Source organism: Pseudarthrobacter sp. H2 (genome assembly GCF_050157045.1).
In the GTDB taxonomy this organism is placed as follows: Bacteria; Actinomycetota; Actinomycetes; order Actinomycetales; family Micrococcaceae; genus Arthrobacter.
The window spans coordinates 1,474,680-1,532,043 of sequence record NZ_CP189594.1 but is presented as its reverse complement, the minus strand read 5'-3'; the positions used below and the strand labels follow the sequence as shown (position 1 = coordinate 1,532,043).

The 57,364-nt window shown below is 64.4% G+C and carries 49 protein-coding genes and 4 pseudogenes (1 of these 53 running past the window's edge); 33 read left to right on the top strand and 20 right to left on the bottom strand.

Going from position 1 to position 57,364, the window contains the following annotated elements; translation table 11 throughout:
* Positions 1-512, top strand: a pseudogene (locus ACQCSZ_RS07250) (PDDEXK nuclease domain-containing protein) (it extends 39 nt beyond the left edge of the window).
* Positions 513-659: 147 nt separating this feature from the next.
* Here ACQCSZ_RS07250 and ACQCSZ_RS07245 read toward each other — a convergent pair.
* A complete protein-coding gene (locus ACQCSZ_RS07245) occupies positions 660-2,555 on the bottom strand; it encodes a plasmid pRiA4b ORF-3 family protein (RefSeq protein ID WP_427007359.1) in 1,896 nt (631 codons plus the stop codon).
* A 465-nt stretch (positions 2,556-3,020) separates the two neighbouring features.
* Here ACQCSZ_RS07245 and ACQCSZ_RS07240 point away from each other — a divergent pair, with 465 nt between their 5' ends.
* From ACQCSZ_RS07240 to ACQCSZ_RS07225, 4 genes are all read left to right on the top strand, one after another.
* Complete coding sequence (locus tag ACQCSZ_RS07240; protein ID WP_427007358.1) at positions 3,021-3,494, top strand: DUF4383 domain-containing protein; 474 nt, start codon at positions 3,021-3,023, stop codon at positions 3,492-3,494.
* A 166-nt stretch (positions 3,495-3,660) separates the two neighbouring features.
* Positions 3,661-5,190, top strand: a complete 1,530-nt coding sequence (locus tag ACQCSZ_RS07235; RefSeq protein ID WP_427007357.1) for an FAD-dependent oxidoreductase — start codon at positions 3,661-3,663, stop codon at positions 5,188-5,190.
* 225 nt (positions 5,191-5,415) lie between these two features.
* Positions 5,416-5,718 (top strand): antibiotic biosynthesis monooxygenase family protein, encoded by a 303-nt coding sequence (locus ACQCSZ_RS07230; RefSeq protein WP_427007356.1) that lies wholly within the window; start codon positions 5,416-5,418, stop codon positions 5,716-5,718.
* Between the two features lie 269 nt (positions 5,719-5,987).
* The gene (locus ACQCSZ_RS07225; RefSeq protein WP_427007355.1) at positions 5,988-6,230 is read left to right on the top strand and encodes a hypothetical protein; all 243 of its coding nucleotides are present in this window, start codon (positions 5,988-5,990) and stop codon (positions 6,228-6,230) included.
* A gap of 41 nt (positions 6,231-6,271) precedes the next feature.
* Here the strand turns inward: ACQCSZ_RS07225 and ACQCSZ_RS07220 are convergent, their stop codons facing one another.
* A complete protein-coding gene (locus tag ACQCSZ_RS07220; protein ID WP_427007354.1) occupies positions 6,272-7,006 on the bottom strand; it encodes an NUDIX hydrolase in 735 nt (244 codons plus the stop codon).
* 107 nt (positions 7,007-7,113) lie between these two features.
* Here ACQCSZ_RS07220 and ACQCSZ_RS07215 point away from each other — a divergent pair, with 107 nt between their 5' ends.
* From ACQCSZ_RS07215 to ACQCSZ_RS07200, 4 genes are all read left to right on the top strand, one after another.
* Positions 7,114-8,175 (top strand): SPFH domain-containing protein, encoded by a 1,062-nt coding sequence (locus tag ACQCSZ_RS07215; RefSeq protein ID WP_427007353.1) that lies wholly within the window; start codon positions 7,114-7,116, stop codon positions 8,173-8,175.
* Between the two features lie 9 nt (positions 8,176-8,184).
* The gene (locus tag ACQCSZ_RS07210) at positions 8,185-9,081 is read left to right on the top strand and encodes a hypothetical protein (RefSeq protein ID WP_427007352.1); all 897 of its coding nucleotides are present in this window, start codon (positions 8,185-8,187) and stop codon (positions 9,079-9,081) included.
* Positions 9,082-9,362: 281 nt separating this feature from the next.
* Entirely contained in the window at positions 9,363-10,274 is a 912-nt protein-coding gene (locus tag ACQCSZ_RS07205; RefSeq protein WP_427007351.1) for an SDR family oxidoreductase, read from the top strand.
* A gap of 76 nt (positions 10,275-10,350) precedes the next feature.
* Positions 10,351-11,085 carry a hypothetical protein gene (locus ACQCSZ_RS07200; RefSeq protein ID WP_427007350.1) on the top strand — a complete coding sequence of 245 codons (735 nt, stop codon included), beginning with the start codon at positions 10,351-10,353 and terminating at the stop codon, positions 11,083-11,085.
* Positions 11,086-11,090: 5 nt separating this feature from the next.
* On the opposite strand, the gene ACQCSZ_RS07195 is transcribed toward ACQCSZ_RS07200, so the two are convergent.
* Entirely contained in the window at positions 11,091-12,041 is a 951-nt protein-coding gene (locus ACQCSZ_RS07195) for a 5'-3' exonuclease (RefSeq protein ID WP_427007349.1), read from the bottom strand.
* Positions 12,042-12,320: 279 nt separating this feature from the next.
* Here ACQCSZ_RS07195 and ACQCSZ_RS07190 point away from each other — a divergent pair, with 279 nt between their 5' ends.
* From ACQCSZ_RS07190 to ACQCSZ_RS07165, 6 genes are all read left to right on the top strand, one after another.
* On the top strand, positions 12,321-12,992 hold the full coding sequence (locus ACQCSZ_RS07190) for a DNA alkylation repair protein (RefSeq protein ID WP_427007348.1): 672 nt from the start codon (positions 12,321-12,323) through the stop codon (positions 12,990-12,992).
* Positions 12,993-13,040: 48 nt separating this feature from the next.
* The gene (locus ACQCSZ_RS07185; protein WP_427007347.1) at positions 13,041-14,735 is read left to right on the top strand and encodes a DUF222 domain-containing protein; all 1,695 of its coding nucleotides are present in this window, start codon (positions 13,041-13,043) and stop codon (positions 14,733-14,735) included.
* Positions 14,736-14,924: 189 nt separating this feature from the next.
* Positions 14,925-15,548, top strand: a complete 624-nt coding sequence (locus ACQCSZ_RS07180) for a dihydrofolate reductase family protein (RefSeq protein WP_427007346.1) — start codon at positions 14,925-14,927, stop codon at positions 15,546-15,548.
* Between the two features lie 148 nt (positions 15,549-15,696).
* Positions 15,697-16,572 (top strand): PhzF family phenazine biosynthesis protein, encoded by an 876-nt coding sequence (locus ACQCSZ_RS07175; protein WP_427007345.1) that lies wholly within the window; start codon positions 15,697-15,699, stop codon positions 16,570-16,572.
* A 302-nt stretch (positions 16,573-16,874) separates the two neighbouring features.
* Positions 16,875-17,111, top strand: coding sequence for a hypothetical protein (locus tag ACQCSZ_RS07170; RefSeq protein WP_427007344.1), 237 nt, complete (start codon positions 16,875-16,877; stop codon positions 17,109-17,111).
* 294 nt (positions 17,112-17,405) lie between these two features.
* Positions 17,406-18,830 carry a phospholipase D family protein gene (locus ACQCSZ_RS07165; protein ID WP_427007343.1) on the top strand — a complete coding sequence of 475 codons (1,425 nt, stop codon included), beginning with the start codon at positions 17,406-17,408 and terminating at the stop codon, positions 18,828-18,830.
* Between the two features lie 140 nt (positions 18,831-18,970).
* Here ACQCSZ_RS07165 and ACQCSZ_RS07160 read toward each other — a convergent pair.
* A pseudogene (locus ACQCSZ_RS07160) lies at positions 18,971-19,433 on the bottom strand (transposase); the annotation flags it as partial.
* 175 nt (positions 19,434-19,608) lie between these two features.
* Between ACQCSZ_RS07160 and ACQCSZ_RS07155 the strand changes: the two are divergent.
* The 3 genes from ACQCSZ_RS07155 to ACQCSZ_RS07145 all read left to right on the top strand — a co-directional run bounded on the left by ACQCSZ_RS07155 (position 19,609) and on the right by ACQCSZ_RS07145 (position 22,655).
* Positions 19,609-20,664 carry a DNA polymerase IV gene (locus ACQCSZ_RS07155; protein ID WP_427008272.1) on the top strand — a complete coding sequence of 352 codons (1,056 nt, stop codon included), beginning with the start codon at positions 19,609-19,611 and terminating at the stop codon, positions 20,662-20,664.
* A gap of 298 nt (positions 20,665-20,962) precedes the next feature.
* Complete coding sequence (locus ACQCSZ_RS07150; protein WP_427007342.1) at positions 20,963-21,853, top strand: hypothetical protein; 891 nt, start codon at positions 20,963-20,965, stop codon at positions 21,851-21,853.
* Between the two features lie 625 nt (positions 21,854-22,478).
* Positions 22,479-22,655, top strand: coding sequence for a CsbD family protein (locus ACQCSZ_RS07145; RefSeq protein ID WP_069951468.1), 177 nt, complete (start codon positions 22,479-22,481; stop codon positions 22,653-22,655).
* A 167-nt stretch (positions 22,656-22,822) separates the two neighbouring features.
* Here ACQCSZ_RS07145 and ACQCSZ_RS07140 read toward each other — a convergent pair.
* Positions 22,823-22,945 (bottom strand): annotated as a pseudogene (locus ACQCSZ_RS07140) (Clp protease N-terminal domain-containing protein); the annotation flags it as partial.
* A gap of 393 nt (positions 22,946-23,338) precedes the next feature.
* Between ACQCSZ_RS07140 and ACQCSZ_RS07135 the strand changes: the two are divergent.
* Positions 23,339-24,181: a hypothetical protein gene (locus tag ACQCSZ_RS07135; RefSeq protein WP_427007341.1), complete on the top strand. Its 843-nt coding sequence runs from the start codon at positions 23,339-23,341 to the stop codon at positions 24,179-24,181.
* Between the two features lie 368 nt (positions 24,182-24,549).
* Positions 24,550-25,368 carry a DUF1206 domain-containing protein gene (locus tag ACQCSZ_RS07130; RefSeq protein ID WP_427007340.1) on the top strand — a complete coding sequence of 273 codons (819 nt, stop codon included), beginning with the start codon at positions 24,550-24,552 and terminating at the stop codon, positions 25,366-25,368.
* Between the two features lie 580 nt (positions 25,369-25,948).
* Here ACQCSZ_RS07130 and ACQCSZ_RS07125 read toward each other — a convergent pair.
* The 4 genes and pseudogenes from ACQCSZ_RS07125 to ACQCSZ_RS07110 all read right to left on the bottom strand — a co-directional run.
* A complete protein-coding gene (locus ACQCSZ_RS07125) occupies positions 25,949-26,101 on the bottom strand; it encodes an LPXTG cell wall anchor domain-containing protein (protein ID WP_427007339.1) in 153 nt (50 codons plus the stop codon).
* A gap of 162 nt (positions 26,102-26,263) precedes the next feature.
* Positions 26,264-26,476, bottom strand: a complete 213-nt coding sequence (locus tag ACQCSZ_RS07120; protein ID WP_427007338.1) for a hypothetical protein — start codon at positions 26,474-26,476, stop codon at positions 26,264-26,266.
* A 77-nt stretch (positions 26,477-26,553) separates the two neighbouring features.
* Positions 26,554-27,162 (bottom strand): hypothetical protein, encoded by a 609-nt coding sequence (locus ACQCSZ_RS07115; protein ID WP_427007337.1) that lies wholly within the window; start codon positions 27,160-27,162, stop codon positions 26,554-26,556.
* Positions 27,146-27,250: pseudogene (locus ACQCSZ_RS07110) on the bottom strand (IS30 family transposase); the annotation flags it as partial. The pseudogene ACQCSZ_RS07110 and the gene ACQCSZ_RS07115, both read right to left, overlap by 17 nt.
* Positions 27,251-28,612: 1,362 nt before the next feature.
* On the opposite strand from ACQCSZ_RS07110, the gene ACQCSZ_RS07105 reads away from it, so the two are divergent.
* The 3 genes from ACQCSZ_RS07105 to ACQCSZ_RS07095 all read left to right on the top strand — a co-directional run bounded on the left by ACQCSZ_RS07105 (position 28,613) and on the right by ACQCSZ_RS07095 (position 31,615).
* A complete protein-coding gene (locus tag ACQCSZ_RS07105) occupies positions 28,613-30,709 on the top strand; it encodes a putative bifunctional diguanylate cyclase/phosphodiesterase (RefSeq protein WP_427007336.1) in 2,097 nt (698 codons plus the stop codon).
* Between the two features lie 503 nt (positions 30,710-31,212).
* Complete coding sequence (locus ACQCSZ_RS07100) at positions 31,213-31,344, top strand: hypothetical protein (protein WP_427007335.1); 132 nt, start codon at positions 31,213-31,215, stop codon at positions 31,342-31,344.
* On the top strand, positions 31,328-31,615 hold the full coding sequence (locus tag ACQCSZ_RS07095; protein ID WP_427007334.1) for a helix-turn-helix domain-containing protein: 288 nt from the start codon (positions 31,328-31,330) through the stop codon (positions 31,613-31,615). Before ACQCSZ_RS07100 ends, ACQCSZ_RS07095 begins: the two co-directional genes overlap by 17 nt.
* Here ACQCSZ_RS07095 and istB read toward each other — a convergent pair.
* Positions 31,599-32,378 carry an IS21-like element helper ATPase IstB gene (gene istB, locus ACQCSZ_RS07090; protein ID WP_427004913.1) on the bottom strand — a complete coding sequence of 260 codons (780 nt, stop codon included), beginning with the start codon at positions 32,376-32,378 and terminating at the stop codon, positions 31,599-31,601. The genes ACQCSZ_RS07095 and istB overlap by 17 nt on opposite strands.
* Positions 32,375-33,916, bottom strand: a complete 1,542-nt coding sequence (gene istA, locus ACQCSZ_RS07085; protein WP_427007333.1) for an IS21 family transposase — start codon at positions 33,914-33,916, stop codon at positions 32,375-32,377. The genes istB and istA overlap by 4 nt, the downstream gene beginning before the upstream one ends.
* A gap of 260 nt (positions 33,917-34,176) precedes the next feature.
* On the opposite strand from istA, the gene ACQCSZ_RS07080 reads away from it, so the two are divergent.
* A complete protein-coding gene (locus ACQCSZ_RS07080; RefSeq protein WP_427007332.1) occupies positions 34,177-34,425 on the top strand; it encodes a hypothetical protein in 249 nt (82 codons plus the stop codon).
* Positions 34,426-34,481: 56 nt separating this feature from the next.
* Entirely contained in the window at positions 34,482-35,060 is a 579-nt protein-coding gene (locus tag ACQCSZ_RS07075) for an ATP-binding protein (protein ID WP_427008271.1), read from the top strand.
* Between the two features lie 254 nt (positions 35,061-35,314).
* On the opposite strand, the gene ACQCSZ_RS07070 is transcribed toward ACQCSZ_RS07075, so the two are convergent.
* The 4 genes from ACQCSZ_RS07070 to ACQCSZ_RS07055 form a co-directional block, all read right to left on the bottom strand.
* Positions 35,315-36,181, bottom strand: coding sequence for a hypothetical protein (locus ACQCSZ_RS07070; RefSeq protein ID WP_427007331.1), 867 nt, complete (start codon positions 36,179-36,181; stop codon positions 35,315-35,317).
* A 143-nt stretch (positions 36,182-36,324) separates the two neighbouring features.
* Positions 36,325-36,723, bottom strand: a complete 399-nt coding sequence (locus ACQCSZ_RS07065) for a DUF898 family protein (protein ID WP_427007330.1) — start codon at positions 36,721-36,723, stop codon at positions 36,325-36,327.
* A 91-nt stretch (positions 36,724-36,814) separates the two neighbouring features.
* Complete coding sequence (locus ACQCSZ_RS07060; protein ID WP_427007329.1) at positions 36,815-37,462, bottom strand: DUF4352 domain-containing protein; 648 nt, start codon at positions 37,460-37,462, stop codon at positions 36,815-36,817.
* Positions 37,463-37,508: 46 nt separating this feature from the next.
* Positions 37,509-38,168 carry a hypothetical protein gene (locus tag ACQCSZ_RS07055; protein ID WP_427007328.1) on the bottom strand — a complete coding sequence of 220 codons (660 nt, stop codon included), beginning with the start codon at positions 38,166-38,168 and terminating at the stop codon, positions 37,509-37,511.
* Positions 38,169-38,404: 236 nt separating this feature from the next.
* On the opposite strand from ACQCSZ_RS07055, the gene ACQCSZ_RS07050 reads away from it, so the two are divergent.
* From ACQCSZ_RS07050 to ACQCSZ_RS07025, 6 genes are read left to right on the top strand one after another with little or no spacing between them, the layout of a single operon-like run.
* Entirely contained in the window at positions 38,405-40,468 is a 2,064-nt protein-coding gene (locus tag ACQCSZ_RS07050) for a hypothetical protein (RefSeq protein ID WP_427007327.1), read from the top strand.
* On the top strand, positions 40,468-42,099 hold the full coding sequence (locus ACQCSZ_RS07045; protein ID WP_427007326.1) for a type I restriction-modification system subunit M: 1,632 nt from the start codon (positions 40,468-40,470) through the stop codon (positions 42,097-42,099). Before ACQCSZ_RS07050 ends, ACQCSZ_RS07045 begins: the two co-directional genes overlap by 1 nt.
* Positions 42,092-43,294, top strand: coding sequence for a restriction endonuclease subunit S (locus tag ACQCSZ_RS07040; RefSeq protein ID WP_427007325.1), 1,203 nt, complete (start codon positions 42,092-42,094; stop codon positions 43,292-43,294). Before ACQCSZ_RS07045 ends, ACQCSZ_RS07040 begins: the two co-directional genes overlap by 8 nt.
* A 44-nt stretch (positions 43,295-43,338) precedes the next feature.
* Positions 43,339-44,430 (top strand): PDDEXK nuclease domain-containing protein, encoded by a 1,092-nt coding sequence (locus ACQCSZ_RS07035; protein WP_427007324.1) that lies wholly within the window; start codon positions 43,339-43,341, stop codon positions 44,428-44,430.
* 60 nt (positions 44,431-44,490) lie between these two features.
* Complete coding sequence (locus ACQCSZ_RS07030; protein WP_427007323.1) at positions 44,491-47,682, top strand: type I restriction endonuclease subunit R; 3,192 nt, start codon at positions 44,491-44,493, stop codon at positions 47,680-47,682.
* A gap of 54 nt (positions 47,683-47,736) precedes the next feature.
* A complete protein-coding gene (locus tag ACQCSZ_RS07025) occupies positions 47,737-48,210 on the top strand; it encodes a hypothetical protein (protein ID WP_427007322.1) in 474 nt (157 codons plus the stop codon).
* A 62-nt stretch (positions 48,211-48,272) separates the two neighbouring features.
* Here ACQCSZ_RS07025 and ACQCSZ_RS07020 read toward each other — a convergent pair whose 3' ends face one another.
* From ACQCSZ_RS07020 to ACQCSZ_RS07000, 5 genes are all read right to left on the bottom strand, one after another.
* Positions 48,273-48,533, bottom strand: a complete 261-nt coding sequence (locus ACQCSZ_RS07020; RefSeq protein WP_427007321.1) for a type II toxin-antitoxin system RelE family toxin — start codon at positions 48,531-48,533, stop codon at positions 48,273-48,275.
* On the bottom strand, positions 48,530-48,778 hold the full coding sequence (locus ACQCSZ_RS07015; protein WP_427007320.1) for a type II toxin-antitoxin system Phd/YefM family antitoxin: 249 nt from the start codon (positions 48,776-48,778) through the stop codon (positions 48,530-48,532). Before ACQCSZ_RS07015 ends, ACQCSZ_RS07020 begins: the two co-directional genes overlap by 4 nt.
* Positions 48,779-48,930: 152 nt before the next feature.
* Positions 48,931-52,536: an SIR2 family protein gene (locus ACQCSZ_RS07010; RefSeq protein ID WP_427007319.1), complete on the bottom strand. Its 3,606-nt coding sequence runs from the start codon at positions 52,534-52,536 to the stop codon at positions 48,931-48,933.
* Between the two features lie 395 nt (positions 52,537-52,931).
* Complete coding sequence (locus ACQCSZ_RS07005) at positions 52,932-54,533, bottom strand: AMP-binding protein (RefSeq protein WP_427007318.1); 1,602 nt, start codon at positions 54,531-54,533, stop codon at positions 52,932-52,934.
* 693 nt (positions 54,534-55,226) lie between these two features.
* Positions 55,227-55,505, bottom strand: coding sequence for a hypothetical protein (locus ACQCSZ_RS07000; RefSeq protein WP_427007317.1), 279 nt, complete (start codon positions 55,503-55,505; stop codon positions 55,227-55,229).
* A 658-nt stretch (positions 55,506-56,163) separates the two neighbouring features.
* Between ACQCSZ_RS07000 and ACQCSZ_RS06995 the strand changes: the two genes are divergently transcribed.
* Positions 56,164-56,307: a hypothetical protein gene (locus ACQCSZ_RS06995; RefSeq protein ID WP_427007316.1), complete on the top strand. Its 144-nt coding sequence runs from the start codon at positions 56,164-56,166 to the stop codon at positions 56,305-56,307.
* A 106-nt stretch (positions 56,308-56,413) separates the two neighbouring features.
* Positions 56,414-56,941, top strand: a complete 528-nt coding sequence (locus tag ACQCSZ_RS06990; RefSeq protein WP_427007315.1) for a YbhB/YbcL family Raf kinase inhibitor-like protein — start codon at positions 56,414-56,416, stop codon at positions 56,939-56,941.
* Positions 56,942-57,364: the final 423 nt, after the last annotated feature.

Genomic DNA, 57,364 nt, shown 5'->3' with positions numbered 1-57,364 from the left:
CTGGAGAAGCTCACCGAGCCGGAGGCTCGGCTCTGGTACATGTCCGCTGCCATCGACGATGGCTGGTCCCATAGCGTTCTCCGCCACGATGCCGCCGTCGGCTCTGACCTTGCCCAGCAGTCGTTCAAGGACCCATATGTCTTTTACTTCGTGTCCATGACCGGCAAAAGGAACGAACGCGAGCTCGAGGGCCAGTTGGTCCTGCACGTGGAGAAATTCCTCCTGGAACCCGGTCAGGGCTTCGCCTACGTGGGCCGGCAGGTCCGGTTGACGATCGGCGAGGACGGGTTTTTCGCCGATCTGCTGTTCTACAACTTCAAGCTGCGCGGCTTCGTGGTGGTCGAGCTGAAAGCCACCTGGGCCAGATCAACATGTACATGTCCGCTGTGGACGATCTCCTGGGCCACGCTGACGACCAGCCGACCATCGGGCTGCTGCTGTGCAAGACCAGGAACAATGTGGTGGCTAAGTACTCCATGCGTGGATTCTCCAACGCGGATTCTCCAAACTGACCGGGATCGCCGAATGGGAATCCGAGATGGTGAAGCCGCTGCCCGAGGAATTCGCCTCCACGCTGCCCAGGATCAGCGACCTCGAAGCCGAACTTTCAGGCGATATTTCAGATTGACTTCTGGTCAGCCAGGGCGAACCGGGAGCCGTCAGATGCGATCTGACAGCTCCCCGTTGGCCTGTTCCACGTCGAAGGCTTTGGGATCCAACGTCTCGCCCGGCCGCAGTCCCAGCCACTCCCGGTATTCCCCGTGCTCCTCGTGGCGTGGATCGTTGACGGCCTGGACGATGTTCTCCCAGCCCCAGATGCCGCCGCTGTCCTCCGCCGGCGCGGCACCGCGGCCAGCGGTGCACCGCGGGAGCTGCCCGCCGCCGTCGTCGGCCGCCAGAATTTTCTCCACCTTGATGCCGTGCACCCAGTTGTCGCCGAAATCGTACGTGTAGGTCATGGTGCTGCCCACGGCCGGGAGCAGTTCACCGACTGTCACCTTCGATTCGTCGAGGGACGGCTCGCCGTAGAAATCATCCTCGCCGTCCGGGTCCACCGGCGCATACGTGGGGCCGCGGAATCCCCCGGTCTGGAACTGGTGCAGGTGGTAGTCCAGCCAGCCGAACAGTGCCTGGATCACCGCGTGCAGCTGAGGCAACGGCATGCCGGCAGGAACCAGGACACGGCGCCAGATGGGCGGCTTCGAATCGTTGAGCATGATTTTCAGCTGCAGAACCGACTGGGCAGCCGGCCGCGGCGCCCTCATCGTCACCCCAGGAGCTGTTGTGTCAGCCGCCGTTGCCTCCCCGTCCGCATCGTCGGGGGCTTCCCCGAGGCCCAGGTCCGCCAGGACCCAGTCATTGTCGAAAGTATCCGCAACGCAGCCGATGAGCGCCGGCGGCACCCGGAAATGAGTGTCGATGGTCAGCAGCCCCAGCTCGGCGAGCGCTTCCAGCCGGCGCACAGCCATGCCGGTCAGCAGGTCTGCCAACTTCTTCTCGGCTTCCGGCGCATGATCCGGGGCGGCTAGGACGCGTTCCACCAACGGCGGATCCGGCGTGGCAGCCGCGATCAGGATCGATGCCTGCAGCCCGGCGATGATCCTTTCCCAAGGCTGGTCCGGATCGTGTCGGACCACAGCCTGCTCCAGGAAACACGCGGTGAAAATGAAGAACTCCGCCAACCGCTCCGAAGGACCGCCGGCCAGGAAGTCTTCGGAGTCTTCGAACGGCACTACCTTCGTTGCCTTGATCTCAATCAGCTCGGCGGCCTCCAGCGCGGCCCACATCTGGGCCAGCAGCGGCACCTCATACATGCTCCGGACCGTCGGTACGGCATCCGCAGAACCCGCAGTGCCCGGCAGCGCGGAATCCGCCCGCCTGGTGTTACCCCTGACGGTCACCCCGACGCAGGCAGCCGCCGCTTCGATCTCCCGCAGGCGAAGCGCACCGGTTCCGGTGACGGGCCTCCCGTCCCCGATCCACCGCAGCAGCGCCGTGGCCCGCTGGATCAGCGGCAGCCCGGAGAAGACCTCCAGGGCCTGTTCTTCGGGAATGTCCGGCACGTCGAGGTAACCCGGTCCGTCATCGTCCTCCGCGATGGTGTCAAAGAACTCCCTGACTCCGGCCAGCTGCTCCACGGATCCGCTCCAGCGGCCGGTTTCGTACAGGAATTCGACGTAGGCGTGAACAGCGTCAATGACGAAGACGGCGTCCTCGACGTCGGACAGCTCGCCGGCAGAATCGGCTGTGGCAGCGACTTCGCCCGAGATCGCGATCGCCAAGGCAACCGGCTCGAAGCCTGTCACCTCCGCCGCGGCCGTGCCGTCCAGATAGCGGCCCATGACGGGTTCAACCTGCTTCAGGCATTCCACAGCGGCGGCGGCGGCGCCGGGTGAGCCGTCGTCGAACCACTGGACGAAAGCCGGCGTGAGCGCGTCCAAGGCACGGCCAGCACGGAAGGTGCTCAGGGAAACAGAACCAGAGGCCTGGGAACCGGGGCCGCCTTTCCCCGCGGGGCCCTTGCCCTTGTGCCGGTTCCTGCTGTTCTTGCTCATGGTGCACCTGCCTGCTAACGAATGAGTTGTTGAGACGACGGTACTGACTCTGAAGACGGCACGCCAGTTTTCGGCCACAGAGCGCGGCGGACTGCAGCCCGAGGCGATCAAGCTGGTCATGGAGCAGACGGAGTCCATGGCGCCGCGGTTCGCCGAGGCGCGGGGGTAGCGCCAGCAAGCCCGTCTGTCTCTCGCGCAGCGCTCGTGCGGGCAGCGCTCGTGCGGGCAGTGGCCGGTATCGACGCCGCGGCCAGCCGGCCGCGGCCGGCCTTCAGCAGTGTCTCAGGATCGTCGACCGGCCCCCGGGCCGAGGCCCCAAAGCCGAGCCCCCAAGGCCCCTGTCTTCCCCTGCACGCGCGCGGTTTTCAGGAGTACTATATGGGCGTCGGCAGGAATCCTGCGACTCCTTGCCGCGAGACCGGTTCTCCATCTGAAGAGCCGGTAATCAGCGTGAAAGGGAGAGTCATGACCACCGCTTCACACCCTGCCCAGCACCACCACATGATGGGGTTGACCCTTCACAGCACCACCATGGGTGTTGGTGCGGTTTTCCTGCTGTTTGGAGTCCTCGGGTTCATCCCGGGGATCACCACCAATTACGGCGCCATGAACTTTGCGGGACATGAGTCCGGGGCCATGCTGCTTGGAGTCTTCCAGGTGTCCGTGCTGCACAACATCGTCCATCTGCTGTTTGGCGCGGCCGGCATTGCCATGGCCAGGACAGACCAGATGGCCCGCTGGTTCCTGCTTGGCGGCGGCATTGTGTACCTGGTCCTGTGGATCTACGGCCTGGTCATTGATATGAACGCGGGCGCCAACTTCGTCCCGTTCAACTCCGCCGACAACTGGCTGCATCTGGTTCTCGGCGTCGGCATGATCGGCCTGGGCCTCTGGCTCGGCAGGGATGCCATTGAAAAGGTGAAAGGAAGCGCCGCATAGCGCCTCCCACGGTTCGTGGAAAACTGACGACGGCGGCCGTCCCCCGGGCGGGAAATCTGCTCTCGGGACGGTCAACGTCATCATCGGCAGAGCGATCCTGACCTGATCGCTTTCGGGCTTCTGGTCGCAGCCACCACCTGTTACCGGGTGATCGGGAGGTTACGCAGTGAATGCCGCATCGAACAGTGAACGGCCCGAAGGTGAACCCGTCTCCCTCTGGGTCGCCACCGCCGGAACCACCGATTATCCCGCCCTGCGCGGGGATATCGACGTCGACGTGGCGGTCATCGGGGCTGGCATCGCCGGGCTGACCACCGCGTTGGCGCTCAAACGCACCGGCCGCACCGTCGCGGTCATCGAGACCGCCCGTGTCGGAACCGGCGTCACCGGCCACACCACCGGCAAGGTCACCTCCCTGCACCGCCTCGCCTACACCGAACTTGAACGCAGCCACGGCGCCGACACCGCCCGCACCTACGGGCAGGCCAACCAGGCCGCGATCGAACACATCGCGCACGTGGTGGCCGAAGAGGGCATCGACTGCGGCTTCCGCCGCGTCGCCAACTACACCTACGCCGAAACCGACGACGCCGTTGCCCGGGTCCGGGAGGAAGCGGCCCTTGCCGTACGGCTCGGCCTTCCCGCCGCCTTCACCACCGATGTGCCGCTGCCTTTGGCCGTCAAGGGCGCGGTCCGGTTCGACGGGCAGGCGCAAATCCATACCGTGCAGTACCTGCAGGGTATCGCCCAGGCGGTCAATGGTGGGGGCAGTTTCGTCTTCGAGGGAACACGCGCGCAGCGGATCCGCGACGGCTCCCCGGGCATGGTCGACACCGGGAGCGGCACCGTCCGCGCCCGTGACATCATCGTCGCCACGAATGTTCCGTTCGGCGGCCAGGGCCTGTTTTACGTGCGGTGCCATCCGCACCGCTCCTACCTCGTCGCCGGACGGGTGGACACCCCGCCGCTGGACGCCACGTTCATCAGCGCCGAGGAACCGCTGCGGTCCATCCTGACCGCCAGCGTTGGCGGCACGAGTTACGTGCTCACCGGCGGCGAAGGCCACCGCGTGTCCGAGGCCGGCGACACCGCCGGGCGGTACCGCAGGCTCGCCGCCTTCGCCCACGAGCGCCTCGGCGTCGGCGAGATCGCCTACCGCTGGTCAACGCAGGACGGCATCCCGCTCGACGGGCTCCCCTACGTCGGGCGCATGTCCCCCGCCGCCAAGCACGTATACGTGATCACCGGCCTGCGCAAATGGGGCCTGTCCAACGGAACCGCCGCCGCCCTCATTCTCGCCGACACCCTCAACGGCCGGGAGAACCGCTGGGCCCCGGCGTTCAACAGCAACCGGATCACCCCGGCAGCCAGCGCGAGACGGTTCATTAAGGAGAACACCAGGACTGCGGCAGCCATCCTGGCCGGCAAACTCCGCGGCCGGCCCAGCCACGCGGCCCTGGCCCCGGGAGAGGGAGCAGTCATCAAAGTCAACGGCGAGAGCACTGCCGTCTACAAAGACGCGGACGGGCAGGTCCACGCCGTCTCGGCGATCTGCACCCATCTGGGCTGCACCGTCGGCTTCAACCCCTCCGACGCCACCTGGGACTGCCCCTGCCACGGCTCCCGGTTCGCCACCGACGGCACCGTCATCCAAGGACCTGCCGCCAAGAACCTCCCACCCCGGCCGGCCCCCTGACCGCCGCACGAGATGACCCCGCTTTTCCATCAACACGGATACGAGCAAGTAAGGATGCCGCTTCGGGAGCTGCTCACAATCCTCGGCCACGACCCTGACGCCTGACGCCGTTGGGGCAGGTCTTCAGGTCCGTGGCGGTATCGAGAAATTCATAGATCCTGAGTAAATTGCGGTTCCGAGGTCCCGGGCGAGGAAATCTCTATGGGAATCTGCGACACTGAGCCAATGCTTACGGAACACGCGCTGCTGCCAGTCATTTCCGGCCTGGAAAAAGATTTTGAGGCAGCGTTCGATCAGGCTCGATTGATTATTGCGTCGATGCCTGGCTTTGTCACGATGTCGCTCTCGCGTTCAATCGAATCGCCCAACACCTACTTACTGCTCGTGCAATGGGATCGTCTGGAGGATCACACCGTGGGTTTCAGAGGATCTCCGCAGTATCAGGAGTGGCGCGCGCTATTGCACCGCTTTTACGAGCCATTTCCCTTGGTCGAGCACTACGAGCTGGTGAGCGATACTCCTCGATAAAGATCGCTCCGGCAAGGCGGCCACAAAATTTCCCGACCCTGCCGGCGTCCGACTCCGATCTTGCACCGACGATACCGACGATACCGATGTGAATTTGGCAACGGTATGGATAGTCCGGCAAATCCTAATGCGGCGAAGACGAGGCGGACAGTTGGGCTTGATGCTCATGCGCCGGCCTGCTCCGAGTCGCGTGCTCTTTCCAGACCGCCCAGGACGAGCTCAAGTCCGAAAGTGAAATCGTCGGAGTAGTCGTAGCCTCGCCGGAGCACATGCTTCGCCATGAGCTCGACGAGGTAGGGGTATTCGTCAACGGGCAGGTATCCTGCATCTTCGTCGTGGCCCTTCTGGACATCGTCGTGGCCGGTGCGTGGTACGCCCTCTTCAAACCGGTGAACCGCCGCCTTTCAGCCACGGCCGCCTGGGTCATCAGCCTCGGCCTCTTCGGCATCTACCTCGTGCTGATCGGCTACCTGGCCTTCCGTTCCGGATTTATGGCCAAGACCGTCCGCTGACCGGCACACCTCCCCAGCGGGCAGTCACGATTGCATGGGCGTCAGTCACGCGGTCGCATGAGCGGCGGGTTGAGCACGGCCCGCGTCGGCCGGCCCGCGGCCGGACGGGCTGCCCCGGCCAGCCGGAAAAGCGCCGCAGGGCGGCCGGCCTCGCCCGTCGTCATCCGCCCTGTGTCTTCCAGGAAACCCGGCGTTCCCGTGGCCTTGCGGTGGAAATTCCGAGGGTCCAGGCGCGTGCCCCACACGGCCTCATAGACAGCCCGGAGCTGGGCGACGGTGAACTCATCGCCGCAAAAGGCCGCCCCCAGCGGCGAGTATTCGAGCTTTGACTTCGCCCGCTCCAAGGCGTCACCGAGGATCCGCTCGTGGTCAAACGCGAGCTGCAGCCCGCCATCCAGGACCCGGCCGGCCGGGTACCATGCGGCGTGCTCGGCGTCGCTCCCGGCGGACAGGACGGGAAAGTTGGGTGCGAGCAGCAGGTGGGCCACCGTGAGCACATCCCCGCGCGGGTCCCGCCCCCTCGGACCGTAGCTCCCCAGCTGTTCCAGGTGGCCAGGGACCTGCCCGACGCCGGTCTCCTCCGCCAGTTCGCGGCCCGCCGCAGTCACCAGGTCCTCGCCGGCCAGCACGAAACCGCCCGGCAGGGCGAGCCTGCCGCGGAACGGCTCGATGAGGCGGGTGATAAGCAGGACGTTCAGGACGCCGTCGAACACGGTGAGGGCGACGACGTCGACCGTCACCGGGAAGCGCGCGGGCGCCGGATGGGATGCAGGCATGAACCCATCGTAGGTATTTATCGTCACCTTGACAATAACTCGAAGCCGGCCCTATCGTTCAGTTATCGTCAACTTGACGACAACATCGAGCGGTTTAGGAGAAACCCATGGCCAGCATCAATCGCTACCCCTGGATCAGCCACTTCCTGGGGAGCCCAACCGGCTATGTCGTCCACCTGCAGAAGGGCGGGGTCAGGCACCAGGGCGTGGGCCAGGCCTTCTGGTACCGCCCCGCGAACTCCGTGCTCAGCGAGGTTCCCGTGGATGACCAGGAACTGCCCACGCTCTTCCACGCCATCACCCGCGACCACCAGGACGTCAGCGTCCAGGCCAACGTGACGTACCGCTTCATCGACCCGGTATCCGTGTCCAGCCGGCTCGACTTCGGCCTCCAGCCGGCCGGCGGGTCGCAGGCGGCCGGGAAGGAGCAGGTGGCCACCATCATCGGCCAGCTGTGCCAGAGCCACGCCATCGACCAGATCGCCACCACCACGCTCGCCGAGGCCCTGGAGCGCGGAGTCAGCCAGCTCCGACACGTCCTCACCGAAGCCCTCCGCGCGGACACCCGGCTCCTCTCCACCGGCATCGAGATCCTTGGGGTGCAGGTCCTGGCGGTCCGGCCGGAGTCCGACGTCGAACGGGCCCTGCAGACGCCGGTCCGGGAACAGCTCCAGGCCGAAGCCGACCGGGCCGTGTACGAACGCCGGGCCGTCGCCGTCGAGCGCGAACGGACCATCTCCGAGAACGAGATGGCGAGCCAGATCGAACTGGCCACCCGTCGCGAAAACCTGGTCGCCCAGGAAGGCGCCAACGCGCGGCGTCAGGCCGAGGAAAAAGCCGCAGCGGGCCTCATTGCGGCGCAGGCTTCGGCCGAACGCAAGGGCATCAACGCCTCCGCCGAAGCGAACCAGATCCGGCTCGTAGGCGAGGCAGCCGCGGCACGCGAGGCCGCCACCATGGAGGTCTACAGCGGCATGGAACAGGCCACCCTGCTGGCACTGGCCCTCCGCGACGCAGCCGCATCATTGCCCAGCATCGGGAACCTCACCATCACCCCGGACCTGCTCAGCGGGGCACTTGCCGGGCTGTTCCGGGAGCCTGCAGGCGGCACGGTCCACGCTGCTGCAGCCCGTGTTGCAGCCGGCACCGCCGGCAGCGTCGGGAAGTAGGATCCGGTCATGGCAAACCCCCGTCTCGTCATCGTCCACCGGCGGACCGAGCTCCAGGAACTCCTGGACCGGCACGCCACCCGCGGCCAGGCCGAATTCTTCCTGCGCACTCGCGGCCGCACCCTCCAGGACGTACAGGAGCACCATGACCGGCTCACCGCGGCCCTGGTTGCCGTCCGCGCCGCGGTTCCGGCCGAGTGGCGTCACGCCGAGGTGGAGCGCACGGACCTGAGCCGCTTCCTGCTCACACGTGAGGACATCATCGCGGTGGTCGGCCAGGACGGGCTCGTGGCCAACGCGGCGAAGTACCTCAACTGCCAGCCCGTCATCGGGATCGATCCCGAGCCGGGAAAGAATCCGGGTGTCCTGGTCCGGCACACGCCCGACGCGGCGGCAAAGCTGCTGCAGGACGTCGCCCTGGCCGGGCAGGAGCGGCTGCGCTGCCAGGAACTCGCCACAGTGACGGCACGGCTCGACGACGGACAGGAACTCTCGGGACTCAACGAGGTTTTCATCGGGCACGCCTCGCACCAGTCGGCCCGATACCGGCTCACGGCCCCCGGCGGCCAGGCCGAACGCCACTCCTCTTCGGGCCTGATCGTCTCCACGGGCACGGGCGCCACCGGCTGGTGCGCATCCATCGCCCTGGAACGCGGAGGACGCGCCCTGCCGGCACCGGCGGACCCCCGGCTCGCGTGGTTCGTCCGCGAGGCCTGGCCGTCCCCCATCACCGGAACCTCCCTGACCGAGGGTGTGCTGGAGGCGGGCGAATCACTCCGTGTCACCGTTGCATCCGACCAGCTCGTGGTGTTCGGCGACGGCATGGAAGACGACCGCCTCACCGCATCCTGGGGCCAGGAAATCACGGTGCAGTTGGGCGAACGGCCGCTGCGGCTTGTGGGGTAGGAGCCCACTGCGAGCAAACCCAACGAAGCCGCTCTCGACTGGACTCCGATCGTCTCCGACCAGAAACCATACCCAGAGGGTTTGGCTTCTCTCGCATCCGGGGAGAGCCCCGCGAGATATAGAAGGGGTTCAAGTGTGAGAGTCCGGTTAAATAGGGAGTGCCCCTCTAACAGGTGGCGGTCCGAGCCATCCTGTCACGGCCGGGGCTTGCGGCAGCGTCCCGGGTGAGTAGATTTGCTTCACGCAGGGTGTCCACGGGTTCGACTGCACTGGAGGCGACGATGACTGGTAATGGACCCGTCCTGGTGGTGGGCGGCACCGGCATGCTGGGCAGCCAAGTGGTGGCCCAGCTGCTGTCACGCGGAAAACAAGTACGTGCCTTGGTGCGCCCGGGTTCCGACGCGACCCGCCTGGAAGCCGCCGGGGCCACCATCGCCCGTGGCGACATGATGGACCTTGACTCGCTGATCCGCGCGATGGACGGCGCCGACAGCGTGATCACCACGGCGGCAGGCTACACGCGGCACAGCAAAGGGGACACCCCTCAAATCGACACCATAGGCAACAGCAACCTCGCCGAAGCCGCCAGACGCACCCACGTTCGCAGATTCGTGCTGACGAGCATCCTCACCTGTGACCAGACTCCGGACGTTCCGCATTTCTGGCACAAGAAGCTGGCCGAGGACCGGCTCGAGGAACTCGGCGTCCCGTTCGTGGCGCTACGCCCGGGCGCATTCCTTGACCAGGTCACCCGTTTCGGTGGAGACCCTTTCAGCAAAGGGCGCCTCACGTGGCTCGGGTCCCCGCGCATTCCGTTGACCTTCGTCCTCACACCTGACCTGGCCGGCTACCTGGCAGCCGCAACGGACACACCCGGCATCGACGGGCAGCGCATAGATATCGGCTGGGACCGACCGGTCAGCATGCAGGAAGTCGCTGAGATCTCCGGCAGGCTCCTCCGCAAACGGATCCGCGTCCGGACAATCCCCACCGGACTCATCCGCGCCGCCGGCACTGTCCTCGGACCGATCAACCCCATCGTCAAGGACATGGGAGCGATGGCCGGCTGGTTTCAGTCCGGCCGCTACGTCGCCGACACCACCCGACAACGCGAAGTCTTCGGCGCCGTACCAGCCGCCGAGGACGCCATAACCCGCCTCCTCAACAGCCTCGGACACCCGGTCAGACACTAAGCGCGCAGGAACAGGCTCAAATCACCGTTCTACCCTCAATCGATAAAAGGCCTATTCGGAAGGGGCGGGAATCGTTATGAATTCAAAAACTAGAATGTTCGTTGGCATCATCGCTTTATTGATAATAATGGCCGGCGGGGCATTATGGTACTTTAACAATTCAAGAAATGACGCAAGCGACTACAGTCCGCAGATCAAACCAGCGGAATTCACCGCGAAGATTACAAACAAGCATTTCGCACTTCCCGTAGGCAAGAAGTTGACTTATGAGAGTACGGATCAACGAGGAATCACCGAGAGAATCGAGATTGAGATCCTCCAGGAATCAAAGATCATTGAGGGCGTTGAGACGGCCATCTATCTGGACAAGGTGTATAACAACGGGCAGCTTGTCGAGGAAACCAGAGATTACCTGGCTCAACACAAAAACGGAGACGTATGGTACTTTGGCGAGGACGTGAATAACTTTCTAAATGGAACTTTGCTCAATCATTCAGGCAGCTTTATTCATGGAAAGGATGGTGCGAAAGCTGGTATTTGGATGAAGGCCGAGCAGCGGGTGGGCGACTCCTACAGGCAAGAATATTACGTAGGAAAAGCCGAAGATATGCGAGACACTCTCGCCACAGGCTTGACCGTGTCCACGAAATTTGGCACATACACCGACTGCGTCAAGGTCTACGACTGGACGCCGCTTGAGAAAAACTCCAGAGAGCATAAGTACTACTGCCCCAAGGTCAGTTCGCTAGTTCTTATTGAGGACTTGGAAACCGGCCAACGGTCAGAACTCACAAACATTGTCGTTCCCTAAGCATTTCAATTGTGGAAGCCGACGTTCCCGTCAAGCGCTTCAAGGAGTCGCCTGACCGAGCCGCCGAGGTTCCACTCTGTGGCGAGACGCTCGAGTTCGGCACGCGCACCGCCGACGACAGGGTGCAGCTGCGCGCCCGCCTCCTCGAGCGTGGGCAGCTCAAGGTTACGCACGATCTTCACTACGGCGGGCGCGACCGCGAGGTAGTCCGCCGCCGCGGCGAGCTTCGCCCGCTCGGAGGCGGACAGCCCGCTTCCCGCATCCGTCGCCGCCGCAAGCAGCCCGTCGAGCGTGCCGTACTCTCCGAGCAGCGACGCGGCAGTCTTCTCGCCGATGCCGGCGACACCCGGCAGCCCGTCGGAGGCATCGCCGCGGAGCGTCGCATAGTCGGCGTACTGCTCCGGCAGCACGCGGTATTTGCCGACGACGACGGCGTCGGTCACCACTTCGAGGTTCCTCATGCCGCGCGCGGTGTAGATCACCCGCACCTGGCGGGCGTCGTCGACGACCTGGAAGAGATCCCGGTCGCCCGTCACCACGTCGACCGGAAACCCTGCGTGGCTGGCGAAGGTGCCGACGACGTCGTCGGCTTCATGTTCGGCAGCCCCCACGACGGCGATGCCGGCGAGGTCGAGCACGCGGCGGATCATCGGAAGCTGCGCCTCGAGCGCATCCGGCACGACCTCCACGTCAGGGGCACCTACTACCACCTCGGCGACCCGATGCGACTTGTAGCTCGGGATGAGGTCGACCCGCCACTGGGGGCGCCAATCGTCGTCCCAGCACGCCACGAGATGCGTCGCGCCGTAGTCAGTGGTGAGCCGCGCGATCATGTCGAGCAGCCCGCGGACGGCGTTCACGGGCGTGCCGTCGGCGCGGCGGATCGTATCGGGCACACCGTAGAAGGCGCGAAAGTACAGCGACGCAGTGTCGAGCAGCATCAGGCGGCGGGGCATAACTGATCCTGACACGGATGCGCCTGGTCGCGCTGGACCGTCACGGTTTCGTGTTGGCCCGGTTACCACCGCCTCGCGCTCATCCAGAAGCTCAGCGACACGGAAACCCGCCTCTGGTACGACGCCGCCGTCGTCGAACACGGCTGGTCGCTGGACCACTTCCGCTCCCGCGTAACGCCGAGGCAGCAGCAGTCCACGCGCCTGGTCACGGACAAACCAAATGGTTGACCGCGCGTTCCCAGTAGGCTGAATCTCACACATGATGGACAGGAGGCTGAAGTGGCCGAAACGACGGTGGCCGAGGTAATGGCCGGGCTGGCCGCGCTCGAGGACCCGAAGACACGCGAGGTGAACGCCAGGCACGGTGACGATCACGGGGTGAACCTCGGCAAACTGCGCGCGCTCGCGAAGCGGCTGAAGACGCAGCAGGAACTCGCGCGCCAGCTCTGGGGGACGGATGACACCGCGGCGAGACTTCTGGCGATCCTGATCTGCCGCCCGAAGGCCTTCGAGCGTGACGAGTTGGACGTCATGTTGCGCGCGGCGCGCACCCCCAAGGTGCACGACTGGCTCGTGAACTACGTGGTGAAGAAAAACCTGCACTCCGAAGAGCTGCGCCTGGCCTGGTCCGCGGATCCGGATCCGGTGGTCGCGAGTGCCGGCTGGGCGCTGACCACCGAACGCGTGGCGAAGAAGCCCGAGGGCCTCGACCTCGCAGGACTGCTCGACGTCATCGGGGCGGAGATGAGAGACGCCCCGGATCGCCTGCAGTGGGCGATGAACCATTGCCTGGCTCAGATCGGGATCGAGCACGCCGAGCACCGCGCCCGTGCAATCGACCTCGGTGAGCGCCTGGAGGTACTCAAGCACTACCCGACTCCCCCGAACTGCACGTCTCCGTTCGCGCCCATCTGGATCACCGAGATGGTGCGCCGACAGCACGAGAAGTAGAAGTTTCGCGCTCATCATATTGTCGGTGCCTCCTGATGTACTGAGTGTGTGGACAGCAGAACAGCGTGGAGTGCCGGAAGCAGGGAGGCCCTGGCGGCCGTCGCCGCGGCCGCTGCTGTGCTTGCCGCCTTCACCGGCGCCGGCGCGGACCGCCCGGATCCGCCCGGCGCCGACCCCCTCGGAAACGCCGACCCGCTGCGGGATCTGGCGGATGATTGCCTGGACGGACTCGCCGATGTGGCCCGGCTGGAAGCCCGGACCGCGGCGCTGAAGGTGAGGCTGGCCACGGAATACGTGCAGGCGGCCAGGGCCCTGGCGCCACCGGCGGCGTCCCCGCAGGAACGCACCGCCCAGGAGATGGCCGTGGTCGCTGAGGTCGCCTGCGTCCTGACCGTCAGCGAACGGACCGCCGGAGCCCTCCTGTCCGAATGCCAGGCACTGACCACGGCGCTGCCGCTGACCCTGACGGCCCTTCAGGCCGGGACGATCTCCTGGCAGCACGCCCGGATCATCGTCGAGGAAACCACCAGCCTGGATCCCGCCGGAGCGGCCGCGCTGGAAGCGCACTTCCTGGACCCCGACGCCTCGGACCCCGCCCGCGGCTGCCAGGCCGGGGACCTCGTCCCGTCCCGGTTCCGCGCCAAGGCACGCGCGTGGCGGGAACGCCACCACCCGGTCAGCATCGAAAAACGCCACACCAAAAGCGCCGAAGACCGCCGGGTCGACTACACCCCGGACCGGGACGGCATGGCCTGGCTCTCCGCCTACCTCCCGGCCGACACCGCCACAGGGATCCGGGAACGGACCACCGCCGCCGCCCGCGCCCTCCAAGGCCCCCACGAGGCCCGGACCCTCACCCAGCTCCGCGCCGACATCACCGCCACCTGGCTCCTCACCAGCCACACCACCGGCGCCGGCACCACCGGCGGAACGGCCGACGGCGGAACCGGCGCCGGCGGGTGCACGGCCGAGGGTGTCCCGTCCCCGAGGGCGCAGGTCCTGATCACCGTCCCGGTCCTGTCCCTCCTGGGCGCCACCGACGAACCAGCCACCCTGGACGGGTACGGACCGATCCCGCCGTCCATGGCCCGCCGCCTGATCACCGACGGCGCCGACTCCTTTTACCGCGTCCTGACAGACCCCCGCGACGGCGCCCCGCTGGAAATCGGACGGACCAGCTACCGCCTCACGAAAGCCCAGCGTCAATGGCTGCGCCTCCGCGACGGCAGATGCCCCTTCCCCGGCTGCAACAACCACTCCCTGGACAACGACGCAGACCACCTCCTGGCCTGGGCCGACGGAGGCACCACCGGCATCTCCAACCTCGGCCAACCCTGCCCCAGACACCACCGCCTCAAACACAACTCCGCCTGGAAACCAACCGGAGCCAGCAAGGACAACCCACCAGGGTGGACCTCCCCGTCAAGACGGCACTACCCCAGCGAACGCCAGGACTGGGAACCACCCCACTGGCCCCACCACATCCTGACCACCGACACCGGCCCGGACCCCGGCCCGCCCGCAGACCCGGGACCGGAACTGCCGCCGGACCCGCCGCCAACCGGGCACCCCGGCCCGGACCCCGGCCCGGATCCCGAACCGGAACTGCCCCCCGACCCCTTCCCCGAATGGCACTCCTTCACCGACTGGCACCAATTCCCCACCGCAGACACGGACGATCCGGGCCGGCCGGCGCCCCTCCACGACCCCTTCCCGGAATGCTTCCTGTTCCAATGTGTCTGACCGAGTGTCTCCCAACGTTTGCCCAGTGATCTGAGCCGGCTGTTGTCATGGCTCGTGCTGAGATGTTGCCGGATGCGCAGTGGGCTCGGGTCGAGCCGCTGATGCCGGTTGCTTTGCAGAGGGTCGTGTGGCAGCCTCGAAGTAATCCCGTCGCCGGGGCGACGACGGGCGACCGGGACGGAGCACGGCATGGGACTCATCCACATCGACCTGTTCACCACGCTCGACGGCGTCGCGCAGGCGCCCGGCGGACCGGACGAGGACACAGACAGCGGGTTCGTGTTTGGCGGCTGGCAGGCGCTTCTCTTGGACGAGGTCGTCGGCGAGCAGGTCAACTCCGGGATGGCGGGGATGGACGCGCTGCTGCTCGGGCGCCGGACCTACGACATCTTCGCCGCGTACTGGCCGCACGCGGACGGGGGCATCGCGCGGCTGTTCAACCGCCTCCCGAAATACGTGGCCTCGCGCCAGGCGCGGACCCTTGAGTGGGCCGACTCCACGCTGCTTGGTCCTGATGTCGTCGCCGCCGTGCGCGAACTGCGCGACCGACACGCGAACATCCACGTCATCGGCAGCCTCGATTTCGTGCAGACCCTGTTCGCCGAACGGCTCTTCGATCGGCTCACGCTCTGGGTCAACCCAATCCTCCTCGGCAGTGGGAAGAAGGTCTTCGCAGACGGGGTGGTTCCGACGAACCTCAGACTCATCGAGCCGGTCGTCACCTCGCCAAAGGGCGCGGTGATGCAGCGTTACGCCCTCGCCGACGGAATACCCGGCGTAGGCGACATGTCGGCAGGAAGCCGGGAGGACTAGGGCGTGCCTCCTATCCGCAGAATCCCGGTGCGCAACCCAGCCGGTCACGCGACCTTTTGGTGCCGGGTGATCCAGAGGACACGGCGATAGACCCTCCCGATGAGTGGATGGCCGCTGATGCGGTGGCTGGACATGGGACGATCGGGGTATGGAAAACACCCCCGAGGTCCTCCGTTATGCGGCCTTTTCCACGACGCCGAATGGCGGGAATCCTGCCGGGCTGGTCCTGGATGCCGGCCATCTGGATGATGCCGGGATGCTGGCGGTGGCGGCCGCCGTCGGGTACGCCGAAACGGCCTTTGTGACGGAACGGGGCGTCGACGGGGACCCGCGTCGGAGCCGGGTCCGGTACTTCTCGCCGATCGCCGAGGTGCCATTCTGTGGCCAGGCGACGATTGCGCTGGCGGTTGCGCTGAGCGTACGCGACGGGGCAGGATCCTTCACCTTCGACACCCCTGTCGGCCCCGTCGTCATCGAAACATCAGGCGATGGCGCCGACATCACCGCATCGTTCACCGCCGTTGAGCCACAGCTGGCCGCATTCGACGACGCTGTCCTGGCTGAACTCCTCGGATTGCTCGGCGTCGGGCGGGGCGATCTCGATCCGGCCTATCCGCCGCGGATCGCGTATTCGGGAAACTGGCATCCGGTGCTGGTCTTCGCCGACCACACCCTTTTCGATTCCTTTGGCTTCGATGCGGAGGCGGTGCGCCGCCTCATGGACGTACGGGGCTGGGCCGCAACGGTGACCGTCCTGCACCGTATTGCAGATGGCGAATTCGAAGCCCGGAATCTGTTCCCGGTGGGCGCCATCACGGAGGACCCTGCAACAGGGGCCGCCGCGGCTGCGGTCGGCGCCTACCTGCGCATCCTGGGCTTGGTGGAGCCCCCGTCGAGAGTCCTGATCCACCAGGGACGGCGCATCGGCCGGCCGGGCTTACTCACAGTGGACATTCCCGCTGCCGGCGGAATAGTGGTCAGCGGCAGGGCCGTCCGGATCCCCGTCCCTACGGTCAACAGCTGATCAGAGTCGGGGCCGCGGCCGGGGGTCAGCCGTTGTCAGTGGTGCCAGCCATGCGTCAACTCACAAATGCGACCTGGTTGGAAGACTTCCAACCACCCCCGTAGTTTCGTCCGATTAGGGAGGGTGCTTCCAACTAGGTCGACATCTCACAAGAGAGATGTGAGAGGTTGATCTACACGGAAGAACTTCCAGCAACGTATCGGCGGAATCCCGCTTGGCACTTGTCCACTGAACTGGCCTGCAGCGGCCCGTCTAATTGGAAGTTTGTGGTGCCGGTTCCCTTTTTGCCGAATCGGTCAGGCATGGAATCCTGTCAACCCTCCGCAGCGCCGGTCGTCGGCGACGCCAACTCCCGGCTGTCCCTGGCGCAGGGCCCGGATACCGGGTCGCAGGCGCTCTGGCAGCTCATCGATGATTCCAACGACCTCGTGGCCAACAACGCCCGCGGCCGCCTCCAGCTGGCGTTGCGCCCGGTCCACCCTGTTGGCGCCGTCCACGTCCCGCAGATCGACCCGAAAACCGGGCGGGTGATCCGCTAATACCCGGCGCTTACGACCCGGTCGCTGACATTAGTCAGCACAGTCGTAGGCTACTTTGGAGACCGGACACTAGTGGCCTGGCCTCGGGCCCGAAAGAAGGACTGAGTGGACAGTGATGCTGGTACGTGGTTTCTGAGTCGGGCTGAGCGAGGGAATCTGGCCACAGACGTGCACGCGGGCGGTGCCGGATCGCCGTCCTGGTCGGAGGGCAATCTAGTGCGGCCGCTGATTCATGGAGCGACCTACTTCGCCCGACTGCATGAGGAGTTGACGGCTCTGCGTGCGGGAGACCGTGTGTGGTTCACCGACTGGCGTGGCGACGCCGACGAGCGGCTGCTGGCGGACGGACCGTCGATCGGCGACGTGCTTGCGGGGTTGGCCCGCGCGGGAGTGGAAGTGCGGGGCCTTGTCTGGAGATCCCACGGAGAGCGCGTGTCGGCCCCGATGAGCGGCCGATCCAACGAGCTCCTAAGTCGTCAGGTCAACGACGCCGGCGGAGAGGTGCTGCTGGATCAGCGTGTACGCCTGTTCGGTTCCCATCACCAAAAAATCTTCGTCATCCGCCATCGGGACAACCCGTCGCGGGACGTCGCGTTCGTTGGCGGGATCGACCTTTCCCACAGCCGTCGAGACGACGCCGACCACGCGGGAGACCCGCAAGCGGTGACCATGGATTCCCGGTACGGGAAACGACCCCCCTGGCACGATGCCGCCCTCGAACTGCGTGGCCCCGTAGTGGGAGATGTGCTGGCAGTGTTCGCTGAACGGTGGAACGATCCCCATCCCTTGGACCGACGCACGCCCTACCGGATGCTGCTGCAACGTCTGGCCCATATGCCCCGGCACCCAGAGCCGCTCCCGGCCACTGCGCCGCCGCCGCCACCGGCGGGCCCTCATGCCGTGCAGCTGCTGCGCACCTACGGTGTGAAACGACCCCCGTTCCCGTTCGCACCTGAAGGGGAGCGCAGCATCGCCCGCGGCTACGCGAAAGCCTTCGCCCGCGCCCGCTCGCTGATCTACATCGAGGACCAGTACCTGTGGTCCACAGAGGTCGCAGCCGGCATCGCGGAAGCCCTCGAACGGAACCCCAAATTGAGGGTGATTGCCGTTGTGCCCCGTTACCCCGACTCTGATGGGCCTCTCGCAGGGCCGCCTAGCCGGATCGGGCAACTGCGTGCCATCGGAATGCTGCACCGCGTCGCGCCCGACAGGGTCGGCGTGTTTGACCTGGAGAACCGCTTGGGAACTCCGATCTACGTCCACGCCAAAATCTGCATCATCGACGACACCTGGTTTACCTGCGGCTCAGACAACTTCAACCGCCGATCCTGGACCACCGACAGCGAGCTCACCTGCGCCGTATTCGACACGACTGCCGACAACCGGGACGCGCCCGCCACAGACAACGGCCACGACACCTCCCGGCCGTTGGCCCACCGGCTCCGGCGCCAACTCTGGGCCGAACACCTGGGCCTGGACCAGAACGATCCCCAGCTCCACGACCCGGCGGCCGGGCTCGAACTTTGGAACACCACCGCAGACGCTCTCGACCGCTGGCATGAAACTGGCCGCCGCTCCCCCCGACCCGCCGGACACGTGCGCCACCACACTCCAGAGCCAGTGTCGCCCCGCCAACGTCTCTGGGCAGATCCGATGAGCCGCCTTGTCATGGACCCGGACGGCCGCCCCCGCCGGCTGCGCGGCACTACCCAGTTCTAGGCAAGCAAGTCTGGTGCAAAGACGGCCGCGAGGCCTCCGACTGCCGAACAAGGCATAGTGCTTCTTGATTCTTCGAGAATTACCCCGGCCGATCGCCCCTGGCAATGGACCGGCGCGCCATTGGTTGATTACACTAAGGCCCGCTCGACGACGTTCCGGCGTTTGTAGGCATCCTTGTCCAGACCCACGGGCCTGCCGCCCTTGCTGCCACGCCGTTTGCGGTTGGCTTCCTGATCTGAGCGTTCGGGGATAACTGCCTGGATTCCGCGCCGGCGTAGCCGTTCCCTGTTCGCTCTCGAGCAGTACGCCTTGTCCGCCAGAGCCCGGTCCGGACGGGAGCGAGCCCTGCCACCGCCAAGTCTGGGGACCTTCAAAGCTTCGAGAAGGTTCGGGATCATTGGGGAATCACCACCCTGGCCCGGACCGAGAAGGGTGGCCAGCGGGCGCATCTTGCCGTCGCACAGGTGATGGATCTTCGTCGTCAGCCCGCCGCGGGACCTTCCGATCGCGTGGTCACCGGGCTCGTCCAGGTGTTTCATGTAATTCGACAGGTCCTCCCGCGCTGCGGGGAAGGTTGGTCGCGTGCTGGTGGGCGCGGTGGACCGGCCCGCAGAGAGACTCGCAAACCCTCACGCCAATCGACGATACGGTCCGGGCCACCGAGATCCGGTATCGCCGTTTGCGTCGGGCAGGCAGGCTCAGCGGCCAAGCTCGGTGGAGTGCCGATGCTTGCCAGGGATGTTTAGGGCAGACTGGTGGCGTGAACGGAATCCGGTGGGTGCTGCACGTCGATCTCGACCAGTTCATCGCGGCGGTCGAAGTGCTCCGGCGGCCGGAGCTTGCGGGCAAGCCGATCATTGTCGGCGGTCGGGGCGACCCCACGGAACGAGCTGTGGTGTCGACCGCATCCTACGAAGCCAGGGCGTTCGGCGTGGGTTCCGGAATGCCCTTACGCATTGCGGCCCGGAAAGTGCCCGACGCTGTGATCCTGCCCGTCGATCAGGAGGCTTACCTCGCGGCGTCTGAAACGGTGATGGCTACCCTGCGCGCGCTGCCCGGCGCCACCGTGCAGGTGCTGGGTTGGGATGAAGCCTTTGTAGGCACTGAGACAGAGAATCCGGAAGCCTACGCCCGGCAGGTGCAGGCCGCTGTCCTGGAGCGAACGCAGCTGCATTGCAGCGTGGGCATCGGCGACACCCTGGTCCGAGCCAAGGTCGCCACCGGTTTCGGCAAGCCGGCCGGCGTCTTCCGTCTCACTGCCCGGAACTGGCTCGACGTCATGGGCAGTCGGCCCACCAAGGACCTGTGGGGCGTCGGAACCAAGGTGTCGGGCCGGCTGGCCAAACTCGGCATCAGCACAGTCGCCGAGCTCGCCGCGTCCGACCCCCAGGACCTGGTCCCGGAGTTCGGCCCCAGGATGGGTCCTTGGTACGCGGAGCTCGGACGCGGGGACGGCGCCAGCGTTGTGGACGACACCCCGTGGGTTGCCCGCGGGCATAGCCGGGAGACCACCTTCCAGCGGGACCTGACCGAGCCCGCCCAGGTGGACGACGCCGTAAGGGAGCTGACAGCGCGTGTCCTTGAGGATGTTGTGGCCGAAGGACGGCCCGTGGTTGGGCTGACCCTGAAGGTTCGGTACGCGCCGTTCTTCACCACGACCCACGCGAGAAAGATTCCCGAGACATTCGACCGGAACGAAATCCTCGCGCGGGCCTTGGACCTCGCAGCCGGAATCGAAGCGGGCCGTCCCATCCGGCTCCTAGGCCTGCGGGCCGAAATGGCAATGCCCGACGATGCCCGAAAGGGACATACGCCGACGCGCGGCGGTTGGTGACGGCGTCGCTCGTCTGATACGTCGCCTCCGTCCCGTTTGGGGAACCCTCTACGGGAGAGATCCCATGATTCATGGACCGGGACGGCATTAGGGGGCCAACGGGCCCTCTGGTTCCGTCTGGTCACGTCGCTTTTCGCCCCTTGCCCGAGGAATAAGTGCGGTCCTCAATATTGGACTACACCGGGCGCTCGGCAAGAGATGTCCCCACAGAGTTAGCACTGCCTGAAAGGTAGCGGCCGCTGAGGTGAACGAGCGAGCAGATCGGCTACACGCGGGATTGAGGACTTAGGGTGAGGCCATGGCTATGACGAAAATTGCAATCGATAGAGCGACGATTGAACCTTGGGTAGCAGTGGCTCAGTCATCGCGTTTGTTGGCCGACATCCTCTCGCAGATTGGGGAGCCGCTAAAGGGGTCCAACTTTGAGGTGATGAACGCCCACTATCCTCCCGAGCGGTCTTCTGACTGGTGTCGAGAATTTCTTACCGCGGGAATCGAACACATGACGCTATGGGCGGATCACGTAGCCCCGCTCCGATTCCACGAGGAAGCACAGGTAACTCATACCTTTCGGCCTGTTCAAACCTTGTCACGTGCCGCGATCGAATCGGCATCGCAAGCAGCATGGATGATGAACGGCGAATCGGCGCGAGAGTGCGCCCGGCGCCACGTTTGCCTCCTACTCGATGACCTTGACGAGCAGCGCAAAGCCGCACTGGGCGACGAACGCAAGAAACGTCTTAAGCTGGCCCGCCAGGTCGTTCTGGACCGACTTGAGCCATTCATCGTTGAAAAGGACATAGGCCGATTTCCGGGATATATGAACATTGTCAAAGAAGCAGCTGCCACGGTAGCGGCCAAGGGGTCGGGAGATGCGGATCTGGTCGATTCAGAAGCGGTCGAACGTCTGTGGCGCGCCTCAGCGGGATCGGCGCATGGCAAGAGGTGGCCTTCGTTGGAGCTGCAAATCGTCAACCCCAGGAAAGAGATTGCACCTGGTCTATTCGAAACTGACAGAGTTCCTGACCCTGTGGCTATCACTAAAATTCTCAAACTCGCAAATTCGGTGCTTACCTACGGCGTCCTACGATTTGCCGACTACTCAGGATACGAACCGCAGCTGGCCAAGGTAATGGGTGCAGCCCAGGAGAGATTGGCCGCAGTCATTCCGCGACGCCCCGATTTATAGAACCCCCTGTCGGTGGCCCAGCTTGCTTCCGGAAACATCCTTGGTTCTGTCAGACCCCTATCGGTCACTCTCACGGCTGTACCGGCATGGAACTCATGGATCTGATGATCACGGACAGGACAAAAACGATCCCAGCCAAGGCCATAGAGGCAATGGAAATCTTGAAGGACGTTCGCCTATGTTTCGATCGTGCGACGCCGAACACAGCCGCCGCAACACCTAGTGCGATCAAATATGGGACCGCCACATCCAGCCACTCAGCCACGTCGTCTCCCAAGGTTCAATGAACTCCGAGGCTACCGCTTCCTCAAGGGGAGCGGGCCTTCCACCATCACGGCCTGGGAACATTCCGTCAGAGGAACCTCAACGGGGCACATCCGCATTTCAGCACTGACGAAGACCTGCCACTCGGCGCCGAAAATTACAACCGTATGCCCGCAGCGAAGAACCGGTGCCAAAATCCATGTGCCTGAACCACCGGGCCGCACCGACTGCCCATTCCGGCCCCAAACCACCGGATATGCCGATCGCCCATCGTACCCACTCTTGACGGTTCCGTCCCTACAATTAACTGTCGGCCTCCACGGCATTCACGTCGCGGGGCGGCCAAATAAGGAGAACGACCATGGGTTTGGGTGACAAGATCCACAACGCCGCCGAGAAACTCCACGGCAAGGGCAAAGCAGCCGCCGGCGATGCCACCGGCAACGACCGGCTGAAGGCCGAGGGCAAAGGCGAGCAAGTCAAAGCGGACCTGAAGCAGGCCGGCGAAAAAATCAAAGACGCCTTCAAGAAACACTGAGACACGCAGCCAGAAGGCAGAGGTGCGGTCCGGACGGACCGCACCTCTGCCTTCTGCCTGGCAGCAGGACAGATCAATGAGAAACCGCCCGCTCCTGAAGTTTTCTCAAGTCCCAACATGTGTAACTGATAAGTTCGTTTGACGGGCATCGGGCTGCATCTGCGGGTCCCCTCGCGGATCAGCCCCAGCAGGAAGTGTTCCGTCCCAATGTAATTGTGGTTCAGCATGCGCGCCTCCTCCTGGGCAAGCACCACAACCTGCCGCGCACCGTCCGTAAACCGCTCAAACATTCCGCCACACTCCCGGCTGCCGTCTACCTCGCAGCCCGCCGCGGGAGAGCCCCTTGGGAGGACGCTGGAGGACCAGGCCATGTCATGTTGAAGGAAGAGAACCATGCGGCAGGCATTTTCACGCCTGCCGGCCGACAGCGCCGTCGTCTGAAGGCTCCAGGACCGAAACGAAGCCGGAGTGAGTCGAAACGCGGCAGACACACCGCGCCAGGGAGCCGACACATGCCGTGCATGCCACTCTGGGGGTCCCGAGACTGCAAAAGCACGATCGGCGAGGCGCCTGCACAGCTCGCTGCAGCCGGGCGGCCAATGCCGCCGTCCCGGCCGACGCGGCCGCCCCCCTGTTGCGGTGCAGTGGCTCTGGCTAGACTTGAATTGCGCCGGAGTAGACGCATGGGTTCGTCTCGGGAGGGCAAGATCATGACAGACCGCAGCGACTCCGAAGTGCCCGCGGATCAGGCGGCCACGGAAAAGAAACCAGGAGAACGGGAGCTCCGGGGCCGGTACGTCGAAGGCAGCTACGGTAAGGCCGGCGTGCAGAGCGGCCGCCACGCGGAGGACGAGGAAGGCCAGTACATCGAAGGTGATTACGGTGCGGCCGGCAGTGAGGGCGGCCTACCCGAACCCTTAGGAGACCAGGCCAAGGAATCCGGGCGCTACGTGGCGGCCGACTATGGCGACGCCGGGACGGCTCCGGGACGTACGGCCGGGTCGGAAATCGGTCAGTACCCCGAGGGTGACTACGGTGCGGACGGTACCGTGGATCCCGTGCGCAAGGCCGGAACAGATACGCGTAAAGGTAAGCCGATGACCGCGAATCCGCTCGGCGGCCAGGACGCTGCGTCGCAGGCCGGGCACTCCTCGCCGGGTGCCGGCGTCCCGGCCGATCACTCCCGCAGCGGTGCAGATGTGGGAGAAGCGGTCGCGATCGCCGAGGCGGGCACGAAGGCGCAGGGGGATCACTCGCATCCGGAACGGGCCAAGTCGGGCGAGGCTCCCGTCGAGCAGGTGTTCAACAACCCCGCCATGACCGAGGGGCAGCGAACCGTGACCGGATCTGCGACGCCCGCCGGGGCCGTACCGCCCGGACCTTCACCTGCCGAAGCCGGATCCGGCGGAGCCCAGTCCGTTATTGGGGCTCGAGAGTCGGACCGTCTCGCGGCGGGCGAGCCGCCGACCAAAGGCAAGCCCTTCGACACCGGCACGAAGAACACCGAAACCGACGGCGACGGATAGCACGTTTGCGCTCAGCTCCACAGGGCCACGGGAACATGTGTCCCTCGGTGTGCCGAGCCCCCTATCCTGCCATGTCCGGTCATGGCGGCGGTCGCCTCGCCCCCGTGTTGACCCAGCGTTGCAGGGATCGCGCCGAGGCGAAGCCCCGGGGTCTGATCGAGGTGCTGCTGGTGCATCGGTCCGTGGATGCCGGCGTTGCCTCCTCCCACAACCGGAAACGCTCGATCCAAGACATGCACACCGCGTCCCCGACACCGGACTGGCTGTCTTCGCTGGCTCAGACCAGGCCTGTATGAGCGTGGACTCACGTGACAAAATGGGCGTGTTACACACCACGGCATCTGCGCGCTTGCACGAAGGATCGGGAAATGAAGAAGGAGCTGGACGACGCCGCGAACGCGGTCGAGGAGGCATCGAATTCCAAGGCTCTTGTGATCGCCGCCAGGGCAGGTTTTGCCGTCAGCGGCCTGTTGCACGTTCTGACCGGCTCCGTCGCCATCCAGTTGGCCTTCGGCAAGGCCGGACAGGCGGACCAGGGCGGCGCCGTCGCCCAACTCGCCGGCCAGCCCGAGGGACTGCTGCTGCTGTGGACCGGATTCGCCGCCTGCGTGGCTTTGGCGCTCTGGCAAACCGGCAACGCAGTGTTCGGCTACGGTCAGCTGGAAGCCAAGAAGAAGGTGGGGAACAGACTTTCCGCAGGCGGCAAGGCGGTGGTGTTCGCCGTCATGGCGCTGACGTTCGCTGCCTCCGCGAGCGGAAACAGCAAGAACAGCGGACAGTCCACCAGCGATTTCACGGTCTCCATCATGAAAGCACCCGGGGGTTCCTTCCTGCTGATCGCCATCGGAGCCGCGGTCGCCGTCGTCGGCATTGTCTTCGTGGTCCTCGGATTCAAGGCATCGTTCAAGAAAGATCTGCGGCTGCCGCCCTCGGGAACCGGCCGGTCCGTTATTACGGGGCTGGGCGTTGTCGGCTACATAGCCGAGGGCATCGCACTGTTTCTGGTGGGATTGCTGTTCATCATTGCCACCGTTACGGCCCGCCCTCAGGAGTCCACTGGCCTGGATGGCGGGTTGAAGGCGCTGCGCGAGCAACCCTACGGGGTATATATGCTGATCGCCGTCGGCGCCGGTCTGATCTGCTACGGCCTTTACCTGATGGTGAAGGCCAAATTCGCGCGGATGTAAACTGCCCCCGGTGCGGCCGGCTCCTGCTCCATTGACGTGAGGGGGAACGGCCGGCCCGCCGGGACAGCAGCAACCACGAGCGCGCCGACAGGCGACGGGGCCGGGCGGTGGGAAGGCCGGCAGGCCTCACCGGAGACGATCTGCGCGCTGCAGACGTGAACCGTGCCGATTCCGAACACCTCTGGTCACACTACGGATTCAGATCAATGCGGCCGCCGGTGATTCCAGGACAAAACGGCCCGCATCACTGAGACGCGCCGCGCACCGGAAATCTGACGACTGCTCACCTTCGCACTGACGTGGACGGCTCGACGCCGCACCGTGCCGCACTGGATTCGCCCCGATATGCGGCCCCCTGTCATGCGTTCGGCTGATGGGTCACCGGGATGAAGGGTGCTAGTCCGGACCTGCAGCCCGTCACGGTAGTCGTAGGAGAATGAGCATCGTCGCCTGATTTCGGATCCGGGGAGTGAACCAGGATCCGGAAAACCCCTGCGACCGCCGCACATTCACCGCCAGCGGCAGGTCAGGGCGGACCAGCCGATAGCAACTCTTCGCAGACTCCTGCAGCCCTGGGGTTTCAGGTCCTCCTGCGCCCGCGGAAGAAGCCGACGGCAGCGAGGATCAACAGCACCACGCCAACCCAGATCAGGAAGTTCATAGAAGGAATCAGCCCGCCTCCGAAGAAGAACAGCACCGCAAGGACCACTGCGATGATGAGAAGAATGTTCATGACCGTTACCTGCCTTTTCTTTGAAACGTTCAACAATGACACCGGCACCGGCACCGGCACCGGGCCTGGCGCCCCGGTGGGTACTTCGCAAGCCGGGCCTACTGGCGGCGGCTCTTCACCAGAGCCCGGTTCCGGCCCGACGACCGGGCTCCGGGCCTGGGCCTACTGCGACGGCTGGGGAATGTCACAGGCGATCTTGGGGTTCAGGCCCGTGTAGTTCAGCGGCCCCGTAACGATTGTCAGCGCGACGGTTCCAACCGAGGCGCAGGAGGCCGGCTGTCCGGCGAAATAACCGCGCTGCGCGGCTGCGGCGACGCCGATCGCGAGCCAAACGATGACTAATATTCCGACGATGAATCTGACTCTGGCCCGCATGTCGTCCTCCGATACCGGATTCTGCTGACGCTTCAGCGTAATTATTCACGCCTTGGAGGGAATTGATCCATCGCGGATCAGAGCGGCCGCCTTAGCGGATCCTGTGGCCCGCCCTGGTTGCGGCTGCTCTGGCCATCGCTGGAGATGTCTGATCCTGGCCCGGTTCCTTGAGCAGGCCGGCCGGGCTGACTGGCATGGCCGTCGGTTCCCGGCCGGCCTTCACCCGTCTGCGCGTCCCGGCGCCCGCCGGCATCAACATCCGGATCCAGCTGATCAGCTTCCCGGACCCGTTCCTGCGAACCCTCACGAACAGTCCGGGCCTCCTCCTGACGATCGCGGGCCTCCCTGCGGAGGCGTTCGGCATCCACTTCGGCCTGCTGTGCGTCCGCTTCCGCCCGGGCCGCCTTCGCTTCACCCTCCCGTGCGCCGAGTTCATCTGTCTCCGCCTGCTGGCGCATCTCGACCGCCCGACGCCGATCAGCCTTCAGCTTCCGCTTGCGGCCGAAGAAGACCACCAGGCCAACAATGACGAGTGCCACGACGATGACGACGATGATCCATACCAGCTGGCCCGAATCCATGGTGATCTGCCTCTTTCCGCTGGCGGCAATGGAGATACCACCAGTAAACAACAAAACCTGCCTACTGACCATGGAATGACCGGCGCTGTCAAGCGGTCGAAGCAACTTCCCCGCTCAATGGTTTGGTGAAGACTCGCCTCGGTGTCAGGTAGCCGAGAACGGCGCGTGGTTTGTCTTTGAGCTCCTCAGCGAGGAAGGTCGAAACTGCCAGCGCCAGTTGCGCATGATGGGCCTTCGGCCGCTTCAGATTCGTCTCCTCCTGGCGCTCAGCCGCCGATTCGGCGCACACCTTTTTGCTCAAGGTGGTGCTGGATCAGACCGTCATGGTGGTCCTGAACGAGATTGACATAGACAGAGCTGCGTGCACTCGGACAAGTGCGCCGGACTCAACTCCTTGCGTGATCGTCAGACCATGAACGAGCTCGACGTGGAGACTGCCGATCAGGTCGGGCAATACGAGCCTGAAGTTGGCTACATCGCTAGAAGCTCAAAAAGCGGGCCCTGCACGACTGACCGTGCAGGGCTCGCTGTAGTGACGGCTACTTGGAAGACTTCCAACTAGACGATGCGTTTCTTCCAAATAAGGAGCGATTCTTCCAACTAGGTCGACATCTCACAAGCGCTGTGAGACCGGAGGTTAGTTGGCGGAAACCGCCAGATGGAAACCACTGTGATTCCGCGGACTTGCTCAGCGCCTGCCGGTATTGCATACCGACCTAGTTGGCGAAGTCACTCAGAGACGCTGACTCCGGACCCTAACGTTGTCACTGGTGATCCTGCCGTCGCCTCGCGCCCCTGGTTCCGGGAGCCATCCCCATACACCATCTGGTGCGGGGTCGAGCGACGTTTGGCCCGTTGCTTGCCAATCATCGATTTCTGCGAAGTCGATGCGCATGGACGTCCACGCCCGCTCCGACTCGCTTTCATTTGGCTGAAGGAGCAGGGATCGCTTTGCACTCAATTGACCGCTCCTAGGAGGCTGCGCCCCTGACTTCTCTAATCGTGGCCCTCAGTTTATATGCGACCACTGGGAACTCTGGCCGAGTCATCGTCGTCAGCCGCTACAAGTTCGCCTTCCCAGGCGCCTTTGCCCTCGTGGATAGCAAAGGCGGCCGATGATGAAGCGGGCTACGGGGTGATTGAGGGCCAATGGGGGCTGGGAAATTATCTTTTTCAGAACCTGACGACGGCGTCCGCACAAACTAAATATTGAACCGTTACAGGCCGCTATGTAGAGGTGCGTCCAAGAATTCACGGTCCTCCCCTCCTCTTGCCAGAGCAGGGGCGCCGGAAACATAGGGGATTCGTGAATAGAATTACTCGTTCAGATGCCCCGGCAGACGACCGCGCCACCAGCAAGAAGACGCCTAAAACCGCCACGGTTCAGTTCCGGCGACCGTCTGCGCTTAAGGTGGCGCATTCATATCTGATTTGGCGCTCAAGAGGTAATGGAGATTTTGCCTGTTAGGGTTCGTCTAGTGTCCCGTTCAGGACTTGGGGGTTATGCAAAACATCCGCGCTTCGTGGAAGTTGAGCATCAATGAAAGAGGTTCGGATGCTTCTTCAGACGCCGGCCGTCCACGAGGCACGCATCAGCGGTGACCTGGACGGAACGATCACTGCTTGGAATGCCGGCGCCACCGAGATGTTCGGCTTCAGCGCTGCCGAAGCAATCGGCCGGAACTATGACCTGCTGACCACCACGAACGGAACCTTCCTCCATCGGGAGGCTCTGGAACATCTCCGGGCCGGAAGAGGCTCCAGCGTGGTCCGGACCCACTGGCGGCGCCACGACGGCCGTGTCGCCGAGGTCACCCTGATGCATTCACCCCTGTTCGATGCCGATGGAATTCTGATCGGCAGCTCCACCATCGCACGGGACGTCACGGCAGTTGCGCAGCTGCAGGACGAGGCCGGCAAGGAACGGGAACGGCTTATCGAGGCCCAGGAGATGGCCCATGTGGGAAGCGCCGAATATGATTTCGCCTCGGGTCGGTGGTGGCATTCGGAGGAATTTGGCCGTCTTCTGGACCTCACCACTGGCGAGAAAGTCTCCGGGGCCATGCTTCTGGCAAAAATACACCCCCAGGACCGGGACGGTGTCCGGACGGACTGGCTCTCCCTGGACCGGGCCGGTTCCCGGCATCTTGACCGCGAGCTGCGCCTTATCCAACCCAGCGGTGACGTGCGCTGGATTCAGGCCAGCGTCAGGGTCACCGGCACCGGCATCGGCACCCGGGTGCTCATCACTGCCCTGGACATCACCGCCCGTAAACTGGCCGAAGCGGTCCTGACCCATCAGGCATCCCATGACGCCCTGACCGGGCTACCCAACAGGATCCTGATCAGGGCCATCCTCCATGACCTCCTGGGACGCAAAACGTCCAAGGTTGTGGTGTTCTTCCTCGACGTCGACCGGTTTAAGACCGTCAATGACGCCATCGGCCACGCCGCCGGAGATACCATCCTCACTCAACTCGCGGCCAGACTCCGTCCCGCCATGCGGCCCGGGGACACTGTTGGCCGGTTCGGCGGCGACGAATTCATCGTGATCTGCAGAAATCTGCACGCCACGGAGGCTACCGCCGTGGCCGAACGGCTCCGGACCGCAGTCAAAGAGGCCTTCACCCTGGACGGGCGCCGGATTTTCCTGAACATCAGCATCGGCATTGCCCCTGCCGGCCCGGGTGACACCGCCGAGACCATCCTCGACGCAGCCGACATGGCCATGTACCAGGCAAAAAACGCCGGCGGCGACCGCATCGCAGTGCGGGACTCCCGCACGCAGGCCGCCGCCACCGCCCGGCTCAACCTCGAATCCGACCTCCGCCTCGCCCTGGACCGGAACGAGCTCAGACTCCACTATCAACCCGTGATCAACCTCAAAACCGGGACACCGGTCGGTTTCGAAGCCCTCCTGCGCTGGGAACACCCCACACAGGGCCTGCTCCAGCCCGCAAGCTTCATCAGCCTCGCCGAAGACAGCGGCCTGATCGTTCCCATCGGTAGCTGGGTCCTCAACCAGGCCCTCCAACAGACCCAGCAATGGCGCAATACCCTGCCCGGCGCCAAGGATCTCACGATCTCTGTCAACGTCTCCGTGCGCCAACTCCAGGACCTGCGCTTCGTCGACACCGTCCGGGACGCTCTCCTCACCACCGGCATCAGCCCAGCCGCCGTCACCCTGGAAATCACCGAATCCCTGCTCATGGATCAAAGCGAACTGCCCACAGCCATCATCCAAGGCCTTCACGCGTGCGGCGTCGGCCTGGCCATCGACGATTTCGGCACCGGATACTCGTCCCTGAGCCAGCTCCGGTGGCTGTCCGCCCACACCCTGAAAATCGACAGGTCCTTCGTAGCAGAACTCGGCTATAAAGATCCCAACAGCGCCTCCATCATCCAACTCATCCTCGGCATGGCCCGCGTCCTGAACCTCAGCGTCATCGCCGAAGGCGTCGAAACGCCGGCGCAGCTGAGCGAACTACGCAGACTCGGTGTCCGCCATGCCCAGGGCTACCTCTGGTCTGCGCCCCTCCCCGGCCACGAAATACCACAGCAGATACAAACAAACGCACCGGAACGCCGCCGTGCAACGCCCAGCCCGGCAGAGTCTCCCATCCGGACTGAACCAATCACCCACCTTCACTGATCAATGGCCGCCGCGTAATCGTCCGAAGGTCGCGAACTCCGGAAGCGAACCGTCTACCGCCGTTGCCTGCTGCAAAAAGCCTCACCCGTGGGCTCGCCGGCGACGGCGGCGCCACCGGGCTCGTTTTGTCCGAATTCGGTGTCGATTCCGTGTGCACCACACATGAGCCAGCCGTAGTTGGTGATTCCGCCGCCCCCGGATCCGGTCGCAATGGCGAAGGGAATCACCGCTCCATGCCGCGATCGTAGTCGCCACCCTCCCGAGATCTCCATAGACCTTGCCGCTTCGCTGATCGTGGCGGTGCCTTTACGATGGCTCCTGCACGACCTTTGCTTTCACTGCACTGCGGAAGTTCTGGGTCGCTCCTCCATACAGCCAACTCCTGCCCGAACCGAGCATCCACATCCAAGCCTTGGAACTTCGGCGGAACCACGAGTGGATGGGTGTAGCGCCGTTACTCGAGGATCTCTGGCCTACATGGTCCATGTGCCAGAATAATGCCCATGAACAGACAAGCGGCTGCCTCGCGCGAGCAACGTGAGCAGGTGTTTGTTAACGCCAACCGAAAAGAGGGCGAGGAACGCCAACTGAAAACAGGGCCACCGACCATTATGGAAGGTGATCAATTTGGATGATTGGGCGGAGATACGCCACCTGTTTTCGACGGGCAAGCACTCGAAGCGTAAAATCGGCAGGATCGTGGGTGTTTCCCGCGGAACGGTTGACCGGGCGCTGGAGTCGGACCGGGCGCCGAAGTGTCAATGGCCAATAGTTTGTGCCCACGGGCGGCCAGCAAAAATGCCCGCTGGTGGCCATGAAAACTGCCCAGTCATGGCCACCGGATCTGCCCACCAGATGTTCGGTGGCGTTGGCCATGTTCGGGACTTGTTTAGCTCATTGGCGTGACTCCTTTTCCGGCCAGGGCCTGGCTGAGGCGGATCGATTCCCCTGAGGTTTGGCAGACGTGCGCGTGATGCAGCAGCCGGTCCACGGTCGCCGTGGCGAGGGTTTTGGGCATGAGCTCGTCAAAGCCGGCAGGATGCAAATTTGAGGAAACCGCGATGGACCGTTTTTCATAGGCCGCGTCGACGAGACGGTAGAGCCCCTCCGCCGCGTCAGTGCCCACCGGCAAGAGGCCTATGTCATCGACCACCACCAAATCTGCGCGCAGGATCCGCGCGACGACTTTCGTCACGCTGTCATCGGAGCGGTGGGCGCGCATGAGAGCGCCGAGGTCCTCGAGGCGGAACCATGCCACCCGCAGGCCGGCCTCGACGGCCTGCTGGCCGAGAGCCTCAAGGAAGAACGTCTTGCCCGTGCCGGAGGGGCCGCAGATCACGACGTTTTCCTTCCGCCCGATCCATTCCAGCGTCCGCAGCGCCTGCTGAGTCGGGGCCGGGATCGAGGAGGCTGCCGGGTCCCAGGTGTCGAAGGTCTTCCCGGTCGGGAAGCCCGCGGCCTTGCGTCTGGTGGCGAGCATGGACCGGGACCGACCGGCGACTTCCTCGGTGAAGAGCGCCTTGATGACCTCGGCCGGCTCCCAGCGCTGGGCGCGGGCAGTCGCGATCAGTTCCGGCGCCAAAGCCCGCGCATGGGGCATCTTCAACTGCCGCATCAACGCCTCCAGCTCCGCCGGCAACGCCGGTGCGGTGACCGGGACCGGACTCATGCGCTTTCTCCCAGGGCGCCGTCAACACGGGCGGCAACAGGTGGGCGGCCGATCGCGGCCCACCCGGCGGTGCCTTGGGTGAGGGACTGGGTTTCCCCGGCGGCATGGGTGGTGGTGCGTGAACCCGCGGCGTTCAGGATCGAGGCGAGGTCCTTGTTCGCGAAGCGGCCATGGATGGCCGCGGTCCCCAACGCGTGATCGACTTCGGCCTGCCCGGCGATCTTGGCCAGGGCGACCGCTTCGGCCATTTTCACGTTCATTCGCCCGGTGCCTGCCGCGGCGGCCTCGAGCAGCCAGGTCCGGGCGCCGTCCCCGATGCTAAGGAACTCCGCCTCCGCGGCCGTCCTGGCTTTCGCCGTGTAGTCGCCCGGGATCCTGGGCCGGTGGTCCGGGAAGTGGGCGTCGTCGATCGCCGGGCTGCCCGGGCGGGCGCGCCGGTGCCGGGCGACTTCCACCGGGCCCTTGCTGCCGTGGTGGACGACGATGACCTGCTCGTCACCTCCGGCGCCGTGGGATCTGACGAACACCCGCGCGCCGAGCAAATGTGCAGGCACGGAGTACTGGCCGTTCTCGAACGTGACCATCGGCGTGTTCTCCGGGACGGCCCGGGAGAGGCCGAACGCAACCGTGTGCGCGGTGTCCGGGATCCGGTGCAACCGCGGCGCCTCCTCGGCCAGCATCACCGCGGGTTTGCGGCGGGTGGCCCGGTGCTCCCGGTGGTTGACCTCGTCCATGAACGCCTGGCAGGCCGCTTCGATCTCCGCGAAGGAAGCGTATTCGGCACGCAGGTTGGTGTCCTTGGGCACGATGTCGGCCTTGGCGAGCTTCACCGAGGACTCCACGCCGCCCTTGGACGCGGGATCCGCCGGCCGGCAGGTCAACACCGTCACGCCGTAGTGGCGGGCGAAGTCGACCGTCTGCTGGTTGCGCACCGGGACGCCGGCGACATGGGAAACCGTCACGGTCTTCTCGTTATCGGTCAGGACATAGGTTGGGGCGCCGCCCAGGACCCGGAACGTGCGGTCCAGCGCTGCGAACACGCTCGGCGCCGTCCGGTCCCGCAGCGCGATGACGATCCTGAAGCGGGACCATGCCAGCCATGCCACGAACAGCACGGTCTTCTTCCCCTCGATCAGGGGCCCGTCGCCGAAGTCGTATTGAATCCATTGACCAGGCTCGGTCACCCAGGGCCGGTGCACCCTGACATGGCCGAGCCGCCAGGCGGCGCGGACCTGGGCGACGGCCCGGCGGGTCGAGCGTTCCGAGCCCTCGTAGCCGAGGGCCCGGAGTTTCTCGTGGGCTTTGTCGGCGCGGATCTTGCCCTTGGAGGCCTCGATCCATTCCTCGATCTTGGGCAGGAACGCGTCGGTGACCCGGCCCCGGTAGGCCGGCTCGGCGATCGGCTGGCCGGCGTCCCGGGCAGCGACGTGCCTGGCAACGGTGTGGTGCGAACAACCGGTGAGTTCCGCGGCAGCACGCAACGATCCGGTCAGATCGTACGCAGCAAGTATTTCCATGATTTCTCCGTCAAACTTCATTAGGGCCTCTTCCCGGGCGACTTTGGTGCGACTAGACACCGTCATCAAACCCCGGGAAGAGGCTCCCGCCGCTTAAGCAGCAGGGTCAGTAAGGAAGTGGGCAGATCTCATGGCCACCAACGGGCAGTTTTCATGGCCGTCAGTGGGCAGTTCCGTGGCCGCCTACGGGCAGTTTTTCATGGCCGCTAACACCGAAGTACCGGCGGGCGGCCGGAGTGTCGAGTTTTGATGCGTTTGCTCCCAGGGTGCGGGAGTTGCTGGTGAAGACGCCGACGATGCCGGCCGCGACACTGGCGGAGCGGGTGGGCTGGTCTGGTTCCGCGTCGCTGTTCCGGGCGAAGGTCGCCGCGATCCGGCCTGAATACGCCCCGCCTGACCCGGCTGACCGTTTGGTCCACGAGCCGGGCTTCCAGGTCCAGTGCGATCTCTGGTTCCCGCACGAGCCGCTGCCCGTCGGTGCTGGCCAGAACGACACGCCACCGGTGCTGGTGATGACCTCGGCGTTCTGAAGGCTTCATCCAGGCACGGATGCTGCCGTCACGGACGACGCCGGACCTTCTAGGCCCTGCGCGCACCACGGATCAGCGATGGGTTCCGCCGGCTCGGTGACCAGGCCCGGGACGCCGGCTGGTCCCATGAGGAGTACCTGGCAGCGGTCCTCTCCCGTGAAGTCTCCGAACGCGAAGCCTCCGGAGCGGCGGCGCGGATCAAGGCCGCGAGGTTCCCCGCGCACAAGGACCTGGAGGAGTTCAACTTCGACCACCAGCCCTCAGCGGACCGGAACCTCATCGCGCACCTGGGCACCGGGGTGTTCCTCTCCGAGGCCAAGAACGTGGTTCTGCTCGGGCCTCCCGGCACCGGCAAAACCCACCTCGCGGTCGGCATCGGTATCAAGGCAGCCAAGGCCGGGCACAGGGTACTCTTCGACTCCGCCACCGGCTGGGTCGCCCGGCTGCAGGAGGCTGGGAGCTACAGCAAAGATGCAATCGGGTACGAGCGTGAACGGCAGAATCTGCGCCTGCTGACGGGCGCGGACGTCGTCGAATTGACGCTCGCAAACTACGGAAAACTGGCTCCCCGATGGCAGACACGTATGCCCCTCCGCCAGGTTTACGTTGTTGACCGCGCGAACGAGGGACGCTGAGCCGGCCGAGGGCTCGCGGGTGATTCACCGTTCGGCTGACAGAGACATAGTCGTCGCAGTGGACGGGACTCGGAACCGGGTAGCAGTGACACTGACGGTGATTTGATGACACCTGGGTGCGCCCAAAAGTAAGGCCACCGCCAGCAGGAGCGGAGTCAGAATGACCGCCCCGATTCGCACCCGCGGCTCCTCTGGGAACCTAAATCTGTTCCCGGAGGTTGTGCCGATTCATACCGGTCTCCGGGTGCGAACGGCTAATCGACTTCTTCTACTTGAAGCCTCGATTCAAGTGCCGTCTCGAGTTCATCGATCAGTTGAGCAGCTTCGTCATCAATGTTGGGTGCCACCGTAAATACGGCCCGCAGCCGGTCCACGAGATCGCCAACAGAGACACGTGCCTCGGCCTTTTCCCACTCTTCTGACCATTCCGTACGCAGCTCGAAACTGGCCCCGGAGGCGAAGACCAGGTATTCGACGTCGGCAAGGTTCAACGGCTCGCTGCCGTCACCGACTAGAGACTTCGACCAGTAGTCCAAGTGCGTCAAGAACTCGCCGTAGCTGCGTGAATCCCAGGGGATCACGTTTAACGAGGAACCGTCGACGTTCTTACGGAACCAGCGCGCGACAACTGCGTCCATCACTGGCGCAGGAGCCACAGTCGCGACGGAAGCGGTGAGGAAATATAGGTACTTCGTGCCAAACGCGGGGCCAAGATACTTGAGGTACCCCCTATCCTTGCCACGCCGCCGTTCGATGTGTTCAAAGGCGGCCAGGCCACCCTGCGACCGGGCAATCTTGGCAATTTCCAACAAGCGGGCGGGCGCATCATGTGACTCCAGCACGCGCCGCGTACGAAACGGTCCGTAGCCTACGGGTCCATATCCCCAGATCATGGCCAGTATGAACGCGCGCACGGCGGATTCTTCGGTGGTGACGTCGCCAACGAGTTTGATACCGTCGGTCCGGCCGATTGGCCTCTCTGGGAGGGATTCCAGAATCGAAGCGTATTCTGGCAATTGCCGTGCCCACGCTTGCGGCTTCCAGTGTGAAGGCGATTGTTTGGTGCGGCCCGCCTTCTGCCACCTGTTGTACGTGTCCTTCAGTGCTTTGGGAGTCTCCATAGGCATAGTGAATCACTTCCGTCCTGAGGTGCTTATCAATTCATCGGGCACGCAGCGCGTCAAAAAATTTCCACCGCCGGGCAGTGGCTTTCGACAGCCCGAAGAAACAGCCCTGCACCCCAAAGGGTGCAGGGCCGTTCTGTCTACGCGAAGACGGTCTTTTCGACCTTCCACTGCATCAGCCTCGGGTAGACCCAGAAGGTGTAGATGCCAAGCGTGATGATGCTCAGGAGCGCCCATTTGATCCACAGTCCGAAGATGCCCCACCCGGTGCCAACGAACTGAAGCTGTCGACCGTGGAGGTATGTGTTCTTCGCCCGCCATCGCTCAACGAGGACCAAGGCGAAGGGGTAGCAGATCCCAATGGTGCAGATCGTAATCAGGACGCCGAGGATCTGGGTGCCGAACCAGGAAGCGGCCCCACCTCGGAACTCGTAGATCTGTACCCCGGGGACGGCCCCGGCGCCGGTGGCCACTGTGGTTCCGGCGCCTGCGACGGGCATCTGCCCATACGCCGAAACGTGCTCTTTGTTGATGCTCAAGGAATCCCCCAATAGATAACGCGAAAGTGAACAGTTGAACTGTAAGCGACGCGAGGGAGTCGGGCACCCCGGACACGGCGCCTCAGTCGCACTACCCCGAGATCTGGATCCGTGCGGCTTCCTGCATCAGCGGGGTGGAGATCATCACGGTCGAAGCACCGGTCGCAATATCGAAAGCAATGAATCCGCGAGTCTTGTCACCCGGCAGAACGTCGCCGGAGCCAAGCTGGTTGTCCGCAAAGAGGCTCAGATCGGCTTTGCGCCCATTGGAGTCCTTGGCCGAGAAGTAGAGCGGGTTGGAGCTGGTCTTGCCCGTCTCCGTTTCCCACAGGACGTCCAGGAGCAGGTAGCTGCCGTTCTTGGGGGCCGTGGCGAAGGCCGTGGTGGTGACAGCGTCCGTACGCACGGCGGACACGACGGTGATCCGGGCGACGTCGCCGTTGCGCATCTTCACGCTGAACGGAACACCGACGGCGGGTCCGGCAGGTGCCGCCGGTGCAGCGGCCGGCGCGGCGGCCGCCGGAGTCGGAGCAGCCGGTGCGGCCGCAGCGGACGACGGCGCCGCCGCCGCAGGACTCCCGTCGCTGGCCTGCTTGGAGCCCCCGGAGCACGAGCCCAAGGCGATTCCCAGCACCAAGACGCCGGCGGGGATGAGGAAGCGCTTCTTCTTGAAGAACGGCCGGGGCTGAGTCGCTGCAATCGCAGCAGTCAAGGGCTGTTCCGAAACTTCGTGGGACATGTGGTGCCTTTCTAAGGGTGAACGAATGATGTGAGTCGTGGGACTGTTACTGCTTTTCCCATTTGCCGCAGCGGGAGGACTTGAAGTCCTGCCCGCCGGCCAGCGCAACAGTGGGGCGGCCGCCGCCGGGGATGTCGTTTTCGATGATGTTGCTGCCGTTGCTCCCGGTGGCATAGATGCCCCAGTAGCAGGTGGACCCGACGTCGGCGGCCGCGCGGTAGGTGCCGGCCTCGATGTCTTTGCCGACCGTCCAGGTGCCGTCACCCACTGTGTTGGCCGCTTTGGTCTTCTCGGCGCCGGTCACCGCTTCTTCGCGCTTCTTGACGGCCGCCTCGGCGGTCTTGACAGCAGCGTCGGCCTTGCCCACCTCGGTCTCGCGGCTGGTGACTTTGGCTTCGCGGGCGGAGATCCCGTTCTGGAGCGTGTCGTACTTGGACTTCACGGAGTCGTAACTGGATTTGGCCGAGTCGCGCTCGCCTTCCACCGCGGACTTCTCTCCTGCGAGCGCCGCGTAGGCATCGCTGGATTTCGGGTCCGGCAGCGTCGTGCCGACGGCGACCGCACCGGCCACCAGCGCCAGGACGGCCACCGTGGTGAAGATCTTCTTCTTGCGTCCCGGCTTTGGCTTTCCCGGCGACGGCTGCGTTTCGTGCAGTACGTCCTTGATGTGCGTTTCCGCCGTCGGGTTGGTGTCGGTGTTCAACATTGTTCTCTTCCTCTGTTTACGGATGGCTGCTGAGCGGCGGCGGGATACCGATCCCCCAATGCACGGTCCCCCGCCGCCGTCGCAGCTCCGGAAGATCTCGTAGCTGCAGGACTGAAGCTACGGCGCACCGGAGCGGCGCAGGCCAATGAACACTGATAACCCCCCTTATCAGCACCTCACCGGAAAACGTTCCCCACCCAGCTAGGCTGAGGGTCGACGTCCTGAGGAGGCGCAAAATGACCGAAGCAGCAGCCCTGCGCATGACCCTTTCCGACGTTGCCGCCCTCGCGCAGGTCCAGCGCCCGGTCGTTTCCATGTGGCGCAAACGCAGCGCCGGGTCGGCCCACCCGTTTCCGGAGCCCGCGGCGCTTGAAGGCGGCCGTGAACTGTTCGACGCCGACCAGGTTGCCGGCTGGCTGGAGGCAACCGGGCGGGGCAACAACCCGGAGGCCGTGAACGACGCCGCCGCTTTCGCCCGGATGCCCGCCACCGCAGCCGGCAGCGTTCAGGGCAACACCCTGGACGCCCTCACCGCTCTGCTGACCCTCAAGGCGATGACCGGTACAGCGCTGGGGCCGCTGGGCCCGGCCGAGCTGCTGGACCTTGCAGACGAGTGCGATCCCGATGACCTGTTCCTGTATTCGGAGCTGGAGGCTCAGGGCCCGGGGCTTGCTTCCACGGCTGCGTTCGCGGACCGGCTGGTGGACAGTGCCTACAACGCGCCCGCTGCCTTCGAGCAGCTGCTGGCGGCCCGCTTCCGGGCGGGGCTGCGGGAGCATTCGGAGACCGCCCTCGCCGGCTCCGCCGTGGGCCTGATTTCCTCGGCCGCCGTCGAACTGGCCGCAACGCTCGGCGGGAACACGGTGTTCGCAGATTCCACCCGCGGCGGCAGCGACCTCCTGATGGGCGTCGTACACGCTTCCGGCGAGAGTGCCCCCTCCACCTTCCTGACGGCGGAGGACGACGGCGGTGCCGGCCGCCTGGTGCGTCGCCGCCTGCGCGTGCATGGCGTGGACGGCGGACAGATCCAAGTCGAACCCAGCGGCGAGTTTGCCCTTCATGGACCTGTGGTCCACGTGGCGCAGTACCCCTCCCCCGGCGAACCGGGCATGGACGCACTCCAGATCCTCTCGGCTGTGGAACACCTTGCCCTGCAGATGGACGACCAGCAGCGGGCGGTCATCATCGCGCCGGCACGGGTTCTCTGCGATGTGCCGCTACCCGCCGGGGCCGCGGGCCTGCGTTCCGGGCTGCTGCGTACCGGCCGGGTGCGCGCCGTCGTGCGGCTGCCCCAGGGCCTGCTGCGATCCAAGCCACGCGAGGCCCAGGCACTGTGGGTGCTGGGACCGTCGTTCGCTGAGGTTCCCATTGCCGAGCGCTGGACCATGGTGGCGGATCTCGGCGCCCGCGACCTCACCGAGGACATCAGCCAGGACCTGGTCAGCGATGTTGTCGCGTCAATGGGTGACCGCGCCACCATCCGCGCCCACTCCTTCCGTTTCGCCCGGCTGGTACAAACGCGCGTGCTGCTGGCCAGCAGAGGTTCCCTGGTGGGAGCTCAGCCCCACGGTCCGGCTCGGAGTGCCAGTGGCGCGGACGCTTTCCTTCGCGTGGAAGAACTGATGCGCCTGCTGCAAACCGGAGGATCCGAAAAACCTGCTGCCCTGGCCGTGCGGCCAGGAGACCCGCAGCCGAGTGCAAAGCCTGCCTCCGTCCAGGAACTGATCGCGGCCGGCAACCTCAGCTACATCAAGGGCAACCGCCTCGAGGACGCGGATCTGGTGCGGAAGGACGGGATACGTATCCTCGGCCCGGAAGAACTCCTGGACCCGCACAGCGCCCAGCCCCGCCACATTGCTCTGCTGGACTTCGCCGCCAACTACCCGTCCGGCCGGCTCACCGAGCCCGGCGACGTCGTCTTCTGCACCAGCCCGCATCCCGCGGCGACGGTGGACGCCCAAGGCGGCTCCGCCGTCGTATTTCCCGCCAGGATGCTGCGGATCGACGCCGGTGAGCCCGGCGGGCTGCTGCCCGACGTCGTCGCCGCGGACATCAACGCTCTCCCGGGCGCTGACAAGTCCTGGCGGCAATGGCGCCTGAACCGCGTCCCGGATGCCCAGCGCCGGAAGCTGAGTCAGACACTTGCCGGCCTGCAACGCGACCAGCACCACACCCGCGTGCGTCTCGGGCGGCTCGAAGAACTCGCTACCCTGATTACGGACGGCGTAGCGGGCGGAAGCCTCATCCTGTCAGACCCCAGCGCTACGCTCTCCGAACCACAAACCGAAGGAACCCGTTAATGCCCCCGAAATTGAAGGTGGAGCTTGCCCCGTCCACCATGAAGGAACTCAAGGACACCCTCTGGAAGGCCGCGGACAAGCTGCGCGGTTCCATGGATGCCTCCCAGTACAAGGACGTGATCCTCGGGCTGGTGTTCCTGAAATACGTGTCGGACGCGTTCGAGGAGCGCCGCGGGCAGATCCAGGCCGAGCTGGAAGCCGACGGGCTCAACGAGGAACAGATCGGCCAGCTGATCGACGACGTGGACGAGTACACCGGCCGCGGCGTGTTCTGGGTGTCGCCGCGGGCGCGCTGGACCTACCTTGCCGAGAACGCCAAGGGATTGCCGGCGATGGACGGCGCCGAGCCCAAATTGATCGGGCAGCTCATCGATGAAGCCATGGAGCTCATCATGGCCGACAACAAGAGCCTGGCCGCCACGCTCCCCCGCATCTACAACCGGGACAACGTGGACCAGCGACGCCTCGGCGAGCTGCTGGACCTGTTCAACTCCGCCCGCTTCACCGGTCAGGGCGCCAGCAAGGCCCGCGACCTGCTCGGCGAGGTGTACGAGTACTTCCTGGAGAAGTTCGCCAAGGCCGAGGGCAAGCGCGGCGGCGAGTTCTACACCCCCGCCGGCGTGGTCCGCGTCCTCGTGGAGGTCCTCGAACCCCACCAGGGCCGGGTCTACGATCCGTGCTGCGGCTCCGGCGGCATGTTCGTCCAGGCCGAGAAGTTCCTCGCGGCGCACAACATGGAGGGCTCGGACATCTCCGTCTACGGCCAGGAGCTCAACGAGCGCACCTGGCGGATGGCCAAGATGAACCTCGCCATCCACGGCCTGAACGCCAACCTCGCCTCCCGCTGGGGCGACACCTTCGCCCGGGACCAGCACCCCGAACTGAGCGGGACCAACGGCGCGGACTTCATCATGGCCAACCCGCCGTTCAACATCAAGGACTGGGCCCGCTCCGAGTCCGATCCGCGCTGGAAGTATGGCGTGCCCCCGGCCGGCAACGCCAACTACGCCTGGATCCAGCACATCATCTCCAAGCTCGCGCCCGGCGGCAGCGCCGGCGTGGTCATGGCCAACGGCTCCATGTCCTCGAACTCCGGCGGTGAGGGCGAGATCCGCGCCCAGCTGGTCGAGGCGGACCTGGTCTCCTGCATGGTGGCGCTGCCCACCCAGCTCTTCCGCAGCACCGGCATTCCCGTCTGCACCTGGTTCTTCGCCAAGGACAAGACCGCCGGTCCCCGCGGGTCGGTGGACCGGACCGGGCAGGTGCTCTTCATCGACGCCAGGAACCTCGGCTACATGGTGGACCGCGCCGAGCGCGCGCTGTCGGATGAGGACATCGCCAAGATCGCCAACACCTACCACGCCTGGCGCGGCACCGCGTCGGCGGTCGAGTCGGGCTTGGAGTACGACGACGAGGCCGGCTTCTGCTATTCGGCCAGCCTCGCGGAGGTCAAGGCCGCGGACTACGCGCTGACGCCGGGACGGTATGTCGGCGCTGCCGATGTGGAGGACGACGGCGAGCCAATCGAGGACAAGATCGCGCGGCTGTCGAAGGAGCTGTTTGCGCAGTTCGAGGAGTCCGAGCGGCTGGCGGCGGTTGTGCGCGAGCAGTTGGCGGTGCTGGATGTCTAATCTTCCGGAAGGATGGGAGCGAAAGCGAATCGACGAGCTGTGCCGCGTGACCCGCGGAGCGTCGCCACGTCCCATACACGAATGGGTTGCGCCCGCTGGTACACCGTGGATCAAGATCGCAGACGCCACGGCGGATCCCTCAAAGTACATTACGAAGACTAAAGAATTCATCCGTAATGAGGGCCGCACCAAGAGCGTCGTTGTCTATCCAGGAGATCTGATACTTTCCAACAGCGCGACCCCTGGGATTCCTAAGTTTCTAGGCATAGAGGCATGCATTCACGATGGCTGGCTGCTACTCCGGGAGCTACGGGACATTGATCCGATGTACCTCTATTACGTTTTTCTGAACGATCGAAAAGACTTGGCTGGACAAGGGAACGGATCGATCTTCACAAACCTTAAGACCGACATCGTCAAGAGCCATAAGCTGATGGTCCCACCCATCTGGGAGCAGCAGGCGATTGCAGAGGTGCTGGGGGCGCTCGACGACAAGATCGCCGCCAACACAAAACTCTCCGAAACAGCCATCTCACTACTTGAGGCACATTTTGCCGCGTTGGGCCTGAACCGAGATCCTGCAGAGGACGCGGCTGTAGTCGGGCTCGACGAGCTCGTGACCCTCAATCCCAAGTACGCGGCTCCCTCTGAAACCGAACCCATATATGTCGACATGCAAAAGCTACCCGTCTCGAACCTGAGCATCAGCGATTGGGACCATCGTCCGGCCAAGGGCGGTGCTCGCTTCATGAACGGGGACACGCTGCTGGCAAGAATCACACCGTGTCTGGAGAACCGGAAGACTGGTTTCGTGGATTTCCTTAAGGAAAGTCAGATAGGAATCGGTTCAACCGAGTTCATCGTCCTGCGGTCCCGCCCTGGTGTCCCCGTGGCGCTCTCGTACTTCCTTGCGACGAGTGAGCGTTTTCGAACTTTTGCCATCCGGCACATGGTCGGCACGTCGGGGAGGCAACGAGTCTCCGCTCTTGATTTGACGGGCTACACCTTAGGCAGGCCCGTCGAGAGTGCCCTAACCTCCTTTGGAGAAGCCTCCAAATCTACGTTCCCGTTCGTCAAATCCCTCACGGACGAAAACCGGACACTTGCCACCACCCGTGACGCTCTTCTGCCCCAGCTCATGTCCGGCAAGCTGCGCGTCAAGGATGCGGAAGCGCTGGTCGCCGCCGCTGTGTGATGTCCGCCAAGAATGTCACTGCCCGCCGATAGATTCAAGCTGGAATGATCGCCGGAAAGGAACCGATCCCCATGTCATCACCAGCGTCATTTGAATCAACGCCGGCGAAGTCCAGCATGCCGGATTGGTACCCGGAGTTGCTGGCTTCGGTGGCCCATCAGATCGATTCCGGCCGGTCCCGTGCGGTCTCAGCAGCCAACCAGGAACTCGTGCGCTCTTATTGGTCTATCGGTCGCGAACTTCTGGCACGCGAGTCGAAGGAAGGCTGGGGATCCAAGGTTGTGACACGGCTGTCTGCTGATCTCCGCGACCATTTTCCCGAGGCCCGGGGCTTCTCGCCGCGGAACCTTCGCTATATGAAGTCGTTTGCTACCGCGTGGCCGGACTTCGCAATGTTGCAGACGGCGTCTGCAACATTGCCGTGGAGCCACCATGTGCTGCTGCTCGAGAAGCTCACCGAGCCGGAAGCCCGGCTTTGGTACATGGGCGCCGCCGTCAAAAACGGCTGGTCCCACAGCGTCCTCGGGCACCAGATCGAAACCGGATTGCTCGGACGCTCAGGCAAGGCAGTCACCAACTTCTCGGCCACGACGCCGCCGTCGGGCTCGGATCTAGCCCAGCAGTCCTTCAAGGACCCGTACGTCTTCGACTTCGTGTCCATGACAGGTAAACGAAATGAGCACGAGCTCGAGGGCCAGTTGGTCCTGCATGTGGAGAAATTCCTCCTGGAACTCGGCCAGGGCTTCGCCTTCGTGGGCCGACAGTTCCGTTTGTCCATTGGTGAGGACGAGTTCTTCGCCGATCTGCTGTTCTACAACTTCAAACTGCGCTGCTTCGTGGTGGTCGAACTGAAGGCCACTGCCTTCAAGCCCGAGTATCTGGGCCAGATCAACATGTACATGTCTGCTGTTGATGATCTTCTGGCTCATGCCGACGACCAGCCGACAATCGGGCTACTGCTGTGCAAGACCAAGAACAATGTGGTGGCTGAGTACTCCCTGCGTGGATTTTCCAAACCGATCGGTATCGCCGAATGGGAATCCGATATCGTGAAGTCGCTACCAGAGGAATTCGAATCCACGCTGCCCAGCATCAGCGAACTCGAAGCCGAACTTTCAGGCGATACGTCCGAATGAAATCCGACCCGCCTGCCTTTGGATAGGCTGGACAGCAACGACCTTGGGGGAAAACTGAAGATGACATTGGCCGCACTTGCCTTTTCCGAAGCCGATTGGGAGGGCATGGCCTTGGAGCTCCTGGCCGAGCCGCTCGGCTGGCGGCCTGCTGCCGGGCAGGACATCGCGCCGGGTACCGGCGAGCGGGACTCCTGGGATGAGCTGCTGATCCGTCCCCGGCTGCTCGCGGCGCTGCAGCGGTTCAATCCGACCGTTCCGGTCCAGTACCTGCAGCAGGCCCTCGCCGAGATCGCCGCGCCCAAGTCCAACGACGCCATCACCGAAAACCACCGCCTCCACAACTACCTGGTGGACGGCTACCGGCTCAGCTACATCGACTCGGACGGCAACGAGGCCAACCCCACCATCCACCTGCTGAGCTCGGACCCGGACCAGAACGACTGGCTCGCCGTCAACCAGGTCACCCTGGTGCAGGGCGACTACAAACGACGCTTCGACGTCGTGCTCTACTGCAACGGCATGCCGGTGAGCGTCATCGAACTGAAGAAGGCCGGCAGCGCCACGGCCGACGTCGCCTCCGCCCACGCCCAGCTGCAGACCTACCTGCGCGAGTTCCCCATGGCGTTCCGCTTCTGCGTGTTCACGCTGGCCTCGGACGGTATCCAGGCCAAGTACGGGACGCCGTTCACTCCCCTGAACCACTTCTCGCCGTGGAATGTCGACGACGACGGCGTGCCCGTCGCGCCGGGCCACATGGAGGACGGCGAGGCGGTGACCGCGCTGGAGAGCGCGCTCCACGGCCTGTACAACCAGCTGCGCTTCCTGCAGCTGACGCGCAATTTCACCGCGTTCGACGGCGGCCCGGACGGGCTGAGCAAGCGCATCGCCAAGCCGCACCAGTATTTCGCCGTGACCAAGGCCGTGGGCAGCACCATCCAGGCCGTGGCCAGCAACGGCAAGGCCGGCGTCGTCTGGCACACCCAGGGCTCGGGCAAGTCGATGGAGATGGAGCTCTACGCCAACCTGGTGGCCCGGAGCCCCGAGCTCAAGAACCCGACCGTCGTCGTCATCACGGACCGCAACGAGCTCGACGGCCAGCTGTTCGAGGGCTTTGACCGGAGCCTGCTGCTGGCCGAATCGCCCAGGCAGATCCGGAAGCGCTCCGAGCTCCGGGAGGAACTGAGCAACCGCACCACCGGCGGCATCTACTTCACCACGCTGCAGAAGTTCGGCCGCAGCAAGTCGGAGAAGGACGCCGGCGCCGAGCACCCGCTGCTGTCCGAGCGGCGGAACATCATCGTGGTGGTGGACGAGGCGCACCGCTCCCACTACGACGACCTGGACGGCTACGCCCGGCACCTCCGCGATGCGCTGCCGCATGCCACGTTGATTGCGTTCACCGGGACGCCGATCTCCTTCGATGACCGCAACACCCAGGACGTGTTCGGCGACTACATCGACGTCTACGACCTGTCCCGGGCGGTGGAGGACGGCGCCACGGTGCCGGTGTACTTCGAGCCGCGGCTGATCAAGGTGGAGCTGGCCTCCGGTGTCACCGAGGAGGTCCTGGACCAGGCCGCCGACGAGGCCACCCTCGGCCTGGACGATACCGAGCGGGCGCGCATCGAGGCGAGCGTCGCCGTCGTGAACGCCGTCTACGGCGCGCCGCAGCGGATCGCGGCGCTGGCCGCGGACCTGGTGGCGCACTGGGAGAACCGCCGCGCGCGGATGGGCAAGTTCATCGAGGCGCCGGGCAAGGCGATGATCGTGGGCGGCACGCGGGAAATCTGCGCGAAGCTGTACACGGCGATTGTTGAGCTGCGGCCCGAGTGGCATTCCGATGACCTGGCCAAGGGCAAGATCAAGGTGGTCTACTCCGGCACCGCGTCCGACGTGCCGCCGGTCGCCGACCATGTGCGCAGGGATTCGCTGAATGCCACGGTGAAGGAGCGGCTCAAGGACGTCGACGACGAGCTGGAGCTGGTGATCGTCAAGGACATGATGCTCACCGGCTACGACTCCCCGCCGCTGCACACCCTGTACCTGGACAGGCCGCTCAAGGGTGCGCTGCTGATGCAGACGCTGGCGCGGGTGAACCGCACCTTCCGCGGCAAACAGGACGGCCTGCTGGTGGCGTATGCGCCGCTGGCGGAGAACCTGGCCAAGGCGCTTGGCGAATACACGCAGTCGGACCGGGCGAACAAGCCGGTGGGTCGCAACGTGGATGAGGCCGTCGGCGTGACGCTTTCGCTGGTGGAGTCCCTGCGTGGATTGCTCGCCGGTTACGACTGGAAGGCCGTGCTGATGAAGGGCGGCCCGAAGGCGTTCCTGAACGCCGTCACCGGGGCGGTCAGCTACCTGCGGAGCCCATCGACGCCTGGGAACCAGCCGGCCGAGGGCGAAGAGTCGCTGGCCGCGAAGTACCGCAGGTTCTCCAGTCAGCTGTCCCGGGCGTGGGCGCTGTGCTCCGGATCCGAGACGCTGGCCGAGCTCCGGCCCGAAATCCAGGTGTACGAGGAGATCCGCGTCTGGATGGCGAAATACGACGCCGCCGACCGGCAGGCCAGCGGGGAGCCGGTGCCCGAGGAAATCCAGCGGCTGCTCGGCGACCTGATTGCCTCCGCCACATCTTCCGGCGAGGTACTGGACATCTACGAGGCCGCGGGCATGCCGAAGCCGTCGCTCGATGACCTGACGCCGGAGTTCATCGCCAAGACCCAGCAGGCCCGGAACCCGCAGCTGGCCATCGAGGCGTTGCGGAAGCTCATCGCCGACGAGACGGCTGCATCGACGCGCAACAACGTGATCCGGCAGCGGGCGTTCTCAGAGCGGATCACCGAGCTGATGAAGAAGTACACCAACCAGCAGCTGACCTCTGCCGAGGTGATTGCCGAGCTGGTGGAGCTGGCTCGCGAGGTGGCGGCCGAAGGCCAGCGGGGCGCGCAGTTCACTCCCCCGCTGAATTCGGACGAGCTGGCGTTCTACGACGCCGTGGCTCAGAACGAGTCCGCGGTGGAGGTCCAGGGCGAAGGGAAGCTGGCCGAGATCGCGCGCCAGCTCGTAAATGTCATGAGGCGCGACGTGCGCACCGACTGGACCGTCCGCGATGACGTCCGTGCCAAACTTCGCTCTTCGATCAAGCGGCTCCTGGTCATCAACGGATATCCGCCGGACAAGCAGCCCGAGGCGATCAAATTGGTCATGGAGCAGATGGAGTCCATGGCGCCGCGGTTCGCCGAAGCACGGGCGTAGCCCAGGAGATTTCCGCCATAAGGGCGGTTGCAACAGGACTATGAAAATGGGGAAATGACTACCTACGAAACACTCAATGAAAGCGCGGCTCCGGACGTACCGCCGACGCCGGACCACGCACCTCGACTGAAGTCCAAACGGCTGAAACTGGCGAAGCTCCGATCGGCCAACGGCGCCCGGATCATCCTCGGCGCGGTGCTCGGCATCCTGCTGATCATCACATGGATCGCCAATAATCCCGCGATTCACAGTGGCAGCAGCCCGTCCGATTGGAGGTCTGACCTGGCTCAAGCTGCCGTAAAAAACACACTGAACGCAGGCGACACCAAGGGTGCCCCGCAGCAAACCGTCGTCAACGGCTGGTACTTAAACGACATTGCTGTGGTACAGGCTGCGCAGAACAGCTACATCGCCGGAAGCTCCATGCGGAATGGCAACCTGTTGGCTCTCATTGGTCTAGGAGTTGCGGGCGAACTGATTATCCGTGGCGTGGAAAGGGCACGGCGGCAGCAACCGACGGTGTCCTAACAAGCAAATGGGGCCAAAGTAGTTGGGCTCCCATGCAGGGGACCCGATCGGAGCTGCACCACTTACTTGTCATAGACGTCGCGTCGATGACCAAGGGTGACAACAACCACCAGCAGGACGTCGTCTTGGATTGTATAGATAATCCGATAATCGCCAACACGGACCCGAAAACCCGGACGGCCGCTCAGGGCAATTGCTTTGGGCGGCCGGGGATCGGACCCCAGGAGTGCGATAGCACCATGGATACGTTCGCGATCTTTGGGATGGATTTGCTTGAGGGCCCGAAGGGCCGCGGGACGTAGCTCAATCCGATATTTCGTCATGCCCAGCCAAGGTCGGCCTTCACCTGGGCCCAAGGGATATTCTCGCCCTCTTCGGCCATGGCCGCGTCAAACGCTGCGATGTCTTCGACTTCTTCCAAGGCATCTAGCATCTGCTCGTAGCGCTCCGGCGACAACAGAACAGCTGCCCGATGCCCGCGGCGCTCAATAAATACCGGCTCGGATTCGGCTATAGCGATGAGCTCTGGCAAATGAGATCGCGCTTCCGTGATGTTGATGGTTGACATGCGCTAAATGTACACCTGAGAGCATCAGATGTACATGAGAGCCGTGGACGCCCGTTGTTTCATTTCGGAAGACCTGGTGGGGGTACCGGAGCCGCAGACATGCCTGGCCGAGTTCGTCAAAGATAACGAGGACGCGTTCCTCACGTGCATCACTAGTCAGTGCTGCCGCCAAGGAATCCCCTCGCCGTCGCCGCGTGCACTAACGGTTGCACGCCTGCGTCGCCGAGGGCGCCTCGCATTGCATCGATCAGCTCGTTCACTTGGTGGACGGTGAAGTAGTTGCTGGGTGACGAGTTGCGAATGCGTTCCGCGAAGTGCGACGCCATGACCGGGCCGTGAGCGGAGAGCGCTCCTTCTGGGAAGTCCGGATGGAAGAACTGATCGCCGAGACTGATGCTGCGGTTGCCGAGCAGTTCGGTCGCCTCAGGAATACCATCTCCGAGGTAAGGGACGGTGTCTGCCCAGCAGGTAAGTTCTTTGATGTCTAGGGTCCTTGGCACGCCGTTCAGTCGTGCCGCCAGGTGGTCGCGAAGCCATCGCCTCCACACTTCGGCGCCGTCGATCCCGTCCGCACGGAGGAAGCGCACAACCGCGTGAGCAAACTCCGCTTCGTGCGCTCCGTCGTCGGCAAGCACGCTCTGATCGAGCAGGGCTTGGCGTGACTCTGGAGTGATACCAGCGAAGGACACGATTGAGGTGACTAGGGCGAAGAATTGATTCTGGAGAGTGGGCCGTCCTAGCGCGTCGAGTCGGGCCCACTCCGCAATCGTGCTGTCTAGGAGACCAGCCGCGAGCAGCTTGTCGTTGTAGCGAGAGTGATGTAGGTAGGGATTCCAAACCAACGCCGCAGTCGTGTCTTCGCGGAATAGTGGAAGCACATGCTCGGTCGCGAAGGCCGCGTCGGCGCCGAATAAGAAGAACAAGTGACTAGCCACAGCCGGCCGAGTGGCATCGAGAGAGTGCGGCGGCCCGTCGAGAAGTTGCGTCAGCGCGTCGCGCTCGTCATCTTTAAGGCCCGACCAGTCATTACGATGCTTCCGCCACCGTCGATCAACCTCGACCATCCAGTACTGGACGAGGTCTCCTGGCCACGAATTGAGGTAGAGCGGTGCGATCGAGTTTGGGTCCACTCCCGCGGAATGAGTGAACGAGTGGCCATGCTCCCTCCAGAGGTGGAGGGCGATGCGGCGCATGGCAGCGACAGCCGGTGTCTCGTCACTCTCGATCTGCTTGCGAATCTGCTCCAGTAGGAATCGGCTGACTGACCGCGCGGATTCAAAATTTTCGACTTGTGTTGCAACTCGTGCGACGACAGCGTCGGCGACCCCACCCAAGGTCGCCTTTGCCCAGCCCTCGACAGTAGCTCGGCGAAGGTCGTTTGCCTGAGCATCGCGCTCCCTCCACTCATCGATGAGGGCCCAGAGTTTTTCACCGAGTTCTGGACGGGACTCGGCCACTCGGCTCACGAGAGAAAGGGCGTCGCGCCACTCAGGTTCGTTGAAGTTCCGTTCCGAGTAGTCCCGGGCGAGAAGGTCATCGACTGCGGCGGTGGGATCCTCTTCAAAGGACCTGATGAAGTCCTCCGGTTCCATCGGCAGTTTTCCGCCCCAGGTGCCGCTGGTCATCCAACTGTCGAAGTCGGGATGAGGCCGCGGGTCGAAGTCAGGGTTTGTGTCCTGTGCCGCTGCCAGTGCAGTGCCAGCCTCTGACCATCCGGGCGCCACCTGAGCCAGCCATACAAGCAAATTGTAGGTCTCGTATTTGGTGTGCCGATCACGGTCGGGGAAGTCTTCGGCGATGTCTTCGTGGAGGCTCGGCCCCTCTTGCGCGGCCGCAAGAAGGTGCTCGCGGGCTTCGTCCGATGCTTTTTCAGTCGCCACCTTAAGGACGCGGTACGCTTCGTGTTTGAGGTCGGTTTCATAGAGCACAGATCGCTCAAGCAACCATGAGATCTTCTCGTCGGACGTCCGTGACACGTCAAGTGCGAGCAGATATAGCGCGAGACGGCGGAAGAGAGCTCGACCGAGCGACCACCACCGCTCGGGCAAGTCAGGACGTGCGTGCAGGGCTTTGTCACCGTACGCTCGTAGACCATCGATGACTGCGTCGGCGGGGTCGCGAAACTGATCCTGCTCGTGTGGTTCGATTGCCGCGCGACTGAAGCTCAGCGGATCCCACGCGCGTTGGCCGTGGTAGGCGTCGAGCAGGTCGTAAGCGCCGCTCAGTGAGTCTTCCAGCACCGTCCCCAGCGTCAAGTCGCCAGGTGCGGTCACCTCGACGACTTTCAAGACGTGCCCAGTGAGGCTGTCCGCCTCGGTTTTCCAATGCACTTCGGCGTCCGGGAAAGTTGTCAGATCCTCGGAGTCATCAAGGAACCATCGTCGCTTGAGCACGAGGTAGGCCCTCAGAGCTGCCCGGAGCACCGTCGGGTCCTCTGGGCGGTCACTCGGGAGGTATGACAGAAGCGTCTCCGTGGCGACCGGCGCGGAGTGACCGTCGACTGAGGTCGCGAGGAACGCCTTCCACCGCCGCCCGGCGTCATCATCCACCTTGCTCAGCTCGTCGGCTGCCCAACCGGCAGTATGGAAGAGGCCCTTGCCGAGCGCCTGGCCCAACCGCTGCACCGTCTGCAGTGCGGCCCCGTGAAGTTCCGGTAACGCGATGAAGCTATGACAGAACCAGTTCCCAAGGATGGTGGCCGCGGCATCTCCGTCCTGACCAGTGAAGATCGCCTTGAACCCCGGCAGATCCTCCGCCCAATGGAGCCACGCGACCTGGAGAATCGGTTCAACAGCTGCGACAGCCTGGACGAACTCGCGAGCACCGTTAGCGGTCTTGAGTTGACCGACGAGGTAGTCGTAGTCGACCGGGGTGAGCGTCGGCCCTCCGCTAACAACTTCGACGATCCGAGCGCGATGCTCGGTCTGCCCCATCCGGGCGCGGAGATCCCACGCCTCCAGTGCAGCGACAAGGGCAGTGTGATCGTCGCCCTGGACGGGGTAACCGATCGTTTGTACCCCGAGCCTTGACCACTTAGAGTCCTTGATTTCGTCGGCACTCGTGAAGGCGTACCGCGGCGTCCCCGACGGCAGGCCAAGTGCAAGGTATCGCATGATCGGGTCATCATGGCTATAGCCGATGAACAGCACCGTGAACCGCTGAAACATCGGCAATAGGAACCGGGTAGCCCATGCATTGGTGAGGTACGCCCGCCCGAAGTCTCGGTCGGTGAGAACGAGCTCCCGAGGTTCGCGGAGCACCGAACCGTGGAGATGGACGATGCCGGTGAAATCTTCCCCGAGTGGTAGGGCTGGACCGATCCATGTGTCGGAAACCTCGATTCCCCCAGCAGTTGCTGCCGACGAGAGGTGGTTATCGAAGTTCGTCGTGACGATCCGAAGCTGTCCAACTGAAGAAGCGGCCCGAAGGAGCGCTAAATGGGTAGTGTTCGGTGCGGAGCCTTCGCGAGCGATGATATCTCGGGTGTGGCGGTGCGTGTCGAAACTCTCCGGCATCGATCCCAGAAAAAAGTCGAGCGCGACGTTCTCATCGAAAGGTACCCGCGCCATTTCTGCCAACTGACGGGCCAACTTGTCGAAGAGCGGAAGACCTGACGGAGCGTCGACCGAAGCCCCCGCGCCAACGAAAAGTACCAAGCGCTCTTCAGAGTGTGCGTCGAGAACGGCTTGGGGCAAATTCACGTCGCTCGTTATCCACACTTGGTTCCCCCTGTAGTGCCGACCGACTGCAAAACTCATGTGCAATCCGTCTGAGCGCTTCCACGACCGGTGCGCGCCACTTAGCGCACCGGTTCACAGCCGCCGTCGTTCCGCAGCTGCTCAGTTGTCATCAGATCAAATGTGAGACCGGAAGCTTGTTGGCGGGAATCGCCAGTAACTGATCACCGTGTTTCCGTGGTTTCCTCCAGCATCTTCCGCCGTCGGGTTACCGACCTAGTTGGCGAATTCTACCTAGACGCCATCGTCGTCGCCCCGCCTGCGACTAGAAGGGCAGCGGGCCATGTGAAGCGACTCTGGAGTCTAAAACTACCCGTCGTGAAGCTCGCTACGGCCCGGACCGCTGCAGTGCAGCACCGGAAGAACTGGAAGCGGGGCAGCTTTCAGGCTCGGTGACATACTCCCGGACCATGCGTCTAGGGCTGCGGTGCCGGCTCCGCCGTCCTCAGCATCCGGCGGAGGATCTTGCCCGAGGAGGACTTCGGCACGGCGTCGATGAACCTGACCCGCCGGATCTTCTTGAACGGCGCCACCCTCGCGGCCACGAATTCTTCCACGGCTGCCTCGTCCAGCTGCTCGCCGTCCGCGCCCCGCTGCCGGACCACGAAAGCCATCGGCACCTCTTGGCCGTCGGCGTCGGTGGTTCCGATCACGGCCGCGTCGGCGATGCCGGGGTGTGTGAGCAGCAGTGCCTCGAGCTCGGCCGGTGCGATCTGGTAGCCCTTGTACTTGATCAGCTCCTTGAGCCGGTCCACGATCGACACCACCCCGTCAGCCCGCACCGTGGCGATGTCGCCGGTGTGCAGGAAGCCGTCCGCATCGAGGGTGTCCGCCGTCTCCTCGGGCCGGTTCAGGTAACCGAGCATCACATTCGGCCCGCGGCAGAGCAGATGGCCCGGGGCGCTGGTTCCCTCGGCGGGGACCTCGATCTCCTCCCCCGTGGCAGGGTCGACCAGCCGGCATTCCATGTTGGGCACGGTGTAGCCCACCGAGCTAACCGGCACCTCGGTGGCATCGACCGGGATCAAGTGGGAGACGGGGCTCATCTCCGTCATGCCGTAGCCCTGGAGGACCCGGCAGCCCAGCCGCTCGGCCAGCCGCGCCCCCAGTTCCCCGTCCAGCGGAGCCGCTCCGGACAGCGTGGTGTGCACGGAGCTGAGGTCATAGTCCGCCACCAGCGGGTGCTTGGACAGCGCCACTGCCACCGGGGGAGCGATGAAGAGGTAGCTGCACTTGTGGTCCTGGACCATCCGCAGGAACTCTGCGAGCTCGAACCTCGGGATGGTGACCAGGCGGGCGCGCTCCCGGAGAGCCAGGTTCAGCAGCACGGTCAGTCCGTAGATGTGGAAGAACGGCAGCAGCGCCAGGATACGGTCGTCGGGCCGGACCTTGAGCAGTCCGCGCGACTGTTCCACGTTCGCCACGAGGTTCCGGTGGCTGAGCCGCACGCCCTTGGGCCGTCCGGTGGTCCCCGAGGAGTACGGCAGCACGGCGACGTGGGTGGCTGGGTCGAAGCTGATGTCCGGGGCCGGCGCGCCGCTGGTGAGCAGGGCCTGCAGCGAGGGGTGACCCTCGGCGCCGTCGAGCACCACCAGCCGGTCCGCCGGGATCCCGGCCCGGTCGGCCGCCTCGCGGGCGGCGGGCAGCATGGCGGAGATCGTGAACAGCCAGCTGGCTGAGGCGTCGGTGAGCTGCTTTTCGATCTCGTCGGCCGTATACAGCGAATTGACGGGCGTGACGGTGGCGCCCGCCCGTAGCAGGCCGTGGAACACTACGGTGAACGCCGGGATGTTCGGGCAGAGGATGGCGGCCACGCGGTGGATGCCCAGCCCTTGGGCGGCGACGGAGCCGGCGAGGGCGTTGATCCGGTCGCGCAGCTCGCGGTAGCTCGTTTCCGCTCCGCTGCTGCCGTCGACGACGGCGACCCGGTCCAGGTCGCCCTCCTGCAAACCGCCGAAGAGGTACCCGTAGAGGCTGACGTCGGGAATATCAACAGAGGGGAACGGGCTCGAGAACACGCAAAATCTCCTTTGATCGGCGTCCGCCGGCTCGGCGGTGGTTGGTGCCACTCTAGTGCCGCGACGCGGGTTGGGACAGAATCCCGAGATTTGACCGCCGTCACTACCCCTCTTGGGCAGTCTCACCCGGATTTTTCCGGCACCCTTACTCTGCTGCCGGGGAAACGTTTCAGGCAGGGCAGTCGTCCTGGCCGGTTCGATCTCGACATCAAACCTGTCGCACGACGGCAGCGCTCCAGCTGCAGAATCCGAGGTCCTGCAAAAGCCTGGAAACAATCCCTTTCGGCTCTCTGTGCGGCCGCCATTCTTCTTGGCGGGGGCCTCGCATCGGCCGCTCCCGCGCAGGCCGCCTACCGGCCAGGATAGTTGGCACCGCGCCATGCTGTTTGTCACGGCGCCAACTAAGTCGTCAACTCACAAGTGATGTGTAGATGGACAGGCAACTTGGGCCCCAGGACCATCGCTTCACCACGTACTTCTGCGGCAGCAGACGTTCGCTCGCGCCAGGCCATGGATAATCCGGATGATCCCATGTGCACTCGTCGCGGTTCCATGCGACTCTGCCTCGGTGGCCCGGCCGGAACCGCGGTGTTTCTGGGCGTGCCAAGACAGACAAACCCACCGCCCACCGGATGCAGATTGCAGGTATGAGCGGCTGCACGCCTCAAAAGACCCGCCAGCCGCGTCCCCGGGTCAGGTGCTGGGCTCGGGTTCGGGTTCGACCAGCATCAGGATCGTGTCCGGGCGTACGCCGTCGAATTTCATGGCGTCGGCCGCTGCCTCGGACTCCATCATTCGCTGGAACGTGTCCATGTCCGGGACTTCGACGATCAGGCCGACGCGGTTGGTTTTCCCCGGGTCGACAAAGGTTCGAACAGTCATACCCATAGGTCCGAAGAGTTCCTGGCGTCGCGGCGAGCTGAGCCAGTGGTCAACGTCGTCGACCTCATGGAAGATCAATAGAGTTGCCATCGTTGCCTCTGCTTTCGAAAGCGGTATCAGGAGCCGGATTGGAAGGCAATCGCATGAGGAACTCCTAATCCAAGCAGAAGTTACCACGGCCGGCCTATCTTCGATAGGCAGAAAGAAAAAGCCGCCAGAATCGCGCCCGCCGGCTTTCGTATGTTCTGCCGGCGGCCTCCCCCGCGGCGAGTGTCAGCGTGACCCCATAGAGCTTCACGGCAAAGTGTCATGAATGCCGCAACAGATCCCAATTTGCCGCGAGTATCGGTACTCAACTGACGTCAGGGCAGGTGTGCTCTAAACGGACAGACAAAAAACGTCCCATCAGAACCGAGACTCCCGGGATCGTCTCACCGCCTCCCGCGCTGTAGACACGGACTCAAGCACCGCCTCTCGAACGCACCGAAAAGGCAGCGACGGCACGGGTATGGCAATAGATTTGATCCAAGTGGGTTCCAGGTCCTGTCCGGGGGTTTCGGGCGTGTTCTTGGCGGCCTTGGCCGCCTCGCCGTTTGTCTGCTCGAGTAAAGCGCATCCCGCTTTCCCCGGGTTCATCGACCACCGGATGCTCGTTCTTCGTGGGTAGAACGCATCGACCGGCCCCAGAGCTACTTCCCGGCGGATCCGCGCTCATAAGGGACCGAGATGACGAAGACACCTACTACTCATGGTCGAATTCTCCCCCTACGATGAGGGCATGGAAGTCGCGAACCGCCGCGAGACAGGAGAGTTCGCAGCATTTCTGGCCGGGATCTGCGACGGCCGCCTCGCGTTCCGCAACCTCGACTTGCTCCGCGAAGAAGACCTATAGATCAGCGCCACGGGGAGGTCGCAATCTGGGTTCGGCCGCATCAAACTGAATAAATGTGAAGCCTCGGATCTCACGTCAAATATCTCAGGAAACAGTAGAAGTCAAGATGACTCGGAACCCCTACGAGAACCTTCCCACAGCCGCCTCGTTCTCACTGACCAGCAGCGACCTGCGGGAGGGCGAGAAGCTGGCTATGCCGCAGGTCAGCCGTATCTTCGGCGCCGGCGGCGAGGACGTTTCCCCGCAGCTCTCTTGGAGCGGATTCCCGCCAGGGACGCAGAGCTTCGTGGTCACTATGTGCGACCCCGAAGCGCCCACGGTCACCGGTTTCTGGCACTGGGCCGTGGTGAACATTCCCGCCAACGTCACCGAGCTGTCCACAGGCGCCGGCGACGAGTCGGGCTCGGGGCTCCCGCCAGGCGCCTTCCAGCTCCCGAACGACGCTAGGCTGAAGCGCTACGTCGGCGCCGGACCTCCGGAAGGCACCGGAAAACATCGCTACATCTTTGCGGTCCTCGCCCTCGCCGCCGAGAAGATCGAGATCGACCCAGAGGCGACGCCCGCCCTGCTGATGTTCAACCTGTTCAACGGCACCCTTGGACGCGCCCTCCTCGAGGGCTGGTACGAGAGGTAGGCCTCCTTCCGCGCCACTCTGAGGTGGCAGGACGGCGCCCGTCGCAGTCGGCGCAGGAATCTGCACCGGCACCGAGCGGCGTCGTTCGGAATTCAGGCAGGGCCGCGGCCATGGCGAAAAGCTCCTAGTCGCTGCCTGCCAGCCGGTACAGGATCACAACGGGCCACAGTCGACTACTGAAAAGGGGTCGCCGGCGAGGTCTATCCGGCAACGTCGGCCGGCGTATAAAGGGCACGTACTGCGGCTCGGCTCAGAGCGGAGTCACGGGGAAAAATATGACGACGTCAACATCATGAATCGGGTCCCGGCGGGTTCCCCTCCGAAGAGATCGGGACGCAGCCGCTCTCGTGACATCGGGCGCTGGACTGAAAGCACCTTTGAAAGATGCCGGCGGCGGGCTTCGCGTATGGCCTCCTCGTCTGC

Bases quoted from the DNA above. Each gene is read 5' to 3' on its own strand.
- ACQCSZ_RS07175 (WP_427007345.1), top strand. From the start codon at position 15,697: ATGGAAAACACCCCCGAGGTCCTCCGTTATGCGGCCTTTTCCACGACG.
- ACQCSZ_RS07205 (WP_427007351.1), top strand. From the start codon at position 9,363: ATGACTGGTAATGGACCCGTCCTGGTGGTGGGCGGCACCGGCATGCTG.
- ACQCSZ_RS07180 (WP_427007346.1), top strand. From the start codon at position 14,925: ATGGGACTCATCCACATCGACCTGTTCACCACGCTCGACGGCGTCGCG.
- ACQCSZ_RS07150 (WP_427007342.1), top strand. From the start codon at position 20,963: ATGGCTATGACGAAAATTGCAATCGATAGAGCGACGATTGAACCTTGG.
- ACQCSZ_RS07055 (WP_427007328.1), bottom strand. From the start codon at position 38,168: ATGTTGAACACCGACACCAACCCGACGGCGGAAACGCACATCAAGGAC.
- ACQCSZ_RS07045 (WP_427007326.1), top strand. From the start codon at position 40,468: ATGCCCCCGAAATTGAAGGTGGAGCTTGCCCCGTCCACCATGAAGGAA.
- ACQCSZ_RS07195 (WP_427007349.1), bottom strand. From the start codon at position 12,041: ATGCCCCGCCGCCTGATGCTGCTCGACACTGCGTCGCTGTACTTTCGC.
- ACQCSZ_RS07135 (WP_427007341.1), top strand. From the start codon at position 23,339: ATGGGTTCGTCTCGGGAGGGCAAGATCATGACAGACCGCAGCGACTCC.
- ACQCSZ_RS07070 (WP_427007331.1), bottom strand. From the start codon at position 36,181: ATGGAGACTCCCAAAGCACTGAAGGACACGTACAACAGGTGGCAGAAG.
- ACQCSZ_RS07230 (WP_427007356.1), top strand. From the start codon at position 5,416: ATGCTTACGGAACACGCGCTGCTGCCAGTCATTTCCGGCCTGGAAAAA.
- ACQCSZ_RS07170 (WP_427007344.1), top strand. From the start codon at position 16,875: ATGGAATCCTGTCAACCCTCCGCAGCGCCGGTCGTCGGCGACGCCAAC.
- istA (WP_427007333.1), bottom strand. From the start codon at position 33,916: ATGAAGTTTGACGGAGAAATCATGGAAATACTTGCTGCGTACGATCTG.
- ACQCSZ_RS07050 (WP_427007327.1), top strand. From the start codon at position 38,405: ATGACCGAAGCAGCAGCCCTGCGCATGACCCTTTCCGACGTTGCCGCC.
- ACQCSZ_RS07000 (WP_427007317.1), bottom strand. From the start codon at position 55,505: ATGGCAACTCTATTGATCTTCCATGAGGTCGACGACGTTGACCACTGG.
- ACQCSZ_RS06995 (WP_427007316.1), top strand. From the start codon at position 56,164: ATGGTCGAATTCTCCCCCTACGATGAGGGCATGGAAGTCGCGAACCGC.
- ACQCSZ_RS07145 (WP_069951468.1), top strand. From the start codon at position 22,479: ATGGGTTTGGGTGACAAGATCCACAACGCCGCCGAGAAACTCCACGGC.
- ACQCSZ_RS07035 (WP_427007324.1), top strand. From the start codon at position 43,339: ATGATCGCCGGAAAGGAACCGATCCCCATGTCATCACCAGCGTCATTT.
- ACQCSZ_RS07125 (WP_427007339.1), bottom strand. From the start codon at position 26,101: ATGAACATTCTTCTCATCATCGCAGTGGTCCTTGCGGTGCTGTTCTTC.
- ACQCSZ_RS07245 (WP_427007359.1), bottom strand. From the start codon at position 2,555: ATGAGCAAGAACAGCAGGAACCGGCACAAGGGCAAGGGCCCCGCGGGG.
- ACQCSZ_RS07220 (WP_427007354.1), bottom strand. From the start codon at position 7,006: ATGCCTGCATCCCATCCGGCGCCCGCGCGCTTCCCGGTGACGGTCGAC.
- ACQCSZ_RS07200 (WP_427007350.1), top strand. From the start codon at position 10,351: ATGAATTCAAAAACTAGAATGTTCGTTGGCATCATCGCTTTATTGATA.
- ACQCSZ_RS07030 (WP_427007323.1), top strand. From the start codon at position 44,491: ATGACATTGGCCGCACTTGCCTTTTCCGAAGCCGATTGGGAGGGCATG.
- ACQCSZ_RS07240 (WP_427007358.1), top strand. From the start codon at position 3,021: ATGACCACCGCTTCACACCCTGCCCAGCACCACCACATGATGGGGTTG.
- ACQCSZ_RS07010 (WP_427007319.1), bottom strand. From the start codon at position 52,536: ATGAGTTTTGCAGTCGGTCGGCACTACAGGGGGAACCAAGTGTGGATA.
- istB (WP_427004913.1), bottom strand. From the start codon at position 32,378: ATGAGTCCGGTCCCGGTCACCGCACCGGCGTTGCCGGCGGAGCTGGAG.
- ACQCSZ_RS06990 (WP_427007315.1), top strand. From the start codon at position 56,414: ATGACTCGGAACCCCTACGAGAACCTTCCCACAGCCGCCTCGTTCTCA.
- ACQCSZ_RS07225 (WP_427007355.1), top strand. From the start codon at position 5,988: ATGCTTCGCCATGAGCTCGACGAGGTAGGGGTATTCGTCAACGGGCAG.
- ACQCSZ_RS07060 (WP_427007329.1), bottom strand. From the start codon at position 37,462: ATGTCCCACGAAGTTTCGGAACAGCCCTTGACTGCTGCGATTGCAGCG.
- ACQCSZ_RS07120 (WP_427007338.1), bottom strand. From the start codon at position 26,476: ATGCGGGCCAGAGTCAGATTCATCGTCGGAATATTAGTCATCGTTTGG.
- ACQCSZ_RS07100 (WP_427007335.1), top strand. From the start codon at position 31,213: ATGAACAGACAAGCGGCTGCCTCGCGCGAGCAACGTGAGCAGGTGTTT.
- ACQCSZ_RS07040 (WP_427007325.1), top strand. From the start codon at position 42,092: ATGTCTAATCTTCCGGAAGGATGGGAGCGAAAGCGAATCGACGAGCTG.
- ACQCSZ_RS07025 (WP_427007322.1), top strand. From the start codon at position 47,737: ATGACTACCTACGAAACACTCAATGAAAGCGCGGCTCCGGACGTACCG.
- ACQCSZ_RS07015 (WP_427007320.1), bottom strand. From the start codon at position 48,778: ATGTCAACCATCAACATCACGGAAGCGCGATCTCATTTGCCAGAGCTC.
- ACQCSZ_RS07020 (WP_427007321.1), bottom strand. From the start codon at position 48,533: ATGACGAAATATCGGATTGAGCTACGTCCCGCGGCCCTTCGGGCCCTC.
- ACQCSZ_RS07215 (WP_427007353.1), top strand. From the start codon at position 7,114: ATGGCCAGCATCAATCGCTACCCCTGGATCAGCCACTTCCTGGGGAGC.
- ACQCSZ_RS07210 (WP_427007352.1), top strand. From the start codon at position 8,185: ATGGCAAACCCCCGTCTCGTCATCGTCCACCGGCGGACCGAGCTCCAG.
- ACQCSZ_RS07130 (WP_427007340.1), top strand. From the start codon at position 24,550: ATGAAGAAGGAGCTGGACGACGCCGCGAACGCGGTCGAGGAGGCATCG.
- ACQCSZ_RS07105 (WP_427007336.1), top strand. From the start codon at position 28,613: ATGCTTCTTCAGACGCCGGCCGTCCACGAGGCACGCATCAGCGGTGAC.